Here is a 57,468-nt window from a genome sequence, read left to right on the forward strand (position 1 = left end):
CGCGACCGCGACGATCGTGGTGGGCGTCCCTTCCGTAGTGAGGGTGATCGTCCATTCCGTGACCGCGATGACCGCGGTGGGCGTCCCTTCCGTAGCGAGGGTGACCGTCCCTTCCGCGACCGCGACGACCGCGGCGGCCGTCCGTTCAGGTCCGATGATCGTGGTGGGCGGCCTGGTCGGGATGACCGTGGTTTCGGGGCCGAGGGTGGTCGGCGTTTCGGCGGTGATCGCGATGGTGGCCGTCGTGAAGGCTCTGGCGACCGTCCTGCGCGGCAGGGTGGTGGGGGCGGCTTCGGGGGCCGGTACGGCTCTCGCGACCGCGATGACCGTGGTGGGCGTCCCTTCCGTAGTGAGGGTGATCGTCCATTCCGTGACCGCGATGACCGTGGTGGGCGTCCCTTCCGTAGTGAGGGTGACCGTCCCTTCCGCGATCGCGATGACCGTGGTGGGCGTCCCTTCCGTAGTGAGGGTGACCGTCCCTTCCGTGACCGCGACGACCGCGGCGGCCGTCCGTTCCGCGACCGCGACGAATCGGCCGGCCGGGGCGAGCGGGGCCGGGAGCGGTCCGACCGTCCCCAAGGATCGTACGGAGACCGGCCGCAGCGCAGCGGAGGAGACCGCGGATTCCGCGATGACCGCCCGCGTCGCTTCGAGGACCGCGACGGCGGCCGGCGTTTCGGCGGCGACCGCGAGGGCGGCCGTCCTGCGCCGCAGGGTGGCGGCGGGTTCGGTGGCCGGTACGGCTCGCGCGACCGCGACGATCGAGGCGGCTACCGGGGCGGGCAGCAGGGCGAAGGCCGGGAGCAGGGCCGTTCCTGGAGTGATCGCGGCCAGGAGGCGCGGTCCTTCCGGGACCGCGAACGCCCAGAATCACGTGATCGTGGATCGCGCCCCTTCAGCGACGGAAGGGACCGTGGCGATCGCGGCGGGCCTCGGCCGTTCAGCCGGGAGGCCGGTGAAGGCAGCCGCAGCAGGTACGGCAAGACCGAAGAGCCACTCGAGCGGGAGAAGCTTCCCGAGCTTGAGGCTGACATCACGCCGGACGAACTGGACCGCGAGACCCGCGCGGGCCTCGGGTCCCTGCCCAACGATCTGGCCGACCTGGTGGCCAGCCACCTGGTCGCGGCGGCACGGGCGCTGAGCGAAGACGAGCCTGAGCGTGCCTACGAGCATGCCAAGGTCGCTCGCCGGTTCGCCGGGCGCATCGGGGTCGTGCGTGAGGCGACCGGCATCGCGGCCTATCGCGCCGGGCAGTACGCCGAGGCCCTCGCCGACCTTCGGGCCGCGCGGCGGATGACCGGATCGGACGCCTACTTGCCGATCATGGCGGACTGCGAGCGAGGCCTCGGCCGTCCCGAAAGGGCACTTGACCTGGTCCGCTCTCCTGAGGCCGAGCGGCTCGACCGGGAAGGGAGGATCGAACTGGCGATCGTCGAATCCGGCGCACGCCGTGACATGAACCAGTTCGACGCGGCCGTGGTCACGCTTCAGCGTGTCCCCGAACTGCGCGACCCTCAGCCCCGGCCCTGGTCGGCGCGGCTGGCGTTCGCATACGCCGACGCGCTGGCGGCCGCCGGGCACGAAGCCGCGGCCGTCGAATGGTTCGAGCGGGCGATGACCTTCGACGAGGACGGTGAGACCGACGCCGCCGAGCGGTATGCGGAGCTCACCGGGGCAGTGATCGAGGACATCGAGGAAGATTTCGACGACGAAGCGGACCTCGATGAGGACGACTTCGGCGACGAGGCGGCGGATGAAGCAGTGGCGGACCTGTCCGCGAAGCCTGCAGACGACTCCGCCGACTCCGATGAGGCTGAGGACGACTCGGACGACGAGCCTGATGACGACGACGAAGACGACGAAGACGATGACGACGACGAAGACGACGAAGACGACAAGGATGGCGACATCCTCGACGCGCGGGCGACCGACGACGACGCGGTGAACTCCGGCGAGCAGACCCCGGTCGCCGTAACGAACCGGAAAGCGGGCGAGCCGGAGAGCGACCAGACGCCGGAGAACGGCAAGGCCGGCGAGTCCAAGGATGCCGCCGCGGCGGGCGAGAAGAACGAGGTGCCGACGTTCGGCCCGGCGTTCATCGAGCCCGACTTCGGGGACCGGCCCGCCGACGTGGACGAGGAAGACGACGACAGGCGTCAGCCCTGACCGGTGATTGAGAAGGGCGCCGCCTCCCAGGTGAAGATCCGGGGAGGGGCGCCCTTCGCGCGTCCGCGATCAGCGGGTGGGAATGCGGTCGAGCCAGTGCATGATGCCCGCGACGTTCGACTCCGCGCCGCTGAGCAGTTCGAAACGCTCAGAGGTCTCCTGGTCCGCTTGGAGGGCCCTGTAACGCTCGCGTGTCCGGTCGCGGACCATCGCGACGGCGTGATCGAGATCGAGCCCTGCCGTACGGGCCTGCTTGGTGAGGTCGACCCACACGCGCAGCTCCTCCGCGGAGCGTTCGAGCGTCGCGGACACGTCGCCGACGGGGCCGTAATGGCTGAAGAGCAACCGCTGCGGCGCGAGCGCCGTGAACAGGTCGATGGACTTCAGTGCGACGTCCAGGTCGAAGTCGGGCGGAGGGCTCGCCGGGCGCAGGTCGCCGGTCTCCGGCATGTAGACGCCTGCCGCATCCCCCACGTACAGGTCTCCGGTGAGGGAGTCGAGCAGGCCCACATGGTGTTTGGCGTGCCCGGGCGAGTAGTGGCTCGACAACGTCCTGCCGTTGCCGAGGTCGACGCTGCCGACGTCGCCGAGCGCCCGGATCCTGGCGGCGTCGGTGGGGGCGAGCCTGCCGAACAGCACGTCCAGCTTGTCGCCCCAGACCATCTTCGCGCTGGCCATCAGCCGTTCGGGGTCGGCGAGGTGCCGGGCACCTTTCTCGTGCACGACGATTTCGGCGGACGGGTAGAACCCGGCGATGTCCCCGACGCCTCCCGCATGGTCGAGATGGATGTGCGTCACGACGACGGTCGCCAGGTCGCCGGGGCCGACGCCGAGCGACGCGAGGGCGTCCCTGACCACCGGAGCCGAGGTGGACGTGCCGGTCTCCACCAGGCACGGCCGGTCGCCGAGGATGAGATAGCCGGCGGTGATGCCTGAATAGCCCGCCATGCGGGTGTCGATCTCGTACACGTCGCCGCCGAGCGGTTTCACGTTGTCCACAGGCCACCCCAGCAATCAGAACCGGCGTCCACAGAATCGCATTCAGCCCATCAGCGACCCAGCCTATTCACACAAAGTGATCTCCACGACTGAGAGGGGATCACATGCACCGCAACGAGGTCACACTCGTGGGCCGGCTCTCCATGGAGCCGGCCGGCAAGGAACTGCCCAGCGGCGGCCTGCTCACCCACTGGCGGCTTGCCGTACGCAGGCCCGACGAGCACGCCGGCCATCAACGATCCGACGCGATCGAGTGCGCCACCTTCGACGACGGGGTGCGTGGAATGCTCGAGGGCTGGCGGGTCGACGACCTCATCGAGGTATCCGGGGCTCTACGCCGCCGCTGGTGGAGAGGCGGCAGCCGCTATCAGGTCGAGGTCCACACGGCCCGTCGCGTCGACCCGCCCCCGGCTCCCGAGGAACAGGCCGCCGCGGACAGCCGCACCGACACGATCACCCCGGCGCTCGAGTCCGCGACGGACACGGGCCACGAGGCGGGGAGCGGCGACGGCGACTAGTCCGCGGCGAAGACGCGCAGGACCAGGCCGGTGCGGGGCTTGGGGCCGAACGAGGTCGATTTGCGCGGCACCCGTTCGCCCTCTGCCGCCACCGCCAGCACGTCGACGGTGGACAGCGGATTGAGGAGTACGGCGGTGCCCCCACGGCTGCGGGCGAGCCGTACGGCGGCCTGGGGGTCGTGGTGCACGACCAGCACCGCGTCCTCGCTGTCCTCGATGCCCCAGACCTTGGGCATCAGGAACGAGGTGAGGACGGAGGTGTCCAGCGACCTCCAGCGCGCCGAGCGCTCGCCCGGCATCGCGTGCGCCAGTTGCAGCGGGTCGGGGTCGGTCAGCAGGTGGGAGGTGCCGTCTCCGGCCAGCACGAATGCGGGACCGGTCGCGGTCGCCAGGCCGGTGAGGGCGTCGTCGAGCGCGGCGAACTCGTGCACCTGCCATGCGCCTTTCGCCCGGGCGACCGCCTCGTCGAGGGGCAGGCCGGGGATCACACGGTGGATGGCCCGCAGATCGGGAGGGTAGACGAGGGAGTCGACGAGAAAGGCGAGCCCGTAGTCCCAGGGGCCGGCCCCCTGGTGGTCGGCGCGCAGCGCCTCGTAGGTCGCGTAGCGGTGGTGGCCGTCGGCGATGAGCGCCTGCCGGTCCCGCAGGTCCTCGCCGGCGGCGGCGATCTCGGCCGGGTCGGTCACCGCCCAGAGCCGGTGGCGCACGCCGTCGGGCGTCGTGAGCTCGGACAGGGGCGTCCGCTCACCCGCCACCTCGTTGACCAGCCGTGACGCGGCTCCGCCGCCTTCGTAGAGGAGGAAGATCGGTTCGAGGTTGGCCTCGGTCGCCCGCATCAGCGCCAGGCGGTCGGCGACCGGGCCCGGCATGACGTTCTCGTGTGGCAGCACCGCATCGGAGCCGACGCCGAGCCCGCCGATCAGCCCGCGCTGCATGAGCCCGGTCGCGCTCTGCTCGTAGACGTAGAGCGCGGGAACGTCGTCGACGGCGAGCACGCCGGACGTGAGCCACTGCTCCAAAATTTCCCGGGCCTCGCCATAATGCCCTGTTCCGGGAAGGATCAGGCGCACCACGTTGTTCGCATGACGAGCGAGCAAATCTCGCATGTCGTCCGGGGAGATGAGGTCGTAAGGCGGGGAGGTGACCGCGGACAGATCGTCCACCGCGAATCGCACGCCGCGGAACGGACGTAGCACCAGTCCCGCCCGTTCAGAACTCTCCATACCGGGCATGTTGCCATAAGGCCCGGCTCCCCGACGCTGCGGTGCCCGGTTCTTCGTGAAATCGGTTGCAGGAGGCCTTTCCCCATGATCCAGGGACGAAACGGAGCGTCTGATGCTGCGGGCTATCCGCCCGGCGGCCCGTCCGGCGATGTGTACGAGTGGTACCAGCGAGGCGTGAAGCTCCTCGCGGACGGAAGCCCCGCCGCCGCGGCCGCCCTTCTCGAACGTGCCGCTGAGGCCGAGCCGGAGTCCCACAGCATCCGCGAGGCGCTCGCCCGGGCCCAGTTCAACTCCCGCCGTTACACCGAGGCCGCCGGAAGCTTCCGTTTGATCGTGGACGCCAACCCGACCGAGGACTACGCCTATTACGGCCTCGGCATGGCCCTGTGGCGCACCGGGGACATCGAGGCCGCCCAGGAACCGCTCGCGATGGCGGTCGCCATGCGTCCCCTGCGCCACTACGTCTCCGCGCTCACCCAGGTCAGGGCCACCCTTCGGGCGAGGGAGGCATGACCGTGACGACTTTGGTCGAGGCCTATGACACGCTTCTGCTCGATCTCGACGGCGTCGTCTACCTCGGCGATCACGCCGTTCCCGCCGCTCCCGAGGCGCTGGAGAAAGCCAGGAAGGGCGGCGTACGGCTGGCCTTCGTGACCAACAACGCGTCGCGCACCCCGGCCGCGATCGCCCAGCACCTGCGCCGCCTGGGGGTGTCCGCCGCCCCCGAGGACGTCGTGACCTCGGCCCAGGCCGCCGCGCGCCTGGTGGCCGAACACGTGCCGGCTGGCTCGGCGGTGCTGATCGTAGGTGGGATGGGCCTGCGCGCCGCCGTACGGGCGCACGGCCTGCGTCCTGTCACGACCGCGCTCGACGGCCCGGCCGCGGTCATCCAGGGCATCTGGGACAGGCTGTCCTACGGCCTGATCGCGGAGGGCACCCTCGCCGTACGGCAGGGCGCGTGGTTCGTCGCGGCCAACGGCGACGCGACCATGCCCACGGGCAGGGGTGAGCTTCCCGGAAACGGCGCGATGAGCCGGGTCATCGCCGCGGCCACCGGGGTCGAACCCGTCGTGGCGGGCAAGCCCGAGCCGCCCCTCCACCGCGAATCGGTGATCCGCACGGGGGCCGAGCGGCCGCTGATCGTCGGGGACCGGCTGGACACCGACATCGAGGGGGCCACCCGGGCCGGGGTGGACAGCCTGCTCGTGCTCACCGGCGTGACCGGCCCCCTCGACCTGCTCACGGCCGCACCGGCCCACCGCCCCACCCACATAGCCGCCGACCTGTCGGGTCTGCACGCCCGCGTGCCCGGCGTACGGCACGGCTCCTCGGGGTGGACCTGCGGAGGGTGGACCGCCGTCTGGGAGGGCGGGCGCCTGAGCGTCTCCGGCGATGGCGATCGCGTGGACGGCCTGCGGGCCGCCTGCGCCGCGACGTGGGAGGCCGCGGGCGACGGCCGAGCCGATGAGGACGCGGTCAAGGCCGTTCCCACGGCGCTCGGGTTCTGAGCCCGTTCTAGGGCCGCCCCAGCCGGGGTTTACGCCATCTTGAGCACGGCGAAGGAGGCCGCCCTGCGTCCCTGGACAGGGCGAGCCGCCGTAAGGCGTGCTCAATCGTGCGGGAGGGCGGTCAGAGGAGCCTGCGCAGGCGGAGAAGGTCACCCAGGCTGGCGTCGATCTTGACCCGGCCGCCGAGCAGCGCGCGCCCCATGTCGAGGTCGCCGTTGACCATGGAGATGAGATCTTCACTCGACAGGGTGAGCTTGACCTCCGCCGGGCGGCCGTCCTCCGGGGCGACCTCCTTGAACGGGTCGAGCCCGTCGCGGTGGATCCGGCCGTAGAAGGTGACGCCGAGGTCGGAGATGCGGCAGGCAAGCCTGCGCTCGACGACGTGCTTGGCGCGATCTTCCGCGCTGATCTCCTTGAAATGCTCGACGAGTTTCTCCAGCGCCGCCCGGCACTCCTCGACGGTCGCCATGTGCTCCCACTCTCTTCCCACGGACCAATATCAGTTACGGGCTACTAGGGACGGTAGCGTTCCAGGCGAACCCCGCGCGATACCGGCACGGGGCCTGCCGGGAAATCGCTTCCAGCCTTACTCGCGCCCGGCCGGGCCGCGTAAGGAAGTCGTCGTGAATACGCAGGCGCCGGAGGGTTCCGCTACCGTTCGAGACGGCTGCGAGATGTCCGGGCCATCCCGCGCGCGACACGGCGACCATGGCTCGTCAGCGCCCGGACCAGCATAGACACCAACGCCAGGACGAGCATAAGAGCGGGCGCCCAGGAGGGGACCAATGACGGAGATCGGAAGCAAAGCGCCGGCCTGGCTCGCCGTCCCGAGCGCCCGGGCGGGGGAGGAACCCGCCGAACGGGACGGTGCGGCGTCCGGAGAGCGCCCTGTTCCAGGCGATGCGGTCCCCGGGGCGCGGGGTGCCGAGACGCAGCCCCCGGCCGAGGGCGGGGTCGAGGGGGCGCTCACCCCGCTGGCGCGGCTGGCCGAGGCCCCCGTCTCGGATCACGTCGGACTCTTCGAAGACGTGCTCACCGGCCTCGAGGCCGTCTTGGCGTCGGTCGACGAACCCGTCCAGGATGGCGAGCGGTGACGCGGGACGTCTCCCCCCCACGCGTGCACGGGCGGCGGGCCCGATGAAGCGTCTGCGGCTGGACAGCGAGCTCGTGCGCCGGGGGCTCGCCCGCTCCCGCGAGCAGGCGGCGCAGCTCATCGGGGCGGGCCGCGTGTCGGTGGGCGGCCAGGTGGCGGCGAAGCCGGCGACCCAGGTCGACACCGCGGCGGCCATCGTGGTGGCCGAGGGCGAAGAGGGGCCCGACTACGTCTCCCGGGGGGCGCACAAGCTCCTCGGGGCACTCGAGGCGTTCGACGGCCTCACGGTGGAAGGCCGCCGATGCCTGGACGCGGGCGCCTCGACCGGCGGCTTCACCGACGTGCTGCTGCGGCACGGCGCAGCCCACGTGCTCGCCGTCGACGTCGGCTACGGCCAGCTCGCCTGGTCTCTGCGCACGGACGACCGGGTCACCGTGATGGAACGGGTGAACGTGCGCGACCTGACCCCTGAAATGGTGGGGGAGCCGCCCACCTTGATCGTCGGTGACCTCTCGTTCATCTCCCTGCGCCTCGTGCTGCCCGCCCTGGCCGCCTGCGCCGCGCCCGACGCCGAATTCGCCATGCTGGTCAAGCCGCAGTTCGAAGTCGGCAAGGACCGGGTGGGCGCGGGCGGCGTGGTGCGCGACCCGGCTCTGCGCGCCGAGGCCGTCCGCGACGCGGCCAAGGCGGCCCAGGCCATCGGGCTGGCCGTGAAGGGCGTCACCGCGAGCCCGCTGCCTGGGCCCTCGGGCAACGTGGAATATCTCCTGTGGCTCGGGAAGGGGCCAGGACACGAGCCCGTGCCCGACCTCGAATCGGCCGTCGAGCGGGCGGTGGCGGAAGGCCCCCAGTGACGGAGGTGTTGTCCAGAACGGCATCCTGTACGGCACGGGCATGACACCCGGCACATCACCGGGCACATCACTGGGCACACGTGGACGGCGGTGAGCGGCATGACGACGATCGATGCGACGACGGTGAGGACCACGTGAGCGACCGCGCGAGCGTCAAGCGGACGATCGTGGTCACGGCGCACACCGGCCGCGAGCCGGCGGTGCGCAGCGCCCATCTGGTGATGCGGCGCCTCCTCGGCGCCGGGCTCAACGTCCGCGTCCTGGACGGCGAAGCCGAGGAAGTGGGATGCGCCGGCGCGGAGGTCGTCCCCGAGACCCCGGAGGCGATCGAGGACTCCGAGCTGATCATCGTGCTGGGCGGCGACGGGACGCTGCTGCGCGCGGCGGAGCTGGCCCGCCCGGCGGGCGTCCCCCTGCTCGGGGTCAACCTCGGACACGTCGGATTCCTGGCCGAGGCGGAGGTGGAGGACCTCGCCACCGCCGTGGACCGGGTCGTCGAGAGCCGCTACGACGTCGAGGAACGCATGACGATCGAGGTCGTCGTGCGTCTCAACGGCCAGACCCTGGCCAGGACCTGGGCGCTCAACGAGGCGTCGGTCGAGAAGATGGACCGCATGCTGGAGGTCGTCGCCGAGATCGACGGCCGGCCGCTGTCCCGCTGGGGCTGCGACGGCGTGATCTGCGCGACGCCGACCGGCTCGACGGCCTACGCCTTCTCGGCCGGGGGCCCGGTCGTCTGGCCGGAGGTGGAGGCGCTCCTGCTCGTGCCCAACAGCGCGCACGCGCTGTTCGCCCGGCCGATGGTGGTCTCGCCCTGTTCGGAGATCGCCGTGGAGATCGTCCCCGAGACCGGCGGAGGCGTGCTGTGGTGTGACGGCCGCCGCCGCTTCGACCTTCCCCCGGGCGCGCGGGTCGAGGTGACCCGCGCCGGCATCCCGGTACGGCTGGCCCGCCTCCTGCCAGGCGAAACGGCGTCGCCGTTCACCGACCGGCTGGTCGCCAAGTTCGAGCTGCCCGTAGAAGGGTGGCGTGGCCGCAGCAGGCCCCAATGACCCCCCCGATGACCTCGGCTGGGGCCGTCCGCGGATCCCGGCGGCATCCCCAGTCCTCGAAAATCTTGGCGAGTTGCGCGTAGGATCTCTGGCGGAATCGGTCGGCGGAATGGAGTGACCAGTGCGACCACGGGTCGAGGAGGTCCGCATCCAGGGGCTCGGTGTGATCGACGAAGCCGTCCTGGAGTTGTCACCCGGTTTCACCGTCGTCACGGGTGAGACCGGCGCGGGCAAGACGATGGTCGTCACGGGGCTCGGACTGCTGTTCGGCGGGCGCGCCGATCCCGCACGGGTGAGGCCGGGCGCGGCCAAGGCCACGGTGGAGGGGACGCTGATCGTCCGGCCCGACGGCCGGGTGGCACAGCAGGTCCTCGACGTCGGCGGCGAGATCGAGGACGGCGAGCTGATCATCTCCCGCACGGTGTCGACGGAGGGGCGCTCACGGGCGTGGCTGGGCGGCCGGACCGTACCGGTCGGCACGCTGACCTATCTGGCCGACGACCTGGTGGCCGTGCACGGGCAGATGGACCAGCAGCGGCTGCTCCAGCCCGGCCGGCAGCGTGCCGCGCTCGACCGCTACGCCGGAAACGAGCTCATCAAGCCGCTGCGCGCCTACGAACAGGCGTACAAGCGGCACAAGCAGGTCAGCGACCTGCTGCATGAGCTCACCGTCAAGGCCAAGGAGCGCGCGCAGGAGGCCGACGTGCTGCGCTTCGGGCTGGAGGAGATCGAGAAGACCGAGCCGAGGGCGGGCGAGGACGCCGAGCTGAAGGAGGAGGCCGAGCGCCTCTCCCACGCCGACGCGTTGCGCACGGCCGCCACCACCGCGCACACGGCGCTGCTCGGCGACCCCATGTCGAGCACCGACGGCGTGCACGACGCGGTGTCGCTGGTGGGGCTGGCCAAGTCGGCCGTCGAGGCGGTGCGGGAGTACGACCCCGCGCTGGCCGGGCTGGCCGACCGGCTCGCGGAGGCCGGCTACCTCATCTCCGACGTCGCGACGGAACTGGCCGCCTACGCCGAGTCCGTCGACGCCGACCCCGCACGGCTGGCCGCCGTCCAGGAGCGCAGGTCCATCCTGACCGGCCTGACCCGAAAGTACGGCGAGGACGTGTCGGCCGTGCTGGCCTGGGCGCAGCAGGCGGCGCAACGCCTCGGCGAGCTCGACGGGGACGACGAGCGCATCGAGGAGCTCACGGCCGAGCACACCGAGCTGACCGAGCGGCTCAAGGAACTGGCGGCCGACCTGACCGCCATCCGCTCCGGGGCCGCGGAGCGCTTCGCCGAAGCCGTGACCGCGGAACTGGCCGCGCTGGCCATGCCGTACGCCAGGGTGAGCGTGGCGATGACGCAGAGCGGCGAGTTCGGCCCGCACGGAGTCGACGAGGTGGAGCTGCGCCTGGCCTCCCACCCCGCCGCGCCGCCGCTGCCGCTCACCAAGGGCGCCTCCGGAGGCGAGCTCAGCCGGGTCATGCTGGCGATCGAGGTGGTCTTCGCGGGGGCCGACCCCGTTCCGACGTTCGTCTTCGACGAGGTCGACGCGGGTGTGGGCGGCAAGGCGGCCGTCGAGATCGGCAGGCGCCTGGCGAAGCTGGCCCGCACCGCGCAGGTCATCGTCGTGACCCACCTTCCTCAGGTGGCGGCGTTCGCCGACCAGCACCTCGTCGTGGAGAAGGCGAGCGACGGCAGCGTGGTGCGCAGCGGCGTGGTCACACTGGACCACGAGGGCCGGGCGCGCGAGTTGTCGAGAATGCTCGCCGGCCTGGAGGATTCCGAGCTCGGCAGGGCGCACGCGGCCGAACTGCTGTCCATCGCGGCGGCGGACAAAGCCGCCGGATAGTCCTTGATCGTGCCCATAACTCATTGTGACAAAAACAACACACTGCGGGGTGCGTGACCATTCCGGCCGCCGCCTCTGGCAGGATGGGTTCTTGATGAAGGTCCTGAGCTTGAATGTTCCGGGCCTCCGCCGCCGGAAGGTCGGAGACCTTCCCGGGGTCACGGCTGTGGCGAGAATCGACAGGCGGACGAAGAGGCTGACCAAGCGTCTCAACGCCGGTGAAATTGCGATCATCGACCATGTGGACGTCGACCGGGTCAGCGGGGAGGCGCTGGTGGCGTGCGGCGCCGCTGCCGTGGTCAATGTGGCCACCGGCATCAGCGGGCGTTACCCGAACCTCGGTCCGCAGATCCTCCTGGACGCCGGCATCCCCGTGGTGGACAACGCCTCTCCCGAGCTTTTCGAGCGCATCTCCGACGGTGACGTCGTGCGCGTCCACGAAGGGATGATCTACCTCGACGACGAGGTCGTCGGGAAGGGCGAGGCCCAGACCCAGGAGACGGTCGCCGCCGCGATGGCCGAGGCCAGGGCAGGTCTCGCGGTCCAGATCGAGGCGTTCGCCGCCAACACCATGGAGTACGTCAAGCGTGAGCGCGACCTGCTCATCGACGGCGTCGGCGTGCCCGACATCCGCACGTCCGTCGAGGGCCGTCACGTCCTCATCGTGGTCCGCGGCTACCACTACAAAGAGGACATCGCCACGCTCCGGCCGTACATCAGGGAGTACCGCCCGGTGCTGATCGGCGTGGACGGCGGAGCGGACGCCCTCGTCGAGGCCGGTTACACACCGCACATCATCATCGGCGACTTCGACTCGGTCTCGGAGAAGGCGCTGAGCTGCGGGGCCGAGCTGGTCGTGCACGCCTACCGGGACGGCCGGGCGCCCGGCCTCGAACGTGTCGAGCAACTCGGCAAGCAGGCCGTCGTCTTCCCCGCCACGGGCACGAGCGAGGACATCGCGATGCTGCTGGCCGACGACAAGGGCGCGTCGCTCATCGTCGCCGTCGGCACGCACTGGACCCTCGACGAGTTCCTCGACAAGGGCCGCTCGGGCATGGCCAGCACCTTCCTCACCCGGCTGAGGATCGGCAGCAAACTCGTGGACGCCAAGGGCGTCAGCAGGCTTTACCGCAGCAGGATCTCCACCTCCAGCCTGCTGCTTCTCGTCGCGACGACACTGATCACGATCGGCGTTGTTCTGTCGGTCTCGCCGATCGGCCAGGTATGGCTGAACGGGCTGCGCGTCGCCTGGAACGGCTTCATCTTCTGGCTGGTCGGACTCTTCTCGTGATCGATTTTCGTTACCACCTCGTCTCCATCGTGGCGATCTTCCTCGCCCTCACGGTCGGCATCGTGCTCGGCAGCACGGTGCTGGAACCGACGCTCTTCAAGACGGCCGAGAAGACGACCGCGTCGATGGAGCGGCTCAACGCCCAGTACCTCGACCAGATCTCCGCTCTGCAGGCCCGGGACGAGGGCAACGACTCCCTCGTGACGACGCACCTGGACCAGCTCGTGCACGGCCAGCTGCCGGGCGAGCGGGTCGTCCTCGTGGAGGCCCCCGGAGCCCCGACCAGCCTGCGCGACCCGATCGAGAAGCTCGTCGACAGCGCGGGCGGTTTCTACACGGGCCGGGTCAGCCTGACCGACAAGTTCACCGCCGGTGACCAGGCGTCCATGGTCGACCAGCTCGCCAGCACGCTCGCCCCGGCCGGTACGGCCTTCCCCGACGGGGCCACGCCGTACGACAAGGCGGCGACGGTCCTCGCTGGGGCGCTGGTCACGAACGACCGGTCCAAGGCGGGACAGGAGAACCCGCTGGCGTCGAGCGTGCTCGACACGTTCCAGAGCGCCGGCTTCCTGGCCGTGAGCGGCGATCCCACAAAGCGCGCCACCATGGCGATCGTGCTGGCCCCGACCCAGCCGTACGAGGGCGATGAGGCCGAGGGGCAGACGACCGCCGTCGTGGCGATGGCCGCCGGCCTGGACAACATGGACCTCGGCACCGTGCTCGCCGGCAGCACGACGGCGTCGGGCACCGGAGGGGCCATCGCGCTCCTCCACGACACCGGCGACGCCGCATCCAACGTGTCGACCCTGGACACCGTCGACAGCGCCGCGGGCCGCGTCGTGCTGGTCTACGCTCTTCAGGAACAGCTGAGCGGCCGGTCCGGCACGTACGGCGTCGGCAGCGGCTCGTCCTCGTTCGAGCCCGCGGTCGAGCCCAGCGCCAGCCCTGAGGCGCGAGGCTGACGGCCCGCTGAGAAGCCTGGCGCGTCACACCCCCGGGCGCCGTGGAGGCGCCGAAAGGTCAAGGCCTGAGAGGGCCGGAGAAGAAGGAACCAGCCGTGGCCCATCGCTCACCACTCGGCGCACTGGCCGGTGCCGCGCTCGGGGCCGTGCTCGGCGCCGTCGCCGCTCGGGCCGCCTACGCCGCCTTCAAGCGGCGTCCACCCCTCGGCGACGCGAAGACCGCCGACGAGTACTGGACCAGGACGAACCACCGCGGTGAGCCGGTCACCCTGCTGGAAGGCCCCGCGTTCGTCGCGGGAGCCGGCGCGGCCGTGGCCCTCACACCCGGCATTCCCGCGCGGCTCAAGACGGCGGGCCTGCTCGCCGGAGTGGGATCCGGCGTCCTCGGCGCCTATGACGACCTGTTCGGCACCACCTCGTCCAAGGGGTTCAAAGGGCATTTGAGCGCGCTCGCCCGCGGTGAAGTCACCAGCGGCGCCGTGAAGATCCTCGGCATCGGGGCGACCGGCCTGGCCGCCGCGGCGCTGTCGCCGTCGTCCGCCGGCACGCAGCCCGGCAGGGCAGGGCGGGTCTTCGACACCCTGGTCGACGGCGCGCTGATCGCCGGTGCCGCCAACCTGGCCAACCTCTTCGACCTGCGCCCCGGCCGCGCGATCAAGGTGGGCCTGCTGGCAGGCATCCCGGTGGTGGCGTCGTCGCTGCGAGCCGATTCCCGTGCCGCCACGCTCGCGGCGATCCCTCTGGGCGCGGCCGCGGCGCTACTGCCCGAGGACCTCGGCGAGCGGGCCATGCTGGGCGACGCCGGGGCCAACGCGCTCGGCGCGCTCATCGGTCTCGCCGCGACCGTACGGCTGGGCCGTCCCGGCCGCCTCGTGCTGCTCGGCACGGTCGCCGCGCTGACCGCCGCCTCGGAGAAGATCAGCTTCACCAAGGTCATCGCGGGCAACCCGGTGCTCAACACGATCGACATGCTGGGTCGCCGCCCGCCGCAGGCCCCCGCCGCCGGGCAGGCCCAGTGACCTCTGGTCCAGTACGAAGTGGGCGCTTACGGGCGGGCGCCGTCGGCCGGCATGCTTAGGCGGATCGGCGGCGGAATCGCCGGGGCCGCCGTCCTGATCGGCCTCATCACGGTCCTGGCCCGTGTCACCGGCTTCGCCAAGCAGTTCGCTTTCGCCCGCGTGGTGGGCACCAACTGCCTGGCCACGGCGTACTACACCGCCAACCAGGTGCCCAACATCGTCTTCGAGGTCGTGGTGGGCGGCGCTCTCGCCGGGATGGTCGTGCCGGTGCTCGCCGCCGCCCGCTCGAAGCCCGACGCGCGCGCGGAGGTCGGCCGGATCTCTTCGGCGCTACTCACCTGGGTCCTGGTGCTGCTCGTCCCGCTCGCCGTGGTGGTGGCGCTCGTCGCAGGGCCCGTCATGGGTCTGCTCGTGCGCGACGTCAGCCGGTGCGACCCGCAGGCCGTGGTCGCGGTCGCCACGCGGATGCTGGTGGCCTTCGCCCCCCAGATCCCGTTGTACGGTCTGGCCGTCGTCCTCTACGGCGTGCTCCAGGCGCACCGGAGGTTCACCGGCCCGGCGCTGGCCCCGCTCGTGTCGAGCGTCGTCGTGATCGTCGCCTATCTGTCGTTCGGCCCGCTGAGCGGCGGGGTCCGCGACCCGGCGAGCGTCCCCGGGCCCGCCGAGCTCGCGTTGTCCGTGGGGACGACCTTGGGCGTGCTCGCCCTCGTCGTCACCGTGCTCAGGCCGGTCTCCCGGCTCGGCGTGGCCTGGCGGCCGACCCTGCGCTTCCCTGACGGCGTGGCCGTACAGGTGCGGCGGCTGGCCCTGGCCGGGCTCAGCGCGCTCGTCGCCCAGCAGGCGGCCATGGCGATCGTGATCCCCCTGGCCAACGACGGTGTCGGCGGGGGCGCCCTCGCGGCCTACAACTACGCCTGGGCCGTCTACCAGGTGCCCTACGCCGTGCTCGCCGTACCCATCGCGACCAGCGCGTTCCCCGCGCTCGCCGCGCGGGCGGGCGACGCCGGGGCGTTCGCCGCGCTGTCGGCGCAGACCACACGCGCGGTCGTCGTGGTCTCCGGGCTGGCCGCCGGCGCGCTCGCCGCCGTCGCGGGGCCGGTTGCGCAGGTGTTCCTCGGGCAGGCGGACACGCAGATCCCGCCGGAGCAACTGGCCTCCGCGATCGCGCTGTTCGCGCCCGGTCTCATCGGTTACGGGCTGATGGCCCACCTGAGCAAGGTGCTGTATGCCTCCGGACTCGGCCGGCCCGCCGCGCGCGGGCTGGTCATCGGCTGGCTCGTCGTCATCGGCGCGCAGGTGGCGTTCGCCCTGGTTTTCCCGGCCGGCTGGAAGCTCGGCGGGCTCGCCCTCGGCCAGGCGGTGGGCATGACGACTGGAGGCGCGCTCCTCCTGGTTTCGGTGCTGCGGGCCAGGGGAGCGCGGGCGCTGCAGGGTGTGCCGCGAGCCATGCTCGCGGCCGTCGCAGGCGGCGTCTGCGGATTCCTGGCCGGTTTCGGGGTCGTGGCGGCACTCGGCGGCAGCGGGCCGTGGGCCGGAGCGGCGGTGACGGTGGTCGCCGGAGCCGCGGCGGTCTGTGCGGGCGCGCTGGTCGTGGCCGCCGTCGACCGCCGAGACCTGGCCGCCGTGGTGTCCCGCGTGCGGCGCGGTGCGGTCGCAGGGAAGGACGCGTCATGAAGGTCGTGCTCGTGCTGGGGACCAGCGCTGGAGGCGTCGGCAGGCACGTCCGCATGCTGGCCGCCGGTCTGGCCGCCGGCGGCGCCGAGGTCGTCGTGGCCGGCCCTGCCGCCACGCAGGAGACATTCGGGTTCACCGAGGCGGGTGCGGCCTTCGAGGAGGTTCCGATCGCGGACCGGCCCCATCCGGTGAACGACCTGAAGTCGGCCGCCCGGCTCAGGGCGGTCGTGCGGGGGGCGGACACGGTGCACGCCCACGGCCTGCGGGCTGGCGCGCTCGCCGCGGCGGCGGCCGGATCCCGCACGCGTCCCGGACTGGTCGTCACCCTGCACAACGCCGTCACGGTCGGAGGTGCGATCGGCGCCGTCTACCGGGCGCTGGAAGTCGTCGTCGCGCGGCGTGCCGATCACGTGCTCGCGGTCTCCCCGGACATCGGCGAGCGGATGCGTGCGCGTGGTGCCCGGAGCGTCGGGGCCGCCGTGGTCCCCGCGCCGCCGCTCGCCGCCCCCTCCAGGGACGCGGCAGCCGTACGGGAGGAGATCTCCGGCCTCCTCAGCACGCCGTTGCCGGAAGACCGGCCTGTGTTGCTGACGATCGCCCGCCTCGCCCAGCAGAAGGGGCTGGAGACGCTGCTCGACGCGGCGGCCGTGCCGTACGAGCAGGGTCCGCTCTTCGTCGTCGCGGGAGACGGGCCCCTGCGGGCCGGGCTCCAGGCGAGGATCGACGCGGGAAGACTGCCCGTCCTCCTGTACGGCTGGGCCAGCACCCCCGATCTGCTCCAGATCGCGACGGCGGTGGTGGTGCCGAGCCGCTGGGAGGGGCAGCCGCTGAACGTCCAGGAGGCGTTGAGGGCGGGCAAGCCCGTCATCGCCACCCGTGTGGGCGGAATCCCGGCGATGGTCGGCGAGGCGGCCGTCCTGGTGCCCCCCGGCGACGCCGCCGCGCTGAGCGAGGCGATCGGGCGCGTGCTCGGCGACCCGGAGGAGGCCCGGCGGCTGGGGGCGGCGTCCGCGCGGTGCGGTGCGGGGCTGCCGGACGAGGACGACGCCGTGCGCGCGGTCCTCGACGTCTACGCGGCGTTGCCCACTCGTCAGGCAAAGGGCTCTGACCTGCGATGACGGAAAGCCGAGCGCTCAGGATTAGGTAATCCTAAGCCTGATCCTTATACTGGGCGCGTTGGGGGGGAGTATCCCTTCGCGGCAGTCTCGTCATCACGGTCTCAGGGCCCGGGACTGCCGGTCCGTCACGTGCAGGGCGGGAGAGACCTCCGGCAGTGTGTTCGCGCGCGCCGGAAGGTCATTACATTGAACGTTCCTGTATGGGCATGGTTCGCCGTCATCGCCGGGATGATCGTTGTCCTGGCCATCGATCTGTGGATCGTCGATCGCGGTGAACCCAGGGAGTTCTCCCTTCGCCAGGCCGGTTTCTGGGTCGGCCTCTACGTCTCACTCGCCGTGATCTTCGGCGTGATCCTGCTGATCTTCGGAGGCGTGCAGCCGGGAGGCGAGTTCTTCGCCGGCTACCTCACCGAGTACAGCCTCAGCATCGACAACCTGTTCGTCTTCTACATCATCATGGCGAGATTCGCCGTCCCCCGGATCTATCAGCACAAGGTGCTGCTGGTCGGCATCCTCCTCGCGCTGGTCATGCGCGGCATCTTCATCGCCATCGGCGCCGCGGTGCTCGCCCAGTTCAGCTGGCTGTTCTACGTCTTCGGGATCTTCCTCGTCTACACGGCCTACACGCTGGTCCGCGACCACAACAAGGATGAGGAAGACTTCAACGAGAACATCGTGCTGCGCTGGGCGCGGCGGGTGTTCCCCACGACGCCCGACTACGTCGGCTCGCACACCATCGTGCGGGTGAACGGCAGGCGCATGGTGACCCCGATGCTGATCGTCATGATCGCGATCGGCACCACGGACCTGCTCTTCGCGCTCGACTCGATTCCGGCGATCTTCGGGCTCACCAAGGACGCCTTCATCGTCTTCACCGCCAACGTCTTCGCCCTGATGGGCCTGCGCCAGCTCTACTTCCTCCTGGGCGGGCTGCTGCAGCGCCTGGTCTACATCAGCTATGGCCTTGCGTTCATCCTCGCTTTCATCGGGGTTAAGCTCGTTTTGGAGGCGCTGCACGAGAGCGACGTCTCCTGGGCACCCCAGATCCCGATCTGGCTTTCGCTGGCGGTCATCGCAGTCACGATGGCGGTGACCACGGTCGCCAGCCTGATCAAGGCTCGCCGCGCCGAGCCGGTGGCTCCGGTGGAGGCCCCGCAGGGTCAGGAAGCCCCACAGGGCTAGCGGTATCGGCAAGGAAACCGTTTGCTTGTCTCGTTGTGCCCTGCAATGACCGACGGGTCGCTAATATCGTCATTTCAGACGCAAACCGGCCCCTAGTCGCTACAGAGTACAAAGGTTCCCTGTGTCCAACGATTCTGAAATTTCCCGTGATGTCGGACAGACTGCGGGAAGCTCCGGTCGGCTCCGGCTTGCGCGCGGGGTGTCGCCGTGGCTGGCGCCGACCGCAACGGCGGCGGTCGTCACGACCCTGCTCACGCGAAGGTCGCCGAGGTGGGCGCTCGCCGCGGTGCCTCTGGCGGCCCTCACGGGCGGGATGCTCTGGTTCTTCCGCGACCCTGAGCGGGTGCCCGGTCAGGGAAGGGTGATCTCGCCCGCCGACGGGGTCGTCCAGAGCATCGATCCGTGGGCCGACGGCCGTACGCGGGTGGCGATCTTCATGAGCCCGCTGAACGTCCACGTCAACCGGGCGCCGGTGGCCGGCACGATCACATCGGTCGAGCACGTGCCCGGCGGGTTCGTGCCCGCCTTCAACAAGGACAGCGACAAGAACGAGCGCGTCGTCTGGCACTTCGACTCCGCGCTCGGCGACATCGAGATGGTGCAGATCGCCGGGGCCGTGGCCCGCCGCATCGTGCCGTACCTGCCTGCGGGCACGAAGGTGGCCCAGGGAGACAGGGTCGGGCTGATCAGGCTCGGTTCCCGCGTCGACGTCTACCTGCCCGAGGGAATCGCCCCCGCCGTGAGCGTCGGGGAGAAGACGGTGGCGGGGGTGACACGCCTTGACCACGTCTGACTTCGGTGCGGGCTGGCCGGTCGAGGGACTCACAGAGGACGAACGCAGGGAGGTCGAGCTCGCCGACGAGCCGCGCGGGCCCGTCGGAAAGGCCTTCCGCCTGTCGGCGGCCGACTCGCTCTCGCTCGGCAACGCCCTCAGCGGCTTCCTCGCCGTCTGCCTGCTCTCGTGGTCGGCGATCACCGACCTGCAGTCCGGCGGCAAGTTCGAGCCGGACCCCCGGTTCTTCGGCACCGCGGTCGTCCTGCTGCTGGTGGGCGCCACCTGTGACCTTTTCGACGGCCTCGTCGCACGCAAGTTCCGCGCGTCGGCGATGGGCGCCGAGCTGGACAACCTCGCCGACGTGATCAGCTTCGGCTTCGCACCCGCGTTCATGGTGGTCATCTGGGGTGGTTTCTCCCACAGGGTGCCACTGTGGCTGGTGCTGGTCGCCGCCGCTTCGGTCCTGCTCGCCGGTGTCGTACGGCTGGCCCGCTTCGCCTGCGTGAAGACGAAGAGCGGCGACTTCATGGGACTCCCGATTCCCATGGGCGCCATGACCGTGGTGTCGATCGTCCTGCTCTTCCAGCCTGGCTACCTCACGATCGCCGGCATCATCGGGGTCGCCTGGCTGATGGTCAGCCGGATCGAGTACCCCAAGCCGAAGGGCAATCTGGCCGCCGTCGTCCTGGCCTGGATGATGATCAACGTGGCGTGCCTGATCATCTGGGCGGCCCGCCTGGCCGGAGGCGACCAGCTCATCACCGTGGGCGCCGTCATGCAGATCGCCATCGTGTCGGCGATTCCCTTGCGCGTTCTCATGTTCAAACAGCAGCAACGCAGGGAACGACGCTCGGAGAGCGTGGGCTGACGTCCGTCGCGAACAGGGGCCGCTGTCCAGCCGGCCCCTTTCGTCTCGGGCATGTCGGCAGGGCATGAGCGTCAGATGGGCCCAGGCTCTCAATTCACGAGAATCGATCGCCTAGTCCAACGGAGCCCTGGTCGCCATGCCTCGTGACCACACCCGGACGTACTTCCTCGGCAAACTCGCGCGCGAGCTGGAGCTCAGGGGCCTGGAGGCGTTCCTCCGCCCCGATCCGCCCTCGCTGAAGGTCCGCGACCCCGACGCCGCCCTCTTCACCGAGACCGTCGACTGCGTCGCACTCTCCGACGGCTGGTTCTACCGCTGGTCGTGGGGCGACGTGGTGGAGAGCGCCGACCAGCCCGCCGCCGCGGCCGACCGCATCGTCAAGGTCTTCACCACAGGGGAGTCGCGCCCGCATCCCGGTCTCGAGGACGCCTAGCCGTCCCCGGCTCCCGCCGTACGGATTTCTGAAAAAACTTCCCGCGATGTGTCGATTCCGGGGCCGCCCGTTCGAGGCCCAGGTGAAGGGCCGAAACGTGCGGCCCACAACCGAAGGGGATCGGCATGACGGCACAACACGTGAGCGCGCGGACCGGCGGCACCCAGGTCGCGGCGGGATGTGACCCGGCGACGCGGGTCACCAAGAGCCTGCTGGCCTACGGAGTCATCGCCGGGCCGATCTACGTGCTGACCTCGGTGATCCAGGGGCTGACCCGGGAGGGGTTCGACTTCTCCCGCCATGCGTGGAGCCTGCTCGAGAACGGCGACCTGGGCTGGATCCAGTCGGCCGACCTCGTGGTGACCGGGCTGATGACCATCGCCTTCGCGGCCGGGCTCGCACGCTTCCTCCGCCCCGGGCGAGGGGGCGCATGGGCGCCACGGCTGGTCGCGATGTACGGCGCCGGGACGGCGGCGGCCGGGGTGTTCCGCGCGGATCCCGCGATGGGCTTTCCTGTGGGCACTCCGGAGGCCCCCGGCGAGGTCACCTGGCACGGAACCCTCCACTTCGTCGTGGGCGGCATCGGGTTCGCCTGCCTGATCGCGGCCTGCTTCGTGGTCGCGGCCCGCTTCTCCGCCGAGCGCCGCGGGGGATGGGCGGCGTTCTCCCGCATCACCGGCCTGGTGTTCTTCGCCGGTTTCGCCGGTATTGCGTCAGGCGGCGGTAACGTGACGCTCAACCTGGCCTTCACCGCGTCCGTCGTGTTCGTGTGCGCGTGGATCTCGGCGGTGGCGGTCCATCTCTACCGCAGGGCCGCGCGCGGCTGACATCGACCGGACATCGAAGAGAACCGAGGGATCATGCGTTACCTGGTGTTACTGAAGGCGCAGCAGCCGTCCACCCCGCCGCCTCCCGAGCTCATGGAGGCGATCATGAAACTCGGCGGTGAGGCCACCGCGGCCGGCGCGCTGCTCGACACCGCCGGGCTCGCCCCCAGCGCGTCGGGTGCACTGGTCGAGCTCACCGGAGGCCGGCTGAGCGTGACGGACGGGCCCTTCGCCGAGGCGAAGGAGCTCATCAGCTACGCGCTGTACGAGGTGCGGTCCAGGGAGGAGGCCGTCGAGTGGGCCTCCCGCTTCATGAAGCTGCACCGTGACCTGTGGAACGGCTGGGAGGGCGAATCCGCGGTCGTGAAGGTCATGGGCCCGGAGGACTTCGGGCCTCCCACGGCCTGAGGCCCCCGCCTCCGCAGCCCGGGTCTCGCGTGGTTGGATCGGTGGCCATGACGGCTGCCGATCCGCTCCGCGCCACCCACCGCGCGATCGAGGCGGTCTGGCGGATCGAGGCGGCCAGGGTGATCGCCGGGCTGGCCCGGCTCGTCCGGGACGTCGGTCTGGCCGAGGAGTTGGCGCAGGACGCGCTGGTCGTCGCCCTCGAGCAGTGGCCGAAGTCGGGCGTGCCCGACAACCCCGGCTCGTGGCTCATGGCCACCGCCAAGCATCGTGCGATCGACGTCCTCCGCCGGCAGACGCGGTACGCCCAGAAGCTCGAGGAGATCGGCCGCGATCTCGACGTCCGGCAGCAGGGGGAACCCGGACCCGACGCCGCGGCCGGCGAGTACATCGGCGACGACCTGCTGCGGCTGGTCTTCACCGCCTGCCATCCCGTTCTGCCCACCGAGTCGCGGGTGGCGCTCACGCTGCGCCTGCTCGGCGGGCTCACCACCGAGGAGATCGCACGGGCCTTCCTGGTCGCGGAGCCGACGGTCGCCCAGCGGATCGTCCGTGCGAAGCGCAGGCTCGCCGCCCAGAAGGTCGAGTTCGAGCTGCCGGCGCCGCACGAACTGGCCGACCGGCTGGCATCGGTGCTCGAGGTCATCTACCTGATCTTCAACGAGGGATACGCCGCGACCGCGGGGGACGACTGGACGCGTCCGGCGCTCTGCCAGGAGGCGCTCCGGCTGGGCCGGATCCTCGCCGGGCTCGCGCCCGCCGAGCCGGAGGTGTACGGGCTCGTCGGCCTGATGGAGATCCAGGCGTCGCGTCTGCGTGCGAGGATCGGCCCCGTCGGCGAACCCGTTCTGCTGCTCGACCAGGACCGCCGCCTGTGGGACCGGCTGCTCGTCCGCCGGGGGCTCGAGGCGATCGACCGGGCCGAGGCGCTCGGCGGCAGGTTCGGCCCGTACGCCCTGCAGGGCGCCATCGCCGCATGCCACGCTCGCGCGGCGTCGGCGGACGCGACGGACTGGGAGCGGATCGCGGCCCTCTACCGGGTGCTGGCCCACGTCTCGCCGTCCCCGGTCGTGGAGCTGAACCGGGCGGTGGCGGTCGGGATGGCCGCAGGCCCCGCGGAAGGCCTCGCGATCGCCGACGCGCTCGTCTCCGAGCCGGCGCTCGCGGCCTACCCCCATCTGCCGGCCGTACGAGGCGACCTTCTCGTGAGGCTCGGCCGGCCGGAGGAGGCGCGGCGCGAGTTCGAACGTGCGGCGGCGCTCACGCGGAACGAGCGGGAACGCGCCCTCTTCCTGGGCCGCGCCGCCGGCTGTGAGAACGGGACACCCGCCGGCTGACCGCGTGCCCCGGATCGGGCACGCGGCCTTGAGAAGACCTGTGGCGTCAGGGGAGGGTCACCAGCCGCGCGCCTTCCATTCCGGCAGCGACGGGCGCTCCGCGCCCAGGGTCGTGTCCTTGCCGTGGCCCGGATACACCCAGGTCTCGTCGGGCAGGCGGTCGAAGATCCGCTCCACCACGTCGGTGAAGAGCTGGTTGAACCGCTCGGGATCCTTCTGGGTGTTCCCGACGCCTCCGGGGAACAGCGAGTCGCCGGTGAAGACGTGCGACCCCTGGTAGACGAGGGCGATCGATCCGGGCGTGTGCCCGCGCAGGTGGACGACGTCGAGCGTGGCCTCGCCCACGTTCAGCGTGTCGCCGTGCCCGACCGTGCGGGTGGCCTCCACCGGCAGTTCGGGGGCGTCCAGCGGGTGGGCGACCACCTCGGCTCCCGTGGCCCTGGCCACGTCCGCCAGGGCCAGCCAGTGGTCCTGGTGGCGGTGGGTGGTCACGATCGAGCTGATCGGCCGATCGCCGATGAGCTCCAGCAGGCGGTCGGGCTCGGCCGCCGCGTCGATGAGGAGCCCGTCCCCGGTCTCCGTGCACCGCAGCAGGTAGGCGTTGTTGCCGAAGTCGCCCACCTCGATCTTGGAAATGGTCAGCCCGGGCAGCTCTCGCACATCGGCGGGGCCGCCCTTGGCGACGTCTCCGGTGTAGCTCATGGTCCTCCTAAGATCCTGTACGGCTCACGCTAGTCATGGACGGGCGGCCATGCGGACGGCGGCTCGGCGGGCAGGTTCGGCGGAGCCGGCATCACCAGCCACGGAGGCGGAGACGGCAGGGTGTCGCCCCGGCCGGAGCCGTCCGGATGGTCCGTCCCGGTCAGGCCGTCGGGATCGAGGGCCGTCGCGGTCAGGCCGTGCCCCGGCGAGCGGCCCGTGAGCCAGGCCACGAGCGCCCCCGGCGGACCCTGTACGGCCGGGCCGTGCCCGAGGCCCCGCCAGACCTCGACGTGCTCGCCGTCCCCGCGAGGCTCACGGGAGACGATCGTGCTCACCGGGCCCTGTCCGTGCGGCCACGACAGCATGGTGTCGTACAGCTCGCGCCGGATGTAGGCCTGCGGCCAGTCGGCCCAGCCGTACCCGGCGCCGAGATCGACGTGATGGACCTCGACCTCGCGGAGACGGCGGGCCAGGACGTACCAGGCGGGATGGTCCGGCGGACGCAACGCCGTCACCATCGCCGACCAGGCGTCGAACGGCATGCCCTCACAGGCGCGGAGGAACCTTTCGGCGCTCTGCTCCACGTCGGCGAGCAGTTCCCCGGCCGGCCGTACGGCTCCCGCCTCGATCTCCGCCGCCCTCGATTCCGGGGTGGGGTACTGAGGCGTCACGACGCCGGTCCTGGCCCAGGTCAGCAGGTTGACGAGGCCGTCGGCGTTGCGGGCGACGTGGGTCAGGACGTGACCACGGGTCCAGCCGGGCAGCCGGGACGGGGCGCGGACGTCGTCGGCGGTGAGCCGGGCAGCCGTGGCGACCAGCCGGCTCGTAGACGCGGCCAGCTCGGCCTGGAGCTGCTCGATGGCGGACATACGGCAATCATGGATCACCGCGGGGGCCGTACGGGAAGAGGGAACCGGCCGGAGGGGTTCTATTGGAAGGGTTTCCGGCCCGACTACAGGGCGCGAGTTTGACGGAACTCATACCCTGGATGTGTGGGGGCGTGACCCCGGGGAACGCGACCTTTGGAGACGTTTCAGCGGCCGCCCGCCCCGGGCCACCGGAAGACGCCCCCGAAATTGTCGGTGGCTCCGGATAGCTTGCCCGTGCACCTCCTGTTGACTCCATCGACCTATCGGGACCACCGTGGCTGACCGCCTGATCGTGCGTGGCGCACGTGAACACAACCTGAAGGACGTCTCGCTGGATCTCCCGCGAGACGCGCTGATCGTATTCACGGGGCTCTCGGGCTCCGGCAAGTCGAGCCTGGCCTTCGACACGATCTTCGCTGAGGGTCAGCGGCGCTATGTCGAATCCCTGTCCGCCTACGCCAGGCAGTTCCTCGGGCAGATGGACAAGCCCGACGTCGACTTCATCGAAGGCCTGTCCCCGGCGGTCTCGATCGACCAGAAGTCGACCAGCCGCAACCCGCGTTCGACCGTCGGCACGATCACCGAGGTCTACGACTACCTGCGTCTGCTCTGGGCGCGCATCGGCAAGCCGCACTGTCCCACGTGCGGAAGGCCGATCGCCCGGCAGACCCCGCAGCAGATCGTCGACCGCGTGCTGGAACTGGAGGAGGGCACCCGGTTCCAGGTGCTCGCCCCGGTCGTACGCGGCCGCAAGGGGGAGTACGCCGAGCTGTTCCGCGAGCTCCAGACGAAGGGCTTCGCCCGGGCCAGGGTCGACGGCACGATCGTCAGGCTGGAGGAGCCGCCGACGCTCAAGAAGTACGAGAAGCACGACATCGAGGTGATCGTCGACCGGCTCGCGGTCAAGGACGGCGCACGGCGACGGCTCACCGACTCGGTGGAGACGGCGCTGGGCTTGTCCGGAGGCACGATCACGCTCGACTTCGTCGACCTCCCCGAGGGCGACCCCAACCGGGAGCGGTTCTACTCCGAGCACCTCTACTGCCCCTACGACGACCTGTCGTTCGAGGAGCTCGAACCCCGCTCGTTCTCGTTCAACTCGCCCTTCGGCGCGTGCCCGGAGTGCACCGGCCTCGGCACCCGCATGGAGGTCGACCCCGACCTCGTCGTGCCCGACCCGGAGCGCACGCTCGGCGACGGCGCGATCAGCCCGTGGTCGGCCGGCCACACCAGCGACTACTTCGTCCGGATGATCGAGGCGCTCGGCAACGCGCTGGGCTTCGACCTGGACACCCCGTGGGAACGGCTGACGAAGAAGGCCCAGAAGGCGATCCTGTTCGGCCACGACGAGCAGGTGCACATCCGCTACCGCAATCGGTACGGCCGTGAGCGGTCCTACTACACCAACTTCGAGGGCGTCGTCCCCTGGGTGCAGCGCAGGCACGCCGAGTCGGAGAGCGACGCCAGCCGCGAGCGGTTCGAGGGCTTCATGCGCGAGGTTCCCTGCCCCGCGTGCAAGGGCCGCCGTCTCAAGCCGGTGTCCCTGGCCGTCACCGTGGGCGACGCCTCCATCGCCGAGGTCTCCGGCATGTCGATCGGGGAGTGCGCGAGGTTCCTGGCCGCGCTTAGCCTGTCCGACCGCGACATGCACATCGCCGAGCGGGTGGTCAAGGAGATCAACGCGCGGCTGGGCTTCCTGCTCGACGTGGGCCTGGACTACCTCACGCTCGACCGGGCCGCGGGCACGCTCGCCGGCGGTGAGGCGCAGCGCATCCGCCTGGCCACCCAGATCGGATCGGGCCTGGTCGGCGTGCTGTACGTGCTGGACGAGCCGTCGATCGGCCTGCACCAGCGCGACAACCAGCGCCTGCTCGAAACGCTCATCCGGCTGCGCGACATGGGCAACACCCTGATCGTGGTGGAGCACGACGAGGACACGATCGCCGCCGCCGACTGGGTGGTGGACATCGGCCCGGGTGCCGGCGAGCACGGCGGTCAGGTCGTCGTGTCCGGGACGGTGGAGGAGTTGCTCGCCAGCGAGCAGTCCCTCACCGGCGCCTACCTGTCCGGTCGTAAGGCGATAGCCGTACCGGCCAAGCGGCGCAAGCGCGACCGCAAGCGGCAGCTGGTCGTCAAGGGCGCGCGCGAGCACAACCTGACCGGCGTGGACGTGGAGTTCCCCCTGGGCGTCTTCACGGCCGTGACCGGCGTCTCGGGCTCGGGCAAGTCGACCCTGGTCAACGACATCCTCTACAACGCGCTCGCCAAGGAGCTGAACGGTGCCCGCACCGTCGCCGGGCGGCACTCCCGGGTGACGGGCACCGACCTGGTCGACAAGGTCGTGCACGTCGACCAGTCGCCCATCGGGCGCACGCCGAGGTCCAACCCCGCGACCTACACCGGGGTCTTCGACCACGTCCGCAAGCTCTTCGCGGCGACCACCGAGGCCAAGATCCGGGGGTATCTGCCCGGCCGGTTCAGCTTCAACGTCAAGGGCGGTCGCTGCGAGGCGTGCGCGGGCGACGGCACGATCAAGATCGAGATGAACTTCCTCCCGGACGTCTACGTGCCCTGCGAGGTCTGCCACGGCGCCCGGTACAACCGGGAGACGCTGGAGGTCCACTACAAGGGCAAGACGATCTCCGAGGTCCTCGACATGCCCATCGAGGTGGCACTGGACTTCTTCGAGGCCATCCCGGCGATCCGCCGCCACCTGCAGACGCTCAACGACGTCGGTCTCGGCTACGTACGGCTCGGCCAGCCCGCGACCACTCTGTCCGGTGGCGAGGCCCAGCGGGTCAAGCTCGCCTCCGAGCTGCAGCGGCGCTCCACGGGGCGCACGGTCTACGTGCTGGACGAGCCGACGACGGGCCTGCACTTCGAGGACATCAGCCGCCTGCTGGGCGTGCTCAACCGGCTCGTCGACAATGGCAACACGGTCATCGTCATCGAGCACAACCTCGACGTCATCAAGGTGGCCGACTGGATCATCGACATGGGCCCCGAGGGGGGCTCGCGAGGCGGCACCGTGGTGGGCACGGGCACACCGGAGGACATCGCCGTGGTGGACCAGAGCCACACGGGCCTGTTCCTGCGGAAGATTCTGGCGCTGTGACCTGCTTCATAGCGCGGTGTGTGATCGTTCATATTTTGCCGGTTTGATCCGCAATGGTGAACCAGGCCCGGGATGCGATCCGTAGTAGACGGCATAAGGTGACGCGTCACCATATGAGGCCGGACCTACGCCCGGGCCTGTCGGCATAGAGGAAGGACGATCATGACGGAAACGACCCGCCGAGCGATGCTCTTCGGAGCGGGAGGGGCCGGTCTGGCCGTGGCGCTGACCGCGTGCGGCGCCAACGGCGCCGACAGCGCAGGCACCTCGGCCGGCGGCGCACCGGCTGCGAATGCGCCTCAGGACGCGGGTGCGGCAGGCAGTGCGCTCGCCAAGACCGCGGACATCCCCGTGGGCGGCGGCAAGATCTTCGAAAGCCAGCAGGTCGTCGTCACCCAGCCGACGGCAGGGGAGTTCAAGGCGTTCACCACGGTCTGCACCCACCAGGGCTGCGCGGTCGACGCCATCACGAACGGCACGATCGACTGTCCCTGTCACGGGAGCAGGTTCAGCGTGAAGGACGGCTCCGTGGTCAACGGTCCCGCCACGGCGCCGCTGCCCACCAAGCAGATCAAAGTGAGCGGTGGCGACATCACGCTGGCGTGATGTGCGCGCCCGGCGTGACCGAGGGGGAGGTGCGCCCCACGCGGGCGGCCGTGGTCACGCCGGGCGGCCTTGCTCACCGGGCGCAGGGGGTGATCGCCGAAGCCGGAATTGTCGGGGGATCCAAGTAGGCTTGCGGTGTGGCGGATCCGGCAAGTTACCGACCGGCGCCCGGATCGATCCCCGAATCGCCAGGCGTCTATCGTTTCCGTGACCCGGCTGGCCGGGTGATCTATGTGGGCAAGGCGAAGAGCCTGCGCCAGCGGCTCAATTCGTATTTCGCGGATTTCGCCGGGCTGCACCCGCGCACCCAGACGATGCTCACGAGCGCGGCGAGCGTCGACTGGACGGTGGTGGGGACCGAGGTTGAGGCGCTGCAGCTCGAATACTCCTGGATCAAGGAGTTCGACCCCCGGTTCAATGTGAAATACCGGGACGACAAGTCCTACCCCTACCTCGCGGTGACCATGAGCGAGGACTTCCCGCGGGTGCAGGTGCTGCGCGGCGCGAAGCGCAAGGGCACACGTTACTTCGGGCCCTACTCGCACGCCTGGGCGATCAGGGAGACGGTCGACCTGCTGCTGCGGGTCTTCCCGGTGCGCACCTGCTCGGCGGGCGTCTTCAAGCGGGCCGGGCAGATCGGGCGGCCGTGCCTGCTCGGCTACATCGACAAGTGCTCGGCGCCCTGCGTCGGCCGGGTGACGCCCGACGAGCACCGCGCCCTCGCCGAGGACTTCTGCGACTTCATGGCGGGCAACACGACCCGCTTCACCAAGCGGCTCGAACGCGAGATGCGCGCCGCGGCCGCCGTCGAGGAGTACGAGAAGGCGGCGCGCCTTCGTGACGACATCCAGGCGCTGCAGCGGGCGCTGGAGAAGCAGACCGTGGTGCTGGGCGACGGCACCGACTGCGACGTCATCGCCCTCGCACAGGACCCGCTCGAGGCGGCCGTCCAGGTCTTCTACGTGCGCGGGGGGCGCATCCGCGGCCAGCGCGGCTGGGTGGTCGACAAGGTCGAGGACAGCACTCCGGGAGACCTCGTCGAGCAGTTCCTCCTCCAGATGTACGGCGAGGCCGCGATTCCCAAGGAGATCCTCGTCCCGGCGCTGCCGCCCGAGGCCGACGCTGTGATCGAGCTGCTCAGCGAGCAGCGGGGCGCACGGGTCGACCTGCGCGTGCCCCAGCGCGGCGACAAGAAGAGCCTGATGGAGACCGTCGAGCGCAACGCCAAGGAGTCGCTCGCCCAGCACAAGCTGAGGCGCGCGAGCGATCTGACCACCCGCAGCCGGGCGCTTCAGGAGATCGCCGACGCCCTCGACCTCGACCAGGCCCCGCTGCGCATCGAGTGCTACGACATCTCCCACATCCAGGGCACCGACGTGGTGGCGTCCATGGTCGTCTTCGAGGACGGCCTGGCCCGCAAGAGCGAATACCGCAGGTTCTCGATCAAGAGCACCGAAGGCGACGTGGCGTCGATCTACGAGGTCATCTGCCGGCGGTTCAAGCGCTACCTGGAGGAACGCGTCGCCACCGGTGAGCTGGACGGCGAGGTCCCGGCGCCGGATTCGGCGTCTGCAACGGGGGAGAGTCGCGATTCCGGGGCCGGGATGCCGATCGACCCGGAGACGGGCCGCCCGCGGAAGTTCGCCTATCCGCCCAACCTTGTCGTGGTGGACGGCGGTCCGGCGCAGGCCGCCGCGGCCCAGCGGGCGCTGGACGAGCTCGGGATCGACGACGTGGCGGTGTGCGGACTGGCCAAGCGGCTGGAGGAGGTGTGGCTGCCGGGGGAGGACCTCCCGGTGATCCTGCCTCGTACCAGCGAGAGCCTCTACCTGCTCCAACGGGTACGCGATGAAGCACATCGCTTCGCCATCACCTACCATCGGTCGAAGCGCTCCAAGACGCTGAAGGAGAGCGCGCTGGACGAGGTCCCTGGCCTCGGCCCGTCGCGCAGGCAGGCGCTCTTGCGCCATTTCGGCTCGGTGAAACGGCTGCGGGATGCCACCGCCGCCGAGATCCTCGAGGTTCCGGGCATCGGCCCCTCGACCGCCGAGGCGATCGTGGCGGCGTTGAAGGAAGAACGCGCGTGAACGACGGGGGATGTTCGCGCGCTCGCCCCCGCCCCGGTTGATCACGGGCGGTGGCGATCCGGTCGCTTTTTGCGGCGTGCCGGTGGCGCGCGCCGGGGCGGCGATGTCATGCTCCGGGCGAGAGCGTGTCATTCCCCCGCGGGTGTTGCTGACGGGGCGAGGCCATTTATCAGGCAGGGCGGAGAGCGGGCGATGAGCACGACTGAGCCGGCGTTCGTTGTGGTCACCGGCATGTCGGGGGCTGGCCGCAGCACAGCGGCCAAGGCATTGGAGGACGTGGGCTGGTTCGTCATCGACAACCTCCCACCGGGTTTGTTGTTCTCGCTGGCGGAAGAGGCCGGCAAGGTCAACATGGCGGCCGACAAGGTGGCCGCGGTGGTCGACGTGCGCAGCCTTGCGTTCACGACCGACCTGAACGCGGCGATCGGGGAGCTGGACGGGCGTGGGGTCGGCGTCCGGGTGATGTTCCTGGAGGCCAGCGACGACGAGCTGGTCCGCAGGTTCGAGAATGTGAGGCGCCCGCACCCGCTTCAGGGCGACGGGCGGCTTGTCGACGGGATCAGCCGGGAGCGGGGCATCCTCCGCGAGGTCAGGGCCAACGCGGACCTGGTCATCGACACCTCGTCACTGAACGTCCACGAGTTGCGCAACAAGGTCGTCTCCTACTTCGGAGGCGAGGACCGGCCCGGGCTCAAGGTCAACGTGGTCTCCTTCGGCTACAAGTACGGCATGCCGGTGGACGCCGACCTGGTGGTCGACTGCCGGTTCCTGCCCAACCCCCACTGGGTGCCGGAGCTGCGGCCGATGAACGGTCTGGACACACCCGTCAGGGACTATGTGTTGAGCCAGCCGGGGGCCAAGGAGTTCCTCGACGGATACGAGGAGGTCTTCGGCGTGGTGGCCGCCGGCTACACCCGTGAGGGCAAGAGCTACGTCACCCTCGCGGTGGGGTGCACGGGCGGCAAGCACCGCAGCGTCGCCATGGCCGAGGAAATCGGCGGACGGCTTCGCGAGCACGGCATGGACGTGCAGGTGAGCCATCGCGACATGGGGCGCGAGTAGCCCCAAGGGCACGTCAGGGCTCGGGACTCCGGCGATCCTCCGCCGCCCGGGCCCTTCGTCGTTCCGAACCGCCACACGGTAGGCCGTCTCCGCAATTGTGGATCTTCCGGAGCTTTTTCGTAGAGTAGGGCTTTCTGGAAAAGGGCTTCGTTAGGGTTAGGCGAGCCGTCAGGCGAGGAGGAGCATGAACGAGCTCGCCGTTGGACTCGCGGAGTCCTGCGACCCCAGCCAACCGTGCCCTTCGCGCGGTCCCAAGGTGGTCGCCCTGGGCGGCGGTCACGGCCTGTACGCCTCCCTGTCGGCCCTCAGGACCGTCACACGCGATCTGACTGCCGTGGTGACGGTCGCCGACGACGGAGGCTCCAGCGGCCGCCTGAGGCGTGAACTCGGCGTTCTTCCTCCCGGCGACCTCCGGATGGCCCTGGCGGCCCTGTGCGGCGACGACGAGTGGGGCAAGACCTGGAGCGAGGTCGTCCAGCACCGGTTCCGCAGCGAGGGCGAGTTGCACGGCCACGCCATCGGAAACCTGCTCATCGTCGCCCTGTGGGAGCTGCTGGACGATCCCGTCCAAGGGCTGGACTGGGTGGGGCGCCTGCTCGGCGCGCACGGCAGGGTGCTTCCCATGGCGTCGGTGCCTCTGGACATCGAGGCCGAGGTCGAGCTGGACGGAGTGATCTCCACCGTCCGGGGGCAGGTCGCGTGCGCGCTCACGCCCGGCCGGGTGCGGGCGATCTCCCTCGTGCCGCCGGACCCGCCCGCGTGCCCGCAGGCCGTCGAGGCGATCGAGGAGGCCGACTGGGTGGTCTTCGGGCCGGGCTCGTGGTTCACCAGCGTCCTGCCGCATCTCAAGGTGCCCGAGCTGGCGCGGGCGCTGCACCAGACCAGGGCCAGGCGGCTGGTGATCCTCAACCTCGCGCCGCAACCGGGGGAGACCGACGGGTTCTCGCCGGAAAAGCACCTCGAGGTGCTGAGGGAGCACGCTCCCTCGCTGGCGGTCGACGCCGTGCTGGCCGACCAGGGGGTGGTCGACGACCTCCGGGCGCTGGAGAAGGCCGCCGCGTCCCTCGGAGGGCGTTTGGTTTTGGCTGATGTGGCAGCTTCTGACGGATCTCCGCGGCATGATGGACCACGTCTTGCCGCGGTCCTTGACGAGATTTTCCACGAGAAGCGGTGATCCCCGTCTGTAGAGGTGCGAGAGACTGGCTCCCGTAAGTCTGTTTCGGGGAGGACACGCGCAGATGGCCATGACCGGTGTGGTGAAGGACGAGCTGAGCCGCCTATCAGTGCTCAAGCCTTGTTGCCGTAAGGCCGAGGTTTCGACGCTGCTGCGGTTCGCGAGCGGGCTGCACCTCGTCGGCGGTCGCATCGTGATCGAGGCCGAGCTGGACACCAACGTCACGGCCCGCCGGTTGATCAGAGATATCGGTGAGGTCTTCGGCCACAAGGCCGAGGTGCTCGTGCTCGCCCCCGCCGGGCTCCGCAAAGGCTCGCGGTACGTCGTGCGGGTCTACAAGGACGGCGAGGCGCTCGCCCGGCAGACGGGTCTGATCGACAACCACGGGAGGCCGGTTCGCGGTCTGCCGCGTCAGGTGGTCTCCGGCGCCACGTGCGATGCGGAGGCGGCCTGGCGGGGGGCCTTCCTGGCGCACGGCTCGCTCACCGAGCCCGGCCGTTCGATGTCGCTTGAGGTGACGTGCCCGGGTCCGGAGGCGGCGCTGGCGCTGGTCGGCTCCGCGCGGCGGCTGAAGATCCACGCCAAGGCGCGGGAGGTGCGCGGCGTCGACCGGGTCGTGGTCCGCGACGGCGACGCCATCAGCGCCCTGCTCACCCGCCTGGGAGCGCACGACAGCGTGCTCGCCTGGGAGGAGCGGCGGATGCGCCGCGAGGTCCGCGCGACCGCCAACCGCCTGGCCAACTTCGACGACGCGAACCTCCGCAGGTCGGCGCGCGCCGCGGTCGCGGCCGGCGCCCGCGTGCAGCGGGCCCTGGAGATCCTCGGCGAGGAGGCCCCCGAGCACCTCGTGATCGCCGGGCGGCTCCGCGTGGACCACAAGCAGGCGTCCCTGGAGGAGCTCGGCCAGATCGCGGACCCGCCCCTGACCAAGGACGCGATCGCGGGGCGGATCCGGCGGCTTCTGGCCATGGCCGACAAGCGGGCTCAGGACATGGGCATCGCCAACACCGAGGCCAACCTCACCCCGGACATGCTCGCTCCCTGAGCCCGCTCGCCAAGGCGCCAGGTCAGCTCTTGACCTTCTCGAGTTCGGCCGCGTCGGCCGGCTTCTCGTCGGTCGCCTTTGCGTCGGCCGGTGCTGAGACGGCCTCGGGGGCCTTCTCGGCGGGCTCGTCGCCGGCTGCCTCAACGGCTGCCTCGGCTGTCGCCTCGACGGCCTTGGACTCCTCGGCGTCGGCCGTGGTCTCCGCCGTGGTCTCGGCAGTGGTTTCGGCAGTGGCGGGCTCGGCCGTCTTGTCGCCGTCGGAGGCGGGCGTCGCGGAGGCGGCGGGGGCCTCGCTCTGGGCGGCCTCGGCCGTATCCGTGCCGGTCTCAGTACCAGTCTGGGCGTTGGCCTCCGGGGCGGTCATGGGAGGCAGGAGCGGTCCCGCGGGCGCCGCCACTTCGGGGGTCGCGACCCCGGCCATGGCGGCACTCTGGCGCACGGCCTGGATGCGCCGGTTCACGAACGTGAAGCCGAACGCGCCGCCGATGATCCAGATGATCACACTTTTGAACCCGGCGACCTCGCCGAAGTGGTCGAGGACCACCGAGAGGGCGTCGCCGTAGCTGATCGAAAGGCCCGCCCCCTCGGCCGCTCTGACGACTTGGACGACGTACTCGGCGACGATGCCGAGAACGGCGCCGCCGAAGGAGAGGATGGCCGCGATGGCGGGGAGCACCGGGCTGGTGGGCTTGACTGCCAGCATGGCGAGCCCGACGAGCACGCCGATGCCGATGGCGGCGTAGCTCAGCTGATATCCGGTGACGTCGACGATTACCGCGTAGATCGCGGCGCCGACGACGGCGGCGACCAAACCGACGAGGATGCCGGGAACCAACCCGCTCTTGGGGGTCGGTGAAATCTCGTTCATTGGGGGGTTTCCTGGGAGAGAAGATTTTCATGTGACAAGCCGGGCACATTACCCCACAACCTGACTTCTGGCGTGGGCTTTATCTGACTGTGCCCGAACCACCACCCGCGCGTGGTCTAGTCCAATTTGCGTCCGATAAGGTCTGTCATTGAGGTTTCACGCCAGCCATGTCGCCGGGGTGCCCGGCGCACGACGTACAAGGAGATCGGATCCGTGAGCATCCGCGTGGGCGTCAACGGCTTTGGCCGTATCGGCCGCAACTTCTGGCGCGCAGTGGCGGCCAGCGGTAAGGACATCGAGATCGTCGCCGTCAACGACCTGACCGACAACGCGACGCTGGCCCAGCTGCTGAAGTACGACAGCATCCTGGGTCGCCTGCCGTACGAGGTGAAGGCCTCGGCGGACGAGATCAACGTGGACGGCAAGGCGATCAAGGCCTTCGCCGAGCGGGATCCGGCCAAGCTTCCCTGGGGCGACCTGGGCGTCGACGTCGTCGTGGAGTCGACCGGCCTGTTCACCGACGCCACCAAGGCGCGGGTGCACGCCGACAACGGCGCCAAGAAGGTCATCATCTCCGCTCCGGCGAAGAACGAAGACGTGACGATCGTCATGGGCGTCAACCACGAGTCGTACGACCCGGCGGCGCACACGATCATCTCCAACGCCTCCTGCACCACCAACTGCCTGGCCCCGCTGGCCAAGGTCCTCAACGACACCTTCGGCATCGAGAAGGGTCTGATGACGACCATCCACGCCTACACGCAGGACCAGAACCTGCAGGACGGCCCCCACAAGGACCTGCGCCGCGCCCGTGCCGCCGCCCTGAACGTCGTCCCGACCTCCACCGGCGCCGCCAAGGCGATCGGCCTGGTGCTGCCCGAGCTCAAGGGCAAGCTGGACGGCTTCGCCATGCGCGTGCCGATCCCCACCGGCTCGGCCACCGACCTCACGGTCGAGGTCAAGCGTGAGACCACGGTCGAAGAGGTCAACGCCGCGCTGAAGGCCGCCGCCGAGGGCTCGCTCAAGGGCTACCTGACGTACACCGAGGACGAGATCGTCTCCTCCGACATCGTGACCGACCCGTCGTCCTGCATCTTCGACGCCGGTCTGACCAAGGTCATCGGCAACCAGGTCAAGGTCATCGGCTGGTACGACAACGAGTGGGGCTACTCCAACCGCCTCGCCGACCTCATCGAGTACGTGGGCGCCTCGCTCTGATGATCGGAATCGACGAGCTCGACGTGAAGGGCCGGCGCGTCTTCGTGCGCGCCGACCTCAACGTCCCCCTGGACGGGGAGACGATCACCGACGACGGGCGCATCCGCGCGTCGGTGCCGACGATCAATAAGCTGCTCGAGCGCGGCGCCAAGGTGATCGTCGGGGCCCACCTCGGCCGCCCCAAGGGCGCGCCCACGCCGAAGTACTCCCTCGCGCCGGTGTCCCGGCGGCTGGCGGAGCTGCTCGGCCAGGACGTCGCCTTCGCCACCGACGTCGTCGGCGAGTCGGCCGCGAGCACGGTCGAGGCCCTCCAGGACGGCCAGGTGGCCCTTCTGGAGAACCTGCGGTTCGAGCCGGGCGAGGAGTCGAAGGACGACGCCGTCCGCGGCGAGTTCGCCGGCAGGCTGGCCGCTCTGGCCGACCTGTACGTGGGCGACGGCTTCGGCGCCGTGCACCGCAAGCACGCCAGCGTCTACGACCTGCCGCAGCGCCTCCCGCACGCGGCGGGCGACCTGGTGCTGACCGAGGTCGAGGTGCTCAAGAAGCTCACCGAGGACCCGGCCAGGCCGTACGTCGTCGTGCTGGGCGGGGCGAAGGTCTCCGACAAGCTGGGCGTCATCGCCAACCTGCTGTCGAAGGTCGACCGCCTGCTCATCGGAGGCGGCATGGGCTACACCTTCCTCAAGGCCCAGGGCCACGAGGTCGGCAACTCGCTGCTGCAGGAGGACCAGCTCGACCAGGTCCGCGGTTTCCTCAACGAGGCCGCGTCCCGCGGGGTGGAGCTCGTGCTGCCGGTCGACGTGCTGGCCGCCACCCACTTCGGTGCGGACGCGCCGCACGAGGTCGTGGACGCCACCGCGATCCCCGCCGACCGCGAGGGCCTCGACATCGGCCCGAAGACCCGCGAGTTGTTCGCGGCCAAGCTGGCCGACGCCAAGACCGTGTTCTGGAACGGCCCGATGGGCGTGTTCGAGTTCGAGGCGTTCTCCGGTGGCACCCGTGCCGTCGCGGAGGCGCTGGTCACGTCGGACGCGTTCACCGTCGTCGGCGGCGGCGACTCGGCCGCGGCCGTGCGCCTGCTCGGCTTGCCCGAGGACGGTTTCTCCCACATTTCCACTGGTGGAGGCGCAAGCCTCGAGTACCTCGAAGGCAAGACCCTTCCCGGACTCGCGGCACTGGAGGCCTAGGTGAGTCGTAAGCCGCTGATCGCCGGCAACTGGAAGATGAACCTCAACCATTTCGAGGCCATCAACCTGGTGCAGAAGCTGGCCTTCTCGCTGACCGACAAGGACTTCGACAAGGTCGACGTCGCGGTGATCCCGCCGTTCACCGATCTGCGCAGCGTGCAGACGCTGGTCGACGGTGACAAGCTCCGGATCGTGTACGGCGGGCAGGACCTGTCTCCGCACGACTCGGGCGCCTATACGGGCGACATCTCCGGGGCGATGCTCGCGAAGCTCGGATGCACGTTCGTGCTCGTCGGGCATTCGGAGCGGCGGCAGTATCACCACGAGGACGACGCGCTCTGCAACGTCAAGGTCAAGGCGGCCTACCGGCACTCGGTCACGCCGATCCTGTGCGTGGGCGAGAGGCTGGAGATCCGCAAGGAGGACCGCCACGTCGAGCACACCCTGTCGCAGATCGACGGGGCGCTCGACGGCATCACGGCCGAGCAGGCCAAGTCGCTTGTGGTGGCGTACGAGCCGGTTTGGGCGATCGGCACCGGTGAGGTCGCCACCCGGGCGGACGCGCAGGAGGTCTGCGGAGCGATCCGCAAACGACTCGCCGAGGTATATGGGGACGAGGTGGCCGCCGCGGTCCGTATCCTTTACGGAGGTTCGGTCAAGGCGGACAACATCGCCGGGATCATGGCGGAGCCCGACATCGACGGCGCCCTCGTTGGGGGAGCCAGCCTCGACCAGGCAGAATTCGTTAAGATCTGCCGTTTTGGGGAGATGCCTGGCTAGCTGAGCCGTTTAGGGGGTACGAGTTGACAGCACGTCGTACCCTCATAGAGCAAGATTGAATCATCACGCCGCTGGCGTCATGTACACGCCCGTAACTAGGAACAGGTCTACGGTGACAATCGGAATCTCCATCGCCCTCATCCTGTCGAGTGCTCTGATGGTGCTGCTCGTCCTGCTCCACAAGGGCAAGGGCGGCGGTCTCTCGGATCTGTTCGGCGGAGGCTTCACGTCGTCCTTCGGCGGATCCTCTGTGGTGGAACGAAACCTGGACCGGCTCACCATCATCACGGGCGTGATCTGGTTCGTCTGCATCATCGCGCTGGGTCTGCTGCTGAAGCCGTAGGGGTTCCCCGCGCAGCGTGACCTGGATTCACCTCCCCGTGTCCCCGGGGCGATCGAGCAAGGAGTTCATCCGTGGGTAGTGGCAACGCGATCCGTGGCAGCCGAGTCGGTGCCGGCCCCATGGGGGAGGCTGAGCGTGGCGAGGCGGCCCCCCGAGTGCGGGTCTCGTTCTGGTGCGCCAACATGCACGAGACGCGGCCGAGCTTTGCCAGCGATGCGGCCGTCCCCGAGTTCTGGGACTGCCCTCGGTGTGGATTGCCGGCCGGTCAGGATGAGTCCAGCCCGCCTGCTCCGCCGCGGAACGAGCCGTACAAGACGCACCTCGCGTACGTGAAGGAGCGCCGCAGCGACAAGGACGGGGCGCAGATCCTCGCCGAGGCGCTCGAGCGCCTGCGCACCTCGTCCCGTCCGATCTACTAGTCGTACGGCACGGCCTGTTCAGAGGTCCCCGCGGCGATCGCCGTGGGGACCTTCTGCGTCTGCCGGGCCTGGTGATCTTCAGAACGTCAACAACGGGCCCGGCCGGAACGGGTTCCGTGCTGGTCACCGTCGCCTCCGCGGCAGGGACCGGCTCGCCGGGGTTGCCCTACGTGTACGTGTGAGCTCGCTCAGCCGTACACCTGCTCGCCGTCGACGAAGGTCATCGTGGCGCGGGTGGTCCAGATGTCGGCCGGCTCGATCGTGAAGGGATCGCGGTCGAGCACGACCAGATCGGCGGGGCGGCCCTCCTCGATCACTCCGGCCGGTGATCCGTTCAGCCAGGCCGAGCCGGCCGTGTAGGCCGTCATCACGGTTCGCAGGTCGATGCTCTGCCCGGGCAGGAAGGGTGTCTGCGCGGTCGGGTAGGAGGCGTGCACCGACCCGCCCGGCTCCGTACGGTTGACCGCCACGTGCATGCCCTGGATCGGGTCGGCCGACGACACCGGCCAGTCGGAGCCGGCCGCCAGTCGCGTGCCGTGCCGTACGAGATCGGCGAAGGGGTACTGCCACGAGGAGCGCTCGTCGCCCAGGAAGGGGATGCACAACTCGTCCATCTGGGCGTGGTGGGTGGCCCACAGCGGCTGGAGGTTCGCGGTGACGCCGAGCGCGGCGAATCGGGGCACGTCCTGCGGCGTGATGATCTGCAGGTGGGCGACGTGGTGCCGGTTCTCCGGGTCGGTACCGGAAAGGGCGTCCAGGGCCTCCCGTACGGCACGCTCCCCGATGGCGTGGAAATGCACCTGGAACCCGAGGGAGTCGAGCTCGCGGACGTAGCCCTTGAGCAGCTCCGGGTCGACGTAGGACAACCCGGTGCCGCCGCACCGGCAGTAGGGCTCGATGACGGCCGCGGTGAAGTTCTCGGCGATGCCGTCCTGCATGATCTTCACGGCGGAGGCGCGGAACCGGTCGAGCCCCTCGGCCTTCGCCCGGCGATCGACGAGGTCGGCGATCTGCTCGGCGCCGCGGGTCCGCTCCCACCAAAGGGCGCCCACCACGCGCGCCTTCAGGCGGCCGGAGGCGGCGGCGCCGATGTAGGTGGACAGGTTGTCGTCGGACCCGGCGTAGGAGCCGACGATCGCGTCCTGCCAGCCGGTGATTCCGAGCGAGAAGAGATGAGCCTGGGCGTCGAGGAGGGCGGCGTCGGCGTCGGCCGCGGTCGGGCGGGGCGTGAGCAGGCCCACCAGGTCCATGGCGCCCTCGTGGAGGACACCGCTGGGCGTGCCGTCGGCGTCACGCTCGATGCGGCCGTCGGCGGGGTCGGGAGTGTCCTTGGTGATCCCGGCGATCTCCAGTGCGCGGGTGTTGACCCATGCGGCATGGTGGTCACGCTGGATCAGGTACACCGGCCGGTCGAGGAAGTCGATCTGGGACCGGTGGGGGAGGCCGCCGGGGAAGGCCGACATGTCCCAGCCGCCGCCGTCGATCCATTCCTTATCCGGAAATTTCGCGGCATAGTCGACGATTTTGCCGATGTAGGCGTCGAGGCCGTATATCTCGGACAACTCGCATTTTGCGCGCTCCAGGCCGGCCTGGACGGGGTGGATGTGCGCGTCGGTGAACCCGGGGGTCAGCAGGCCGCCGCCGAGGTCGACGGGCTCGGCCTTGGGCGAGAGCCGTACGAGGTCGGCTTCGGGGCCGGTCGCGGCGATGCGGCCGTCGCGGACGAGGACCGCCTCGGCGAAGCCGCCCGGGGTGAAGGCCCTGCCGCCGCGGAAGATGATGTCGATGCTCACAGGACTGCTGCCCTTCTGGGTGGTGCGAACTGCATGATCACGAATCGGGTTTCCTCAGGTCAGGGTAGCTTGGGCCGAACTTCTGCATGATCACGGAATGGGTCGGCGCAGGTCATCGGCCGGATCGCCGAAGTTCTGCATGATCACGCCCAAGGGGGGGTGGGGGGCTGGGGGGTCAGTGGCCGGTGATCTTGTTGGCGATCTTGGCGAGGGTGGAGGTCTTGGTCATCCCCCTGCTCTCGCGGGCGTCGGCCAGGCGGTACAGGCGGTACATCGAGTGCACGCCGAGCCAGCGCAGCGGCTCGGGCTCCCACGACCGCACCCGGCGGTCCACCCATGGCAGGCCGGTCAGCTCGCTGTCCCGCCTGAGCACGAGATCACACAATGTGCGCCCCGCCAGGTTGGTGGTGGTCACGCCGTGGCCGGTGTACCCGCCGGCCCAGCCGAGGCCGGTCGTGTGGTCGACGTGCACGGTCGCGCACCAGTCGCGCGGCACGCCCAGCACACCCGACCAGGCGTGCGCCACCGAGGACGAGGCGACCGACGGGAAGAACGAGACCAGCAGGTCCCACAACGCGTCGACCGTCCAGGTGTGCGTGAGCCCCCGCTCGTTGACCTTCGAGCCGAACAGGTACGGCTTGCCCCGCCCGCCGAAGGCGATGCGGTCGTCGGCGGTCCGCTGGGCGTACATGTAGTAGTGCGCCATGTCGCCGAGCAGTTCGCGCTTCGCCCAGCCGATGGTCTCCCACACCTCCTCGGGCAGGGGCTCCGTCACGATCATCGAGCTGTTCATGGGAAGCCAGTCGCGGTGGTGGCCGGGGAGGTTCGCCGTGAACCCCTCGGTGCAGCGCAGCACGTAGGGGGCCGTCACCGTGCCGTACGGCGTGACCGCGCCGCCGCCGACGATCCGTGTCACCGGGGTCCCCTCGAAGATCTCCACCCCCAGATCCCGTACGGCCCGCGCCAGCCCGCGCACGAGTTTGGCGGGCTGGATTCTCGCGCAGTGAGGGCTCCACGTCGCGGAGAGGGCGCCGTCCACCCGGAGGCGCTCGTTCATCTCGCCGGGCGACAGCAGGCGCACATCCTCCTCGTCCCAGCCCCATTCCCGCTGCCAGGCCAGGTCGTCCCGCAGCCGGCCGGCCTGGGCCGCCGACCTGGCCACGGTGGTGATGCCGCCCTTGACGATGTCGGCCTCGACGCCCTCCTCGGCCGCCACCCGGATGACCTCGTCGACGGCCGCGAACATCGCGCGCTGCAGGCGCCTGGCGGCGTCCGGGCCGTGGGTCTTCGCATAACGCTCCGGGTCGCCGGCCAGTGCGCCCGTCAGCCAGCCGCCGTTGCGCCCCGACGCCCCGAACCCGGCGAACTCCTTCTCCAGCACCACGACCTTGAGGGAGGGTTGCGCCTTCTTGAGGTAATAGGCGGTCCACAGGCCCGTGTACCCCGCGCCCACGATGGCCACGTCGGCCTCGCGATCTCCGTCGAGGGGGTTTCCCGGCGTGGGGAGGGAGCGATACCAGAACGACACATCACCGTTGACGAAGCCGGGCGAAAGCGGAGCACTCATGGTGCACATCCTGCTATATCCGTTCTGGCATCTACATCCCACAACGGAAGTCGTTGGCGAATCGCGATGAGCGTGCCGAGAACATCAGTGATATACGAGTAAATCAACCCGAAACGGATGGCTCACTGTTATGTAGCAATCGCGTAACAGAACTCATGCACCCTGGTCTCAGCAACGGAGGGAGCGGCACCAATGGGGTTCTGGCGGGTACGGACGACGGTCGACGAGCGGCCGGGGCGGCTGGCCGCCCTCACGGCGGCGCTGGCGGAGAAGGGCGGGAACATCCTCGGCCTGTCCGTCCAGCCCGACGCCGACGGCACCGTCGACGAGTTCGTGACGGAGATCCCCGCCTCGCCCGATGTGGTGCGTGAGGCGCTTGAGGCGGCGGGGGGCCGCAGGGTCCAGGTCGTCCCGGCGACGGCGCACGAACTCACCGACGAGCCCACGCGGGCGCTGCTGCTGGCCGCGCGGCTGCGTTCCATGCCCTGGCGGCTGCCCGAGGTCGTGGGCGAACTGCTGCGCGCCGACGACGCCCGCTGGATCTACGGGGCCGACCCGGCCCGCCCGCGCCCCGACGCCGAGCAGGGCGAGCTTCCCGACCCGACGTTGCTGATCGTTCCGGTCGCTCCGCGCCGTGCGATCCGGCTGCGCCGCGCCGGCCTTCCGTTCACGCTGACCGAGGCCGCCCGGGCCGCCGCGCTTGTACGGCTCGCGCAGCCGCCCGCCGAGCCCGTTCCCGCCGAGGGTCCCCTGCGGCTCGAAGACGGCGAGGAGGTGCTGATCAGGCCGCTCACGTCGCTCTACCGCGAGGCTCTGCGCGACCTGCACGAGCGCTGCTCGCCGGAGACGCGGCGGTTCCGCTACTTCACGTCGATGCCGACGCTGCCCCCCAGGGTGTTCGACCGGCTCTGCGACCGTACGCGCGGCCATTCGCTGGTGGCCGGAAACGACGGCCAGGTGGTGGCCGTGGCCTCGCTCATGTTCACTCCCGACCCGGGCATCGCCGAGATCGCCTTCCTCGTGGAGGACCGCTGGCAGGGCAAGGGGCTCGGCACGGCGATGGCCCGGATGCTCATGCAGGAGGCCCGCGATCTCGGCTTCGCCGAGGTCAGGGCGACCCTCCTTTTCGACAACACCCGTATGCGCAGGCTTCTGGCCTCCCTCGGCGCCACGCTCTCCCACACCGAGGACCCCGGTGTGATGGAGGCGCGCATCGCCGTAGGGGCGATGGCGGCGGCCTCCCCGAGCTGATCCGTCACAGTGGTCGTCCTGGCCCGGTGAGGCTCAGGGAACGCCGGGCCGGGATGACCGACACGGTGTGATCGACATCGTGGCCGTCATGCGGAGGGGGGCCCGCCTGCCACGTCCTCCGGAGGTGGCGGGGTGCTTCGTGCGCCGGGTTCCGGCTCCGGTACGGCGGGCGTGTCCGGGGCGGGCGGCACGTTCATCGCGTCCAGCCGCCTTTCGATGCGGTCCACGGACTCCTGCAGCCGGTCGAGCCTGGCCGTGATGGACAGCCCGCCGGCGACGAAGCCCCCCGGCCGGCCCCACTCCTCGCGTCGGAACCGGCTCTCTTCGAGGATCTTCGCCCGGATCCTGCCGAGGTCGGCGCCGGACGCGGCCAGAGCCTGAGCGCCCAGGCCCTCGCCCTCCCGGAGCAGCCCGAGGAGGATGTGCTCGGTGCCGATGTGGGCGTGGCGCAGGGTCAGGGATTCGCGGAGCGACAGTTCGAGCACCTTCTTGGCGCGCGGCGTGAAGTTGAGGTGGCCGCCCGGGCTTCCCGAGCCTCGAGGGGCCAGCCGTTCGACGGCCGCGCGCAGCGACTCCAGGTCGAGCCCCTCCTCGCGCAGGAGCTTTCCCGCGGCACCTTCGTTCTCGCGGATCAGCCCGAGCAGGACGTGCTCGGTGCCGATGCGCTGATGGCCGAGCTTCTTCGCCTCCTCCTGTGCGAGGAGCACGATGCGGCGGGCGCGGTCGGTGAAGCGTTCGAACACGAAAGCCTCCGTCCTTGGCGGTGCTTCCACTATGCGCCGGCATCCCGGTCCGGCGGCATCGCCGGGCACGTGAGATGCCGTTTTCCCGCCTGCCGTACGGGTTGTGGTGCGCGGCGGCCGGACTCCATGGCGTGTTCCTCGCGGACGGGTGGACGGCGGGCACGGCGGCGGGTACTGGTGGAGCCATGGACCTCGACGGGGCGGCCGACCGCCTGTACGGCCTGCCGCCGGGAGAGTTCGTCGCCGCGCGCGACGCCTTGGCGAAGGAGGCCAAGGCCGCGGAGGACGCCGGGCTCGCCCGGCAGATCGCCGCGCTGCGCCGGCCCACGGTCGTCGGCTGGGCCGTCAACCAGGCGAGCCGCCGCCATCCGGACGAACTGGATGACCTGCTCGACGTGGGGGCGCGGCTCCGCGACGCGTGGCAGCGGCAGGACGCCGGGGAGCTGGCCGCGCTCACCCGGGAGAGATCGGCGGCGACGGCCCGGCTCACCAGGCTGATCCGGCAGGACGCCGAGGAGAGCGGCCAGCCGCTCACAGGTGCGGCGGCCACCGAGATCGAGCAGACCCTCGACGCCGCGGTGGTGGACGAGACCGCCGCGGAGCAGGTACGGCAGGGCCGGCTGGTACGAGGCCTCAGCTACAGCGGGTTCGCCCCCGCGCCTGCGGCCACGAAGGCCCGGCCGTCCCCGAAGGCGCGTGAGGCGAAGAAGGGGGCCTCCCGTACGCACGAACGCGCGGCGGAGCGGCAGGCGGCCGAGCGCCGCCGCCGGGAGCTGGACCGGGCCCTCGCCGACGCCCGGCGCGCCGCGGAGGAGGCGGAGGAGGGCCACGCCGCCTGGGAGGCCGAGTTGGCTCAGGCCGTACAGGATCGCGACTCGCTGGCGGAGGACGTCGCCGAGTTGGCGGGCAGGCTGGCCGCGGCGAAGGACAGGCTGGAGGCGGCCGGGCACCGGCTGGACGTCGCCAGGCGGGAGGAGGGCCGGGCGCGCCGGGCCGCGGAGGCCGCGCGTGCCCGCGCCGGCACGGCGGAGGCGGCGGTCAGGGACGCACCGTCGATCACGGAGGCATAGCCGTTCTACGCCCGCTGTCCGCGGACGTCCGCGCCGGCGGGGCTCCGGACAGGTCGGTGAGATGTGGGCAGCAGGGCCACCTGCGTAAAGCGCTGACCTTGGTGTATTCCTCCGTGAATGGCCTCCGGGGGAAGACAGCGGACGTGGTCCCGGGCTAGCCTGAGTTCATCAGATTGACTCAGCATCCACGGCCGGGAGGCGTCTTGGACTGGCATTCCACCGCCTGCGTGCTCTGCGCGTGCAACTGCGGCATCGAGATCAAGCTGGACGGGCGCAGGTTCGAGCGGATCCGGGGAGACAAGGCGCACCCGTCCTCCCAGGGCTACACCTGCGAGAAGCCCCTGCGTCTCGACCACTACCAGAACGCCCGAGACCGGCTCACCCACCCGCTGCGCCGGCGGCCCGACGGCTCCTTCGAGCAGATCGACTGGGACACGGCGATCCGCGAGGTCGCCGGAGGATTCGCGGGCGTCAGGGACGCATACGGCGGCGAGACGATCTTCTATTACGGCGGGGGAGGCCAGGGCAACCACCTGGGCGGCTCCTACGCGGGCGCGTTCCTCCGCTCGCTCGGCGCCCGCTATCGGTCGAACGCCCTTGCGCAGGAGAAGACCGGCCTGTTCTGGGTGAGCGACCAGATGCTCGGCGCCGTCACGACGGGAGATCTCGACCACTGCGAGGTCGCCCTGTTCGTCGGGAAGAACCCCTGGCAGTCACACGGCGTTCCCCGGGCCCGGCCGACGCTCCGGGAGATCGCCCGTGATCCGCGCCGCTCGTTGATCGTGATCGACCCGCGGCGTACGGAGACCGCCGAACTGGCCGACATCCACCTCGCGGTGCGGCCGGGGACCGACGCCTGGCTGCTCGCGGCCATGGTGGCCGTGGTGGTCCAGGAAGATCTGATCGCGCATGACTGGCTGGCCGCGCACGCCGTGGACGTCGACGAGGTGGTCGCGGCGCTCCGGCGCATCCCGATCAGCGAATACGCCGAAATATCCGGCGTCGGGGAAGAACTGATCCGTACGGCCGCCCGCCGGATCGCCACGGCGAGCAGCGTGGCCCTGCACGAGGACCTGGGCGTGCAGATGTCGCCGCACTCCACCGTCACCAGCTATCTCGACCTCCTGCTGGTGTCGCTGACCGGCAACATCGGCCGTCTCGGCACCAACAACCCGCCGATCCCGCTCGCCCCGCTGGTGTCCTTCTCCCACTGGGGGCCCAAGCGCGACCGGGTCAGTCCGGTCGCGGGGGCGCGCATCATCTCCGGCCTCGTGCCCGCCAACGTGATCGCCGAAGAGGTCCTCGCCGACCATCCCCGCCGATATCGGGCCATGCTCGTGGAAACCGCCAATCCCGTTCACTCGGTGGCGGACTCGCCGCGCATGCGCGAGGCGCTGGAGGCGCTCGACCTACTCGTGGTGATCGACGTCGCGATGACCGAGACGGCCCGCATGGCCGACTACGTGCTGCCGGCTCCCTCGCAGTTCGAGAAGTGGGAGGCCACGTTCTTCAACCTGGAGACGCCCGACAACTACTTCCACCTGCGCCGTCCGGTGCTCGGCCCGCCGGAGGGGTCCGACCTGCTGCCCGAGCCGGAGATCCACGCCCGTCTGTGCGAGGCCCTCGGCGTCGTCCCCGACCTGACACCCCTCCGCGAAGCGCTCACCACGGGAGGGCGGGCGGCCTTCGCCGCGGCGTTCCTCCAGACGCTGACCGACCCCGGGCTCGCCAAGATCGCGAGCGTCCTGCTGTACCGGACTCTGGGCCCCACGCTCCCGCACGGCGCCGCGGCGGCCGCGTCCTTGTGGCCGCTCGCGCACCGGCTGGCCGCCGCCCACCCTGACGCCGTACGGCGGGCCGGCATCGAAGGGGAAGGCCCGGAGCTGGGGGAGCGGCTGTTCGACGCGATCCTCGCCCGCCCCTCCGGCGTGGTCTTCAGCAGGGACCAGGAGGGCGACGCGATGGGCAGGCTCGGCACGCCCGACAAGAAGATCCACCTGGCGATCCCCGAGCTGCTGAGCGTGGTCGGCGACCTCGGGAACGGCCCCGCCACCGACCCCGACTTCCCGTATGTGTTGTCGGCGGGGGAGCGCCGGGCCTTCACCGCCAACACGATCTTCCGTGATCCGGCCTGGCGCAGGCGCGACGCGGCGGGGACGCTGCGCATCTGCCCGGCCGACGCCGAGCGGCTCGGCCTGGCCGCGGGCGCGCTGGCCCGGGTCACGACCCGGACGGGCAGCGTCGAGGTGCCGGTCGAGATCAACGACGGGCTGCAGCCCGGCCATGTCTCGCTCCCCAACGGCCTGGGGCTTTCCTATCCGGGCGCCGACGGCGCACCTTCGGTCACCGGAGCGGCCCCCAACGAGCTGACCGCCGCGGGCGACCGCGACCCGTACGCCGGGACGCCCTGGCACAAGCACGTGCCCGCCCGGGTGGAGGCCGTCGCCCGCTGAGAGCCGCCTCCCCTGTGCGGGGGAGGCGGTTCACGCCCCGAGGGGAGTCGCAGGAGCGGCCGCACGGCGACCGTGGGAGGTGCAGGTTCTCCACCTCCCACGAAAGGGGCACGATGCACGCTCCATCCGCACCTGTTCCGCCGGCGCCCGTTCCAGCAGCGGCGGCTTCTGGAGGCACGCCGCCCACCCGGCACCGAGGCGTCTGGGTCGCCTACGCTGCCGCCGCCTGGGCGGCCACCTACGGTGTCGCCGCGCTCGTCTGGACGCTGACGGGCCGGGGGTACCCGTTCTGGCGCAACGAGCCCGACGCCGTGCTTCACGGCGTCTCGCCGGACGTGGGCGCCCCCGTCTTCGCCGCCGTTCTGCTGGCCACCGCCGTCGCGGCCCTCGCCATGGCAGGCCGGCATGCCGTACGGCTCAGCGGGCTGCCCCGGGCGGCCCTGCTGACCTTCGGGTGGGCGGTCTCCGCCGCCCTGCTGGCGGTCGTCCCGAGCGCGAACGCGCTGGCCCTGACCGGGTATGCGCCCATGTTGATCATCGGCGCGCCGTTCGGCTGGCCGCCCGACGTCGACTACAGCCACGTCCTCAACTGGTCGATGGCCAACGAGGTGTGGTGCATGGCCGGCGGCTATCTCCTCGGATTCGCGGTGTTGTCCTGGCAACGCACGACCCGGGCAGCGTGCGCTCGGTGCGGCCGGCGTCCCGGCGCGGACGGCAGCGCCCGGATCCTCCGGTGGGGCCGCCGGGCGACCCTGGTCGCCGTCGTGGTGCCGCTTCTCTACGCCGCGAGCCGTCTCGCCTGGCTGGCGGGCATCCCGCTCGGCATCACCGACGACATGCTGCGGGAGCTCCAGGACAGCGGTGGGGTCTGGGCCGGGGCGGGGCTCGGCGCGTTCGCCGTGGTCGGCTCGGTCCTGACCCTCGGGCTGATCCAGCGCTGGGGTGAGGTCTTCCCGCGATGGATGGTCGGACTGGCGGGGCGGCGGGTGCCGATCAAGCTGGCGGTGATTCCGGCCGCGTACGTCGCGCCCATCGTCGTCTCCGCCGGCCTGGGCATCGCGACGTCGTCCGCGATCTGGCACGTGGCCGGATACAGCAAGGCGCTGGTCGTCACGCACATGTTGTGGCCTGTCTGGGGGATCGCCCTCGCCTTCGCGGCCTACGCCTACCACCTGAGGCGGCGGGGCGCCTGCACGGCCTGCGGACTGGGCGGCGCTCAGCCCGCCGGGCTGACGAACCCCGATTCGTAGGCGACGATGACCGCCTGGGTGCGGTCGCGGGCGCCGAGCTTGCCGAGCACGTTGCCCACATGCGTCTTGATCGTCTCGGCCCCCACCACGAGGGCCGAGGCGATCTCGGCGTTGGAAAGGCCCGCCGCCATCAGCCGCAGCACCTCGGCCTCACGCTCGGTCAGCCGGGCCCGGCGCAGCCGCTCGGCCGCCCCTCCCGCCGCATCCCCTCCCGCCGGGCCGTGCGCCCTGACCAGACGGCGGAGGGCCGCGGGGAACACCAGCGACTCCCCTCCGGCCACCACCCGGATCGCCTCGACCACCTCCGCGGGGCGGGCGCGCTTGAGCACGAACCCACTCGCCCCCGCACGCAACGCCTCGTACACGTAGTCGTCGTTCTCGAACGTGGTGATGACCAGCACCTTCGGCGGCTCGCCCGACACGGCCAACAGGCGGCGGGTCGCCGTGATGCCGTCGATGGCGGGCATGCGCACGTCCATCAGCACCACGTCAGGACGGGTCCGGGCGACCATCGTCATCACCTCCGCCCCGTCGGCCGCCTCGCCCACGACCTCGAGGCCCGGCTGCGCGCCGACGATGACCCGAAGGCCCACCCGGATGAGCTCGTCGTCGTCGACGATCGCGACCCGGATCGTCACGACGGCCTCACCGCCGGCAGACGTACGTGCACGCGCCACCTCCCGTCGTCCGGCCCGGCCGTCATGGTTCCCCCGAGCAGGCCCACCCGTTCGCGCATGCCGGTGATGCCCCGGCCGTCGCCTGGCCGTACGGGCCGGGTGAGGGGGCTGGCCACGTCGATGACGAGGACCTCGCCGTCGAGCGCGACGCGCAGGTCGACCGGCACCGGGCCGGCGTGACGCAGCACGTTGGTGAGGCTCTCCTGCACGATCCGGTAACCCTCCCGCGACACCGGGGCGGGCACCTCGTCCACCCTGCCGGCGATTTCGGCGCGCACCTCGACCCCGGCGCCGCGCGAGTCGGCCACCAGGCGGCCGAGGCCGTTCAGATCGTGCCCGGAGGAGCGGTCGGAGGCCTCGCCGTCCCGCAGCATGCCGAGCAGGAGGTCGAGCTCCTCGGCCGCGGCGCGCCCGGCCTCCTCGATCGCGCCGAGCGCGCGGCGCACGAACGCCGGATCGTCGTCGAGCACCTCCCGCGCGGCCGCCGCCTGCACCGTCGTCACCGTCAGCGCGTGCCCGACCGAGTCGTGCAGCTCGCGGGCCAGCCGGTTTCGCTCGGCCAGCCGTACGGCATGGGCCTCGAGGGCGGCGATCCGCTCGGCGGGCGACGGCCCGAGCAGCACGGGGGCCATGACGGCGGCGAGCGCCCCGAGCCCCGCCACGGCGTACACCACGCCGACGATCAGCACGACGCCGAGGACGGCGAGCCAGCCCGAGTCGTGCTCGTCCAGGGGCCCGAGCCGCAGACCGGACAGCGCCTGCCCGCCGACGCCGAGCCGCTGGCCGATGAAGATCACCGCCATCACCATGGGGATGAGCAGCAGTGCCGCCACCAGGCCGCCGATCACCAGATGCACGGCGAACCACAACGCGGCACGCAGGCGGGTCTCCCGCGCATGCCGTCCGCGCTCGGCCGTCGCGGGCGGGTCGGGGAGAGGAACGCCGAGCAGTGCCCGCGCGGCCACGATCTCCAGTGCCCGAGTGCCCCTCAGGAACGGCGGCACCCCGGCGATGGGAAGCGCGACGGCCAGCACCAGCAGGGTCAGCGCCGGAGGCATCTGGGGAGCGGTCGACAGCTCCACGAAGGCGGCGCCCACCAGCAGGTACGGCAGGAGGAGGATGCCGCCGAGCAACAGATGGACCCCCCGGCGGTAGGTCGTGCCGCTGACCAGGGGGCCGGTCACCGTACGAATCGTCACGCGCGCCATGTCGCGTGATTCAGCGCGCGCCGGCCTGGGTGTTGAGCTGGGCGACCGCGTTCTGGAAGTCGCTCACCCATTCCGAGGTCTCCTCGGCAGTGATGACCGAAATGTCGGACATGAAGGCTCGAAGGAGTTCGAGATAGTCGTGGACCGGGGTGGGCTGCGAGTTGAGGGCGTCGTGCGCGTTGAGCGCGGCCCAGTCGAGCTGGAACTCGACGAGCCGGCGCTGAATCTTCTGCACGGCGACCATGTCGCGCATCCACCCCGAGGACAGCCCGAGGAAATGGTCGAAGCCGATGCAGACGCCGGCGGCCGCCAGCAGCACGTATCCCCAGGCGAGGTTGCCCGAGTTGTTCTGGGTGCCTCCGGCGGTCGCGATCAGCGGCTGGAGGGCGCCCGCCGCGCCCAGCAGGATCGCCAGGGCGCGCAGGATCTGGGACGGGACACGCTTGCGCATCCGGTCGTCCAGGTACCACTCGGCGTTCTCGATCGCCCTGCCCTCCGCGACCTCGTACATCCGGCGCAGCGCCTCGTCGGGTGCCCGCCACTGCTCGGGCGACAGCAGCACGAACCGGTGCGTGCGCAGGTCGCGCTGCCTGCGTGCGCGCCTGGCGGCCTTCCGCAGGTCGGCTTTCAGGGGGGTGGGGGCGCCCGGCCCGTCAGGCATGGTCACTTCTTCTCCGGAGGCTGCGTCAGCTCGGTGTCGTACGGCACCTGCCGGGGATCGGCGAGGTCATCTGGTGCGAACGTACACAGATTGATCGCCGACCAGAAGCCCGAGTCCCAGACTTCCGGCGTGGCCGTACGGCTTTCGGAGGTTACGGGCTGAGGGGAGCCCCGGCGGGTCGTGCATGATCACGACATGCGTCGTCGCAGGTCGGGCGGCACATCGCCGAACTTCTGCATGATCACGATACGGGTCGGGCCAGGTCGCGGGCATGAAACCCGAACTTCTGCATGATCACGCCCAAGAGGGGCCCTGGGCCCGGGGGACCCAGGGCCCTCTGGAGGTCAGGGGGAGGCGATGCGGCCGAGGGTGGGGGGGATCTTGGTGGCGGATCCCCGGTCGAGCAGGAAGAGGGTGCCGTGACGTCCCCTGGCCCCCGCCGCCGGCACCTGCATCGGGCCGGCGGACGATAGGGCGAGGTGGACGGCCTGCGCCTTCTCCGCGCCTCCGGCGACCACCCACACCTCACGGGCGGCGTTGATGGCCGGGAAGGTCAGGGAGATCCGGGTGGGCGGCGGCTTGGGCGAGCCGTGCACCGCCACGACCGAGCGCTCCTGCTCGTACAACGCCGGCTGGCCGGGGAACAGGGACGCGACGTGCCCGTCCGGGCCCATCCCGAGGAGCAGCACGTCGAACGTGGGCACCGGGCCGTGGTCCTCGGGCCTGGCGGCCTTGGCCAGCTCGACGGCGTACGCCTCGGCCGCCTCCTCCGCCGTGAGGCCGGAATCCGGGCCGGGCATCGGGTGCACGCGGGACGGGTCGACGTCCACGTGGTCGAGCAGGGCCTGCCTGGCCCCGGTCTCGTTGCGCTCGGGGTGGCCGTCGGGGAGGAACCGCTCGTCTCCCCACCAGATGTCGAGCGCGCGCCAGTCGATCGCGTCACGGGCGGGCGTCGCGGCCACCGCCGCGAGCGTGGCGATGCCGACGGTCCCGCCGGTCAGCACGACGTGGGCCGAGCCGCGGGCGGCCTGGGTGTCCACCAGCCGCGTGATCAGCCGGGCGGCGGCCGCCTGGGCCAGCACCTCGGTGTCGCGGTGGACGATGACTGTGGGAACGCTCATGACGTCTTCTCTTTCACGCGCGTGGATTTCACGTGCCAAAAGCCCCGGCGACTCGGGCGTGCCGGGCGCTTCACCTGCCAGGTTCGCATGTCCGGGCCGGTCTTCCGTCCGACCCGCCGTCATGCCGACCGAATCGGGACCCGGCCATGCGGCCGGGGAGCCCGCCACGGGGCTCCCCGGCCACGGGTCAGCCGGATCCCTTGGCCAGTTGCTGCAGCGCCGACGAGTACGTCTCGTCTGGGTCCAGCCTGCGCAGTTCCTCGGCGAGGAGCTCGGAGGTGGCCCTGCGCGTCAGCGCGACCCGCCGGTCGGGCTGACCGGGCTTGGACAGTGTGGCCAGCCGGGCGTCGCCCCTGGTCACCTCGAGCCGGCCGCCGCCGCCCAGGTCGAGCCGCACGGCGGTGAGGCCGGGGCCGGAGGAGTCGGTCACCCGGACGGGGGCGCCGAGCCGCTGCGACAACCACGCCGCGAGCAGCGGCGCGCTGGCGTTGTCGGGCACGGCCTCCACGACACCGGACTCGACCTTCCCCACCGGCTGGTCGAACGCCGCGGCGAGCAGGCTCCGCCACGGGGTGAGCCGGGTCCAGGTCAGGTCGGTGTCCCCGGGGACGTAGCCGCCGAGCCTGGACGTGATCGTCGCCAGCGGGTCACGCGTGGAGCGGGCGTCGGTGATGCGCCGGCTGGCCAGCCGTCCGACGGGGTCCTGCGCGGGCACCGCGGGGGCGTCGCCGGGCCACCAGACCACGACGGGGGTGTCGGTGAGCAGCAGCGGGGTGATCACCGAGTCGGCGTGGCCGGTCAGCTCGCCGTACAGGCGCAGCAGCACGACCTCGCCGGGGGAGGACTCGCCCACCCTGATCTCGGCGTCGAGCCGGTTGGGCTCGGCCGGATCACGGTTGATGATCACCAGTATGCGCGACGGGTGCTCGCGCGCCGCCTCGGTCGCCGCCCGGACCGCGTCGTACTGCCCGGCCTCGTCGACCACCATCACGAGCGTCAGCACCATGCCCACGGCCGGAGCGCCCATCTGGTGGCGCAGCCGGGTGAGCGTCGAGGAGATCTTCGACGCCGTCGTCTCTGTCAGGTTGAAGGTCGTCACCGCGAGCTCCCCTCGTTTTGCGCTTCGGGCAGCCGGTTCACATCCGCCTCCAGGCGCGTCCGTCCCTGGCGAGCATGGCGTCGGCCGACGCGGGGCCCCAGCCGCCGGAGGCGTAACCCTCCGGCTGGCCGTGGGCGGCCCAGAACTCCTCGACCGGGTCCATGATCATCCAGGAGAGCTCGACCTCCTTCTGGTGCGGGAACAGCGGCGGGTCGCCGATCATGACGTCCAGCAGCAGCCGCTCGTACGCCTCGGGAGACGACTCCATGAACGACTCGCCGTAGGCGAAGTCCATGCTGACGTCCCTGACCTCCATGGCCGTGCCCGGCACCTTCGACCCGAAGCGCACCGTGATGCCCTCGTCCGGCTGCACCCGGATCACCAGGGCGTTCTGCCCGAGGATCTCCGTGTCGTCCTTGCTGAACGGCAGGTGCGGCGCCCGCTGGAACACGACGGCGACCTCGGTCATGCGGCGGCTGAGCCGCTTGCCCGTGCGCAGGTAGAACGGCACACCCGCCCAGCGGCGGTTGGCCACCTCCAGGCGGACGGCCGCGTAGGTCTCGGTGATCGAGTCCGGCGAGATGCCGTCCTCCTCCAGATAGCCGACGACGGGTTCGCCGCCCTGCCAGCCCCTGGCGTACTGGCCGCGCGCGGTGCCGGTGGCCAGGTCGGCCGGCAGCTGCACGGCCCGCAGCACCTTCTCCTTCTCCCGCCGCAGCGCGTCGGCGTCGAAGGAGATCGGGTCCTCCATCGCCACCAGAGCGAGCAGTTGGAGCAGGTGGTTCTGGATCACGTCCCTGGCCGCGCCGATGCCGTCGTAGTAGCCCGCACGACCCCCGATGCCGATGTCCTCGGCCATCGTGATCTGGATGTGGTCGACGTAGCCGCGGTTCCAGATCGGCTCGTACAGCGTGTTGGCGAAGCGGAGCGCCAGGATGTTCTGGACGGTCTCCTTGCCCAGGTAGTGGTCGATCCGGAAGACCGACTCCTCCGGGAAGACCGCGTTGGTGATCGCGTTGAGCTCGCGGGCGCTCTTGAGGTCGTGGCCGAACGGCTTCTCGATGACCACGCGCCGCCACGAGCCGTCCGGGGCCTTGGCCAGGTCGGTCCGCTTGATCTGCTCGATCACCGTGGGGAAGAACTTCGGCGGCACCGAGAGGTAGAAGGCGTAGTTGCCCCCCGTGCCCCGGGTCTGGTCGATCTCCTTGAGCATCATCGACAGCACGTCGAACGCGCCGTCGTCGTCGAACTCGCCCGGGCAGAAGTGGATGCCCTCGCGGATCTGCTTCCAGACCTCCTCGCGGAACGGCGTCCGCGCGTTCTCCTTGACAGCTTCGTAGGTGACCTGCGCGAAGTCCTCGTGCGCCCAGTCACGCCTGGCGAAGCCCACCAGGGAGAACCCGGGCGGCAACAGCCCACGGTTGCCCAGGTCGTAGATCGCCGGCAACAGCTTGCGCTTGGCGAGGTCGCCGGTCACGCCGAACAGCACGAGCACGCACGGCCCGGCCACGCGGGGGAGCCGCTTGTCGCGGGGGTCGCGCAGCGGGTTGCCCGCGATCGTCTCCTCGGTGGTGGCGACGGACGCCACCTGCGCCGCGACGGCGGTCGAGTGCTCGACCGGCGCGGCGGGAGTCGTCGTGGGGGCCGGCGGCGCCACCGGCGCGACCTCCGGCTCGGCCGGTTCGGTCTGCACTGTCACTGGTACGGCTTCGGGCTGGGCCGGGTCGGCCTGCCCTGTCGGCTCAGTCATGGGGCCACCTCCCTGACGTTCCCTTCGTCGATAACGCATCGCATTGGTCAGAGCTCCTCTGCCACCGAGAGAAGGTGCCTGACCCCGGCGATCCGGTCGGTCAGGTGGAGACGGACGGCGGGTCTTCCCCGGGAGGCCAGCGCCCGCAGGTCGCCGAGCGCCTGCGCGAGCTGCAGCCGGCCCAGCGTGTACGGCATGTCGGGGACGTCGATGTCGTTCGTGACCGCCCCCGTGATCTGCAGGAACGTGCCCGCGGCCGGGCCGCCCTTGTGGAACTGGCCGGTCGAGTGGAGGAAACGCGGGCCCCACCCGAACGTCACCGGCCGGTCGGTGCGGTAGTCCAGCAGGGCGCGCAGCGTGGCCACGTCCGCGCTCGCCCAGGCCTCGGTCAGCTCCTCGAACGAGGCGTCGCCCACGGCGGCCGCGTCGAACGCCGCCTCCCGGTCCAGGTACGCCATGATCGCCAGGTATCCGCGGTCGGGCACCGCCTGGAGCAGCCAGGTCAGCACGTCGGCGAGGTCCTTGGTGTTGCCCGGCAGGTCGCCGTAGACCTCGACCGGGCCGTCGGTCAGCACCGGCGTGCCCGCCGGCAGCGGCCCGTCGCCCGCCTCCTCGAGGATCCTGAGCGTGTTCTCCTTCGACTCGGCCACGTTCGGCTGGTCGAAGGGGTCGATTCCGAGGACCCGGCCCGCGATGGCCGTGGCGTACTCCCAGACGAGGAACTGCGCGCCCAGCGGCCCGTCGATGCTGCGCTCGCCGTCACGGCCGATGTTCACCGTGTACTGGTCGTCGTCCTCGGCCGCCTCCGCGCCGACCACGGGCAGGATGCCCTTGCCCTGCTTGCCGGTCGACTCGGCGATCAGCTGCTCGATCCAGTCGGGCAGGCCGTTGATCTCCGACAGGCTGTCCAGCAGGATCAGCTTGTCGCGGCCCGCCAGATACTCCGCGCCGAGCAGGGCGCCGAGCTCCAGGCCCGGGTTGCCCTCGTTCTGCGCGAGCAGCGGCCGTACGGCGGCGGCGTCGTCGAGCAGCCTGCTCACGTCGGCCCCCGCCAGCGCGCTCGGCACCAGGCCGAACGCGCTGAGCGCGCTGTAGCGGCCGCCGACGTTCGGGTCGGCCAGGATGACCTGGTAACCCGACTCGATGGCCGTCTGCTCCAGCGGGGAGCCGGGGTCGGTCACCACGATGATCCGGTCGGCCGGGTCGATCCCGGCGTCCACGAACGCCTTCTCGTAGATCCTGCGATGGCTGTCGGTCTCGATCGTGGCGCCGCTCTTGCTGGCGACCACGACGAGCGTGCGCTCCAGCCGGTCCTCAAGGGCCCGCCGCACCTGGTGCGGGTCGGTCGTGTCGAGGACCGTCAGCGGCACGTCCTCGGTCGCACAGATCACCTCGGGGGCGAGCGAGGAGCCGCCCATCCCCGCGAGCACCACGTGGTCGAGACCCTCGGCCTGGGCCTTCTCGACGAGGTTGACGATCTCCGGCAGCAGCTCCCTGCCGGTCAGCGGGAGGTTCAGCCACCCGAGCCTGATCGTCGCCTCCGCCTGGCTCCGCGCACCCCACAGCGAGGGATCACCCGCGGCCAGCGCCGCGGGCACCCCCTCGGCGGTCAGGGACTCCCTGACCGCCCGTACGGCATCGGCGTCGCCGCCGATGCCAACGTCGATGGACATGCGTGCTCAGGCCTTCCGCAGCTCTGCGTCGACCGTCTCGAGGAGTTCCTTCCAGGACGTCTCGAACTTCTCGACGCCCTCGTCCTCGAGGACGCGCACGACGTCGTCGTAGTCGATGCCCGCGTCCTTGAGCGCGGCCATGACGTTCCACGCCTGCTCGTAGAACGGCCGGATGGTGTCGCCGGAGATCTTGCCGTGGTCGGCCGTCACGTCCAGCGTCTTCTCGGGCATCGTGTTGACGATGCCTGCAGTGACGAGCTGGTCGACGTACAGCGTGTCCGGGTAGTCCGGGTTCTTGACGCCGGTCGAGGCCCACAGCGGGCGCTGCGGGCGGGCGCCGGCGGTGCGCAGGGCCTGCCAGCGCGGCGAGTTCATGACCTCCTCGAAGGCCGCGAACGCGAGCCGGGCGTTGGCGACGCCCGCCTGGCCCTTCAGCGCGAGCGCCTCCGGCGTGCCGATCTTCTCCAGCCGGGCGTCGATCTCGGTGTCGACGCGGCTGACGAAGAACGACGCCACCGACTCGATGCCGGCCA

At 70.8% G+C, this 57,468-nt stretch carries 53 protein-coding genes (1 of these 53 only partly in view); 35 read left to right on the forward strand and 18 right to left on the reverse strand.

Features of this window, described 5'->3' with window-relative positions:
- On the reverse strand, nt 1-579 hold a 579-nt coding region (locus tag Pth03_RS00010; protein ID WP_203942043.1), incomplete at its 3' end, for a hypothetical protein.
- A gap of 525 nt (nt 580-1,104) precedes the next feature.
- Here Pth03_RS00010 and Pth03_RS00015 point away from each other — a divergent pair.
- Entirely contained in the window at nt 1,105-2,166 is a 1,062-nt protein-coding gene (locus tag Pth03_RS00015) for a hypothetical protein (RefSeq protein ID WP_239118644.1), read from the forward strand.
- Nucleotides 2,167-2,235: 69 nt separating this feature from the next.
- On the opposite strand, the gene Pth03_RS00020 is transcribed toward Pth03_RS00015, so the two are convergent.
- Nucleotides 2,236-3,165 carry an MBL fold metallo-hydrolase gene (locus Pth03_RS00020; RefSeq protein ID WP_239118645.1) on the reverse strand — a complete coding sequence of 310 codons (930 nt, stop codon included), beginning with the start codon at nt 3,163-3,165 and terminating at the stop codon, nt 2,236-2,238.
- 104 nt (nt 3,166-3,269) lie between these two features.
- On the opposite strand from Pth03_RS00020, the gene Pth03_RS00025 reads away from it, so the two are divergent.
- The gene (locus Pth03_RS00025; protein WP_203941955.1) at nt 3,270-3,683 is read left to right on the forward strand and encodes a single-stranded DNA-binding protein; all 414 of its coding nucleotides are present in this window, start codon (nt 3,270-3,272) and stop codon (nt 3,681-3,683) included.
- On the opposite strand, the gene Pth03_RS00030 is transcribed toward Pth03_RS00025, so the two are convergent.
- Nucleotides 3,680-4,906 carry a DUF1015 family protein gene (locus Pth03_RS00030; protein WP_203941956.1) on the reverse strand — a complete coding sequence of 409 codons (1,227 nt, stop codon included), beginning with the start codon at nt 4,904-4,906 and terminating at the stop codon, nt 3,680-3,682. The genes Pth03_RS00025 and Pth03_RS00030 overlap by 4 nt on opposite strands.
- Before the next feature lie 84 nt (nt 4,907-4,990).
- Between Pth03_RS00030 and Pth03_RS00035 the strand changes: the two genes are divergently transcribed.
- Together Pth03_RS00035 and Pth03_RS00040 are read left to right on the forward strand one after the other, a co-directional pair.
- Nucleotides 4,991-5,419 (forward strand): tetratricopeptide repeat protein, encoded by a 429-nt coding sequence (locus Pth03_RS00035; RefSeq protein ID WP_203941957.1) that lies wholly within the window; start codon nt 4,991-4,993, stop codon nt 5,417-5,419.
- Entirely contained in the window at nt 5,416-6,414 is a 999-nt protein-coding gene (locus Pth03_RS00040) for an HAD-IIA family hydrolase (protein WP_203941958.1), read from the forward strand. Before Pth03_RS00035 ends, Pth03_RS00040 begins: the two co-directional genes overlap by 4 nt.
- A gap of 121 nt (nt 6,415-6,535) precedes the next feature.
- Here Pth03_RS00040 and Pth03_RS00045 read toward each other — a convergent pair whose 3' ends face one another.
- Nucleotides 6,536-6,904, reverse strand: coding sequence for an SCP2 sterol-binding domain-containing protein (locus Pth03_RS00045; RefSeq protein WP_239118646.1), 369 nt, complete (start codon nt 6,902-6,904; stop codon nt 6,536-6,538).
- Nucleotides 6,905-7,199: 295 nt separating this feature from the next.
- Between Pth03_RS00045 and Pth03_RS00050 the strand changes: the two genes are divergently transcribed.
- The 16 genes from Pth03_RS00050 to Pth03_RS00125 all read left to right on the forward strand — a co-directional run bounded on the left by Pth03_RS00050 (nt 7,200) and on the right by Pth03_RS00125 (nt 23,144).
- Nucleotides 7,200-7,508 (forward strand): hypothetical protein, encoded by a 309-nt coding sequence (locus Pth03_RS00050; RefSeq protein ID WP_203941959.1) that lies wholly within the window; start codon nt 7,200-7,202, stop codon nt 7,506-7,508.
- A 43-nt stretch (nt 7,509-7,551) separates the two neighbouring features.
- Nucleotides 7,552-8,361 carry a TlyA family RNA methyltransferase gene (locus Pth03_RS00055; protein WP_203941960.1) on the forward strand — a complete coding sequence of 270 codons (810 nt, stop codon included), beginning with the start codon at nt 7,552-7,554 and terminating at the stop codon, nt 8,359-8,361.
- A 134-nt stretch (nt 8,362-8,495) separates the two neighbouring features.
- The gene (locus Pth03_RS00060) at nt 8,496-9,413 is read left to right on the forward strand and encodes an NAD kinase (RefSeq protein ID WP_239118647.1); all 918 of its coding nucleotides are present in this window, start codon (nt 8,496-8,498) and stop codon (nt 9,411-9,413) included.
- 121 nt (nt 9,414-9,534) lie between these two features.
- Entirely contained in the window at nt 9,535-11,253 is a 1,719-nt protein-coding gene (gene recN, locus Pth03_RS00065) for a DNA repair protein RecN (RefSeq protein WP_203941961.1), read from the forward strand.
- A 94-nt stretch (nt 11,254-11,347) separates the two neighbouring features.
- The gene (gene steA / locus Pth03_RS00070; RefSeq protein WP_203941962.1) at nt 11,348-12,544 is read left to right on the forward strand and encodes a putative cytokinetic ring protein SteA; all 1,197 of its coding nucleotides are present in this window, start codon (nt 11,348-11,350) and stop codon (nt 12,542-12,544) included.
- Nucleotides 12,541-13,506 carry a copper transporter gene (locus Pth03_RS00075; protein WP_203941963.1) on the forward strand — a complete coding sequence of 322 codons (966 nt, stop codon included), beginning with the start codon at nt 12,541-12,543 and terminating at the stop codon, nt 13,504-13,506. Before steA ends, Pth03_RS00075 begins: the two co-directional genes overlap by 4 nt.
- Nucleotides 13,507-13,601: 95 nt before the next feature.
- The gene (locus tag Pth03_RS00080; protein WP_203941964.1) at nt 13,602-14,525 is read left to right on the forward strand and encodes a hypothetical protein; all 924 of its coding nucleotides are present in this window, start codon (nt 13,602-13,604) and stop codon (nt 14,523-14,525) included.
- Nucleotides 14,526-14,576: 51 nt separating this feature from the next.
- The gene (gene murJ / locus Pth03_RS00085; protein ID WP_203941965.1) at nt 14,577-16,199 is read left to right on the forward strand and encodes a murein biosynthesis integral membrane protein MurJ; all 1,623 of its coding nucleotides are present in this window, start codon (nt 14,577-14,579) and stop codon (nt 16,197-16,199) included.
- The gene (locus Pth03_RS00090; protein ID WP_203941966.1) at nt 16,196-17,317 is read left to right on the forward strand and encodes a glycosyltransferase family 4 protein; all 1,122 of its coding nucleotides are present in this window, start codon (nt 16,196-16,198) and stop codon (nt 17,315-17,317) included. Before murJ ends, Pth03_RS00090 begins: the two co-directional genes overlap by 4 nt.
- Before the next feature lie 186 nt (nt 17,318-17,503).
- A complete protein-coding gene (locus Pth03_RS00095) occupies nt 17,504-18,499 on the forward strand; it encodes a TerC family protein (protein ID WP_203941967.1) in 996 nt (331 codons plus the stop codon).
- Between the two features lie 121 nt (nt 18,500-18,620).
- Nucleotides 18,621-19,292, forward strand: a complete 672-nt coding sequence (locus Pth03_RS00100) for a phosphatidylserine decarboxylase (protein WP_373318465.1) — start codon at nt 18,621-18,623, stop codon at nt 19,290-19,292.
- Nucleotides 19,279-20,142, forward strand: a complete 864-nt coding sequence (pssA, locus tag Pth03_RS00105; protein ID WP_203941968.1) for a CDP-diacylglycerol--serine O-phosphatidyltransferase — start codon at nt 19,279-19,281, stop codon at nt 20,140-20,142. The genes Pth03_RS00100 and pssA overlap by 14 nt, the downstream gene beginning before the upstream one ends.
- A gap of 136 nt (nt 20,143-20,278) precedes the next feature.
- Nucleotides 20,279-20,575 (forward strand): hypothetical protein, encoded by a 297-nt coding sequence (locus Pth03_RS00110; RefSeq protein WP_203941969.1) that lies wholly within the window; start codon nt 20,279-20,281, stop codon nt 20,573-20,575.
- Between the two features lie 125 nt (nt 20,576-20,700).
- Nucleotides 20,701-21,402, forward strand: a complete 702-nt coding sequence (locus Pth03_RS00115) for a DUF998 domain-containing protein (RefSeq protein WP_203941970.1) — start codon at nt 20,701-20,703, stop codon at nt 21,400-21,402.
- Nucleotides 21,403-21,435: 33 nt separating this feature from the next.
- On the forward strand, nt 21,436-21,810 hold the full coding sequence (locus Pth03_RS00120) for a YciI family protein (RefSeq protein ID WP_203941971.1): 375 nt from the start codon (nt 21,436-21,438) through the stop codon (nt 21,808-21,810).
- Between the two features lie 47 nt (nt 21,811-21,857).
- The gene (locus Pth03_RS00125) at nt 21,858-23,144 is read left to right on the forward strand and encodes an RNA polymerase sigma factor (protein ID WP_203941972.1); all 1,287 of its coding nucleotides are present in this window, start codon (nt 21,858-21,860) and stop codon (nt 23,142-23,144) included.
- A gap of 57 nt (nt 23,145-23,201) precedes the next feature.
- On the opposite strand, the gene Pth03_RS00130 is transcribed toward Pth03_RS00125, so the two are convergent.
- Both Pth03_RS00130 and Pth03_RS00135 read right to left on the reverse strand, forming a co-directional pair.
- The gene (locus tag Pth03_RS00130; protein WP_203941973.1) at nt 23,202-23,846 is read right to left on the reverse strand and encodes an MBL fold metallo-hydrolase; all 645 of its coding nucleotides are present in this window, start codon (nt 23,844-23,846) and stop codon (nt 23,202-23,204) included.
- 29 nt (nt 23,847-23,875) lie between these two features.
- Nucleotides 23,876-24,715 carry a maleylpyruvate isomerase family mycothiol-dependent enzyme gene (locus Pth03_RS00135; protein ID WP_203941974.1) on the reverse strand — a complete coding sequence of 280 codons (840 nt, stop codon included), beginning with the start codon at nt 24,713-24,715 and terminating at the stop codon, nt 23,876-23,878.
- Between the two features lie 274 nt (nt 24,716-24,989).
- Between Pth03_RS00135 and uvrA the strand changes: the two genes are divergently transcribed.
- The 6 genes from uvrA (at nt 24,990) to whiA (ending at nt 33,804) form a co-directional block, all read left to right on the forward strand.
- The gene (gene uvrA / locus Pth03_RS00140) at nt 24,990-27,830 is read left to right on the forward strand and encodes an excinuclease ABC subunit UvrA (RefSeq protein WP_203941975.1); all 2,841 of its coding nucleotides are present in this window, start codon (nt 24,990-24,992) and stop codon (nt 27,828-27,830) included.
- A gap of 162 nt (nt 27,831-27,992) precedes the next feature.
- The gene (locus tag Pth03_RS00145) at nt 27,993-28,436 is read left to right on the forward strand and encodes a Rieske (2Fe-2S) protein (RefSeq protein WP_239118648.1); all 444 of its coding nucleotides are present in this window, start codon (nt 27,993-27,995) and stop codon (nt 28,434-28,436) included.
- Nucleotides 28,437-28,573: 137 nt separating this feature from the next.
- Nucleotides 28,574-30,523, forward strand: coding sequence for an excinuclease ABC subunit UvrC (uvrC, locus tag Pth03_RS00150; protein ID WP_203941976.1), 1,950 nt, complete (start codon nt 28,574-28,576; stop codon nt 30,521-30,523).
- Nucleotides 30,524-30,715: 192 nt separating this feature from the next.
- Complete coding sequence (gene rapZ, locus Pth03_RS00155) at nt 30,716-31,585, forward strand: RNase adapter RapZ (RefSeq protein ID WP_203941977.1); 870 nt, start codon at nt 30,716-30,718, stop codon at nt 31,583-31,585.
- Nucleotides 31,586-31,841: 256 nt separating this feature from the next.
- A complete protein-coding gene (locus Pth03_RS00160; RefSeq protein ID WP_239118659.1) occupies nt 31,842-32,759 on the forward strand; it encodes a gluconeogenesis factor YvcK family protein in 918 nt (305 codons plus the stop codon).
- 64 nt (nt 32,760-32,823) lie between these two features.
- On the forward strand, nt 32,824-33,804 hold the full coding sequence (whiA, locus tag Pth03_RS00165; RefSeq protein ID WP_203941979.1) for a DNA-binding protein WhiA: 981 nt from the start codon (nt 32,824-32,826) through the stop codon (nt 33,802-33,804).
- Between the two features lie 22 nt (nt 33,805-33,826).
- Here whiA and Pth03_RS00170 read toward each other — a convergent pair whose 3' ends face one another.
- Entirely contained in the window at nt 33,827-34,672 is an 846-nt protein-coding gene (locus Pth03_RS00170; RefSeq protein ID WP_203941980.1) for a hypothetical protein, read from the reverse strand.
- A gap of 213 nt (nt 34,673-34,885) precedes the next feature.
- On the opposite strand from Pth03_RS00170, the gene gap reads away from it, so the two are divergent.
- The 5 genes from gap to Pth03_RS00195 all read left to right on the forward strand — a co-directional run bounded on the left by gap (nt 34,886) and on the right by Pth03_RS00195 (nt 38,619).
- Complete coding sequence (gap, locus tag Pth03_RS00175) at nt 34,886-35,890, forward strand: type I glyceraldehyde-3-phosphate dehydrogenase (protein ID WP_203941981.1); 1,005 nt, start codon at nt 34,886-34,888, stop codon at nt 35,888-35,890.
- Nucleotides 35,890-37,077: a phosphoglycerate kinase gene (locus tag Pth03_RS00180; protein WP_203941982.1), complete on the forward strand. Its 1,188-nt coding sequence runs from the start codon at nt 35,890-35,892 to the stop codon at nt 37,075-37,077. Before gap ends, Pth03_RS00180 begins: the two co-directional genes overlap by 1 nt.
- Nucleotides 37,078-37,857 (forward strand): triose-phosphate isomerase, encoded by a 780-nt coding sequence (tpiA, locus tag Pth03_RS00185; RefSeq protein ID WP_275412998.1) that lies wholly within the window; start codon nt 37,078-37,080, stop codon nt 37,855-37,857.
- Nucleotides 37,858-37,969: 112 nt separating this feature from the next.
- The gene (gene secG, locus Pth03_RS00190; RefSeq protein ID WP_203941983.1) at nt 37,970-38,200 is read left to right on the forward strand and encodes a preprotein translocase subunit SecG; all 231 of its coding nucleotides are present in this window, start codon (nt 37,970-37,972) and stop codon (nt 38,198-38,200) included.
- A 71-nt stretch (nt 38,201-38,271) separates the two neighbouring features.
- Nucleotides 38,272-38,619: an RNA polymerase-binding protein RbpA gene (locus Pth03_RS00195; RefSeq protein WP_203941984.1), complete on the forward strand. Its 348-nt coding sequence runs from the start codon at nt 38,272-38,274 to the stop codon at nt 38,617-38,619.
- A 188-nt stretch (nt 38,620-38,807) separates the two neighbouring features.
- Here Pth03_RS00195 and Pth03_RS00200 read toward each other — a convergent pair whose 3' ends face one another.
- Together Pth03_RS00200 and Pth03_RS00205 are read right to left on the reverse strand one after the other, a co-directional pair.
- The gene (locus tag Pth03_RS00200; protein WP_239118649.1) at nt 38,808-40,412 is read right to left on the reverse strand and encodes an amidohydrolase; all 1,605 of its coding nucleotides are present in this window, start codon (nt 40,410-40,412) and stop codon (nt 38,808-38,810) included.
- A gap of 175 nt (nt 40,413-40,587) precedes the next feature.
- On the reverse strand, nt 40,588-41,979 hold the full coding sequence (locus Pth03_RS00205) for an NAD(P)/FAD-dependent oxidoreductase (RefSeq protein WP_239118650.1): 1,392 nt from the start codon (nt 41,977-41,979) through the stop codon (nt 40,588-40,590).
- A 192-nt stretch (nt 41,980-42,171) separates the two neighbouring features.
- On the opposite strand from Pth03_RS00205, the gene Pth03_RS00210 reads away from it, so the two are divergent.
- Entirely contained in the window at nt 42,172-43,230 is a 1,059-nt protein-coding gene (locus tag Pth03_RS00210) for a GNAT family N-acetyltransferase (RefSeq protein ID WP_203941986.1), read from the forward strand.
- A gap of 86 nt (nt 43,231-43,316) precedes the next feature.
- On the opposite strand, the gene Pth03_RS42395 is transcribed toward Pth03_RS00210, so the two are convergent.
- Nucleotides 43,317-43,973, reverse strand: coding sequence for a Clp protease N-terminal domain-containing protein (locus Pth03_RS42395; protein WP_203941987.1), 657 nt, complete (start codon nt 43,971-43,973; stop codon nt 43,317-43,319).
- Between the two features lie 74 nt (nt 43,974-44,047).
- On the opposite strand from Pth03_RS42395, the gene Pth03_RS00220 reads away from it, so the two are divergent.
- The 3 genes from Pth03_RS00220 to Pth03_RS00230 all read left to right on the forward strand — a co-directional run bounded on the left by Pth03_RS00220 (nt 44,048) and on the right by Pth03_RS00230 (nt 48,746).
- Nucleotides 44,048-45,043 (forward strand): hypothetical protein, encoded by a 996-nt coding sequence (locus Pth03_RS00220; protein WP_203941988.1) that lies wholly within the window; start codon nt 44,048-44,050, stop codon nt 45,041-45,043.
- A 203-nt stretch (nt 45,044-45,246) separates the two neighbouring features.
- Nucleotides 45,247-47,496 (forward strand): molybdopterin-dependent oxidoreductase, encoded by a 2,250-nt coding sequence (locus tag Pth03_RS00225; RefSeq protein WP_203941989.1) that lies wholly within the window; start codon nt 45,247-45,249, stop codon nt 47,494-47,496.
- A gap of 113 nt (nt 47,497-47,609) precedes the next feature.
- A complete protein-coding gene (locus Pth03_RS00230; RefSeq protein WP_203941990.1) occupies nt 47,610-48,746 on the forward strand; it encodes a hypothetical protein in 1,137 nt (378 codons plus the stop codon).
- On the opposite strand, the gene Pth03_RS00235 is transcribed toward Pth03_RS00230, so the two are convergent.
- The 8 genes from Pth03_RS00235 to tal all read right to left on the reverse strand — a co-directional run.
- Nucleotides 48,713-49,384 (reverse strand): response regulator transcription factor, encoded by a 672-nt coding sequence (locus Pth03_RS00235; RefSeq protein WP_203941991.1) that lies wholly within the window; start codon nt 49,382-49,384, stop codon nt 48,713-48,715. The genes Pth03_RS00230 and Pth03_RS00235 overlap by 34 nt on opposite strands.
- Complete coding sequence (locus tag Pth03_RS00240) at nt 49,381-50,622, reverse strand: sensor histidine kinase (protein WP_239118651.1); 1,242 nt, start codon at nt 50,620-50,622, stop codon at nt 49,381-49,383. Before Pth03_RS00240 ends, Pth03_RS00235 begins: the two co-directional genes overlap by 4 nt.
- 19 nt (nt 50,623-50,641) lie before the next feature.
- A complete protein-coding gene (locus tag Pth03_RS00245; RefSeq protein WP_203941992.1) occupies nt 50,642-51,292 on the reverse strand; it encodes an SLATT domain-containing protein in 651 nt (216 codons plus the stop codon).
- 344 nt (nt 51,293-51,636) lie between these two features.
- On the reverse strand, nt 51,637-52,413 hold the full coding sequence (gene pgl / locus Pth03_RS00250) for a 6-phosphogluconolactonase (RefSeq protein ID WP_203941993.1): 777 nt from the start codon (nt 52,411-52,413) through the stop codon (nt 51,637-51,639).
- A 187-nt stretch (nt 52,414-52,600) separates the two neighbouring features.
- Nucleotides 52,601-53,512, reverse strand: a complete 912-nt coding sequence (locus Pth03_RS00255) for a glucose-6-phosphate dehydrogenase assembly protein OpcA (protein WP_239118652.1) — start codon at nt 53,510-53,512, stop codon at nt 52,601-52,603.
- 37 nt (nt 53,513-53,549) lie between these two features.
- Nucleotides 53,550-55,262 carry a glucose-6-phosphate dehydrogenase gene (gene zwf / locus Pth03_RS00260; RefSeq protein WP_239118653.1) on the reverse strand — a complete coding sequence of 571 codons (1,713 nt, stop codon included), beginning with the start codon at nt 55,260-55,262 and terminating at the stop codon, nt 53,550-53,552.
- A gap of 47 nt (nt 55,263-55,309) precedes the next feature.
- A complete protein-coding gene (locus tag Pth03_RS00265) occupies nt 55,310-56,935 on the reverse strand; it encodes a phosphoglucose isomerase-related protein (RefSeq protein WP_203941994.1) in 1,626 nt (541 codons plus the stop codon).
- Nucleotides 56,936-56,941: 6 nt separating this feature from the next.
- On the reverse strand, nt 56,942-57,468 hold the 3' portion of the coding sequence (gene tal, locus Pth03_RS00270) for a transaldolase (protein ID WP_203941995.1). Its footprint extends 577 nt past the window's final position; the window shows 527 of its 1,104 coding nt (coding positions 578-1,104); the start codon falls outside the window, past its right edge; it ends in the stop codon at nt 56,942-56,944.

The organism is Planotetraspora thailandica (assembly GCF_016863335.1).
GTDB lineage: Bacteria > Actinomycetota > Actinomycetes > Streptosporangiales > Streptosporangiaceae > Planotetraspora > Planotetraspora thailandica.

Excerpts from the sequence above, each read along its gene's own strand:
- Pth03_RS00115 (WP_203941970.1), top strand. The coding sequence starts at position 20,701 with ATGACGGCACAACACGTGAGCGCGCGGACCGGCGGCACCCAGGTCGCG.
- Pth03_RS00230 (WP_203941990.1), top strand. The coding sequence starts at position 47,610 with ATGCACGCTCCATCCGCACCTGTTCCGCCGGCGCCCGTTCCAGCAGCG.
- Pth03_RS00090 (WP_203941966.1), top strand. The coding sequence starts at position 16,196 with ATGAAGGTCGTGCTCGTGCTGGGGACCAGCGCTGGAGGCGTCGGCAGG.
- Pth03_RS00055 (WP_203941960.1), top strand. The coding sequence starts at position 7,552 with ATGAAGCGTCTGCGGCTGGACAGCGAGCTCGTGCGCCGGGGGCTCGCC.
- Pth03_RS00265 (WP_203941994.1), bottom strand. The coding sequence starts at position 56,935 with ATGTCCATCGACGTTGGCATCGGCGGCGACGCCGATGCCGTACGGGCG.
- steA (WP_203941962.1), top strand. The coding sequence starts at position 11,348 with ATGAAGGTCCTGAGCTTGAATGTTCCGGGCCTCCGCCGCCGGAAGGTC.
- Pth03_RS00170 (WP_203941980.1), bottom strand. The coding sequence starts at position 34,672 with ATGAACGAGATTTCACCGACCCCCAAGAGCGGGTTGGTTCCCGGCATC.
- Pth03_RS00110 (WP_203941969.1), top strand. The coding sequence starts at position 20,279 with ATGCCTCGTGACCACACCCGGACGTACTTCCTCGGCAAACTCGCGCGC.
- Pth03_RS00025 (WP_203941955.1), top strand. The coding sequence starts at position 3,270 with ATGCACCGCAACGAGGTCACACTCGTGGGCCGGCTCTCCATGGAGCCG.
- Pth03_RS00180 (WP_203941982.1), top strand. The coding sequence starts at position 35,890 with ATGATCGGAATCGACGAGCTCGACGTGAAGGGCCGGCGCGTCTTCGTG.
- Pth03_RS00220 (WP_203941988.1), top strand. The coding sequence starts at position 44,048 with ATGCCGTTTTCCCGCCTGCCGTACGGGTTGTGGTGCGCGGCGGCCGGA.
- Pth03_RS00125 (WP_203941972.1), top strand. The coding sequence starts at position 21,858 with ATGACGGCTGCCGATCCGCTCCGCGCCACCCACCGCGCGATCGAGGCG.
- Pth03_RS00120 (WP_203941971.1), top strand. The coding sequence starts at position 21,436 with ATGCGTTACCTGGTGTTACTGAAGGCGCAGCAGCCGTCCACCCCGCCG.
- rapZ (WP_203941977.1), top strand. The coding sequence starts at position 30,716 with ATGAGCACGACTGAGCCGGCGTTCGTTGTGGTCACCGGCATGTCGGGG.
- Pth03_RS00035 (WP_203941957.1), top strand. The coding sequence starts at position 4,991 with ATGATCCAGGGACGAAACGGAGCGTCTGATGCTGCGGGCTATCCGCCC.
- murJ (WP_203941965.1), top strand. The coding sequence starts at position 14,577 with ATGCTTAGGCGGATCGGCGGCGGAATCGCCGGGGCCGCCGTCCTGATC.
- Pth03_RS00050 (WP_203941959.1), top strand. The coding sequence starts at position 7,200 with ATGACGGAGATCGGAAGCAAAGCGCCGGCCTGGCTCGCCGTCCCGAGC.
- Pth03_RS00210 (WP_203941986.1), top strand. The coding sequence starts at position 42,172 with ATGGGGTTCTGGCGGGTACGGACGACGGTCGACGAGCGGCCGGGGCGG.
- Pth03_RS00040 (WP_203941958.1), top strand. The coding sequence starts at position 5,416 with ATGACCGTGACGACTTTGGTCGAGGCCTATGACACGCTTCTGCTCGAT.
- whiA (WP_203941979.1), top strand. The coding sequence starts at position 32,824 with ATGGCCATGACCGGTGTGGTGAAGGACGAGCTGAGCCGCCTATCAGTG.
- zwf (WP_239118653.1), bottom strand. The coding sequence starts at position 55,262 with ATGACTGAGCCGACAGGGCAGGCCGACCCGGCCCAGCCCGAAGCCGTA.
- pgl (WP_203941993.1), bottom strand. The coding sequence starts at position 52,413 with ATGAGCGTTCCCACAGTCATCGTCCACCGCGACACCGAGGTGCTGGCC.
- Pth03_RS00145 (WP_239118648.1), top strand. The coding sequence starts at position 27,993 with ATGACGGAAACGACCCGCCGAGCGATGCTCTTCGGAGCGGGAGGGGCC.
- Pth03_RS00030 (WP_203941956.1), bottom strand. The coding sequence starts at position 4,906 with ATGGAGAGTTCTGAACGGGCGGGACTGGTGCTACGTCCGTTCCGCGGC.
- Pth03_RS00245 (WP_203941992.1), bottom strand. The coding sequence starts at position 51,292 with ATGCCTGACGGGCCGGGCGCCCCCACCCCCCTGAAAGCCGACCTGCGG.
- Pth03_RS00205 (WP_239118650.1), bottom strand. The coding sequence starts at position 41,979 with ATGAGTGCTCCGCTTTCGCCCGGCTTCGTCAACGGTGATGTGTCGTTC.
- Pth03_RS00130 (WP_203941973.1), bottom strand. The coding sequence starts at position 23,846 with ATGAGCTACACCGGAGACGTCGCCAAGGGCGGCCCCGCCGATGTGCGA.
- Pth03_RS00135 (WP_203941974.1), bottom strand. The coding sequence starts at position 24,715 with ATGTCCGCCATCGAGCAGCTCCAGGCCGAGCTGGCCGCGTCTACGAGC.